The sequence below is a fragment of the Kiloniella antarctica genome (assembly GCF_042682825.1).
Taxonomy (GTDB): domain Bacteria; phylum Pseudomonadota; class Alphaproteobacteria; order Kiloniellales; family Kiloniellaceae; genus Kiloniella; species Kiloniella antarctica.
The window spans coordinates 57672-115342 of the sequence record NZ_JBHUII010000001.1 but is presented as its reverse complement, the minus strand read 5'-3'; the positions used below and the strand labels follow the sequence as shown (position 1 = coordinate 115342).

At 45.0% G+C, this 57671-nt stretch carries 52 protein-coding genes, 1 other RNA gene and 1 pseudogene (2 of these 54 cut by a window edge); 30 read left to right on the top strand and 24 right to left on the bottom strand.

The genetic code is table 11. The features are described from left to right. Positions 1-1009 carry the 3' portion of a sigma-54-dependent transcriptional regulator gene (locus tag ACFSKO_RS00535; RefSeq protein ID WP_380247272.1) on the top strand. The gene continues 422 nt to the left of window position 1, outside the view, so 1009 of the gene's 1431 nt are visible here — the last part of the coding sequence; the start codon falls outside the window, past its left edge; its stop codon occupies positions 1007-1009. 4 nt (positions 1010-1013) lie between these two features. Here the strand turns inward: ACFSKO_RS00535 and ACFSKO_RS00530 are convergent, their stop codons facing one another. Further along, a complete protein-coding gene (locus ACFSKO_RS00530) occupies positions 1014-2213 on the bottom strand; it encodes an MFS transporter (protein ID WP_380247270.1) in 1200 nt (399 codons plus the stop codon). Further along, positions 2206-2538, bottom strand: coding sequence for a Rap1a/Tai family immunity protein (locus ACFSKO_RS00525; protein WP_380247268.1), 333 nt, complete (start codon positions 2536-2538; stop codon positions 2206-2208). The genes ACFSKO_RS00530 and ACFSKO_RS00525 overlap by 8 nt, the downstream gene beginning before the upstream one ends. Positions 2539-2782: 244 nt before the next feature. Between ACFSKO_RS00525 and ACFSKO_RS00520 the strand changes: the two genes are divergently transcribed. Beyond that, the gene (locus tag ACFSKO_RS00520) at positions 2783-6262 is read left to right on the top strand and encodes an AsmA family protein (RefSeq protein WP_380247266.1); all 3480 of its coding nucleotides are present in this window, start codon (positions 2783-2785) and stop codon (positions 6260-6262) included. Positions 6263-6287: 25 nt separating this feature from the next. Here ACFSKO_RS00520 and ACFSKO_RS00515 read toward each other — a convergent pair whose 3' ends face one another. From ACFSKO_RS00515 to ACFSKO_RS00500, 4 genes are all read right to left on the bottom strand, one after another. Next, the gene (locus tag ACFSKO_RS00515) at positions 6288-6542 is read right to left on the bottom strand and encodes a ribbon-helix-helix domain-containing protein (protein WP_380247264.1); all 255 of its coding nucleotides are present in this window, start codon (positions 6540-6542) and stop codon (positions 6288-6290) included. A gap of 93 nt (positions 6543-6635) precedes the next feature. Then, positions 6636-8042, bottom strand: a complete 1407-nt coding sequence (gene fumC, locus ACFSKO_RS00510) for a class II fumarate hydratase (protein WP_380247261.1) — start codon at positions 8040-8042, stop codon at positions 6636-6638. A gap of 155 nt (positions 8043-8197) precedes the next feature. Continuing rightward, complete coding sequence (locus ACFSKO_RS00505; protein ID WP_380247259.1) at positions 8198-8554, bottom strand: TfoX/Sxy family protein; 357 nt, start codon at positions 8552-8554, stop codon at positions 8198-8200. Further along, positions 8551-9177, bottom strand: coding sequence for an alpha/beta family hydrolase (locus ACFSKO_RS00500; protein WP_380247257.1), 627 nt, complete (start codon positions 9175-9177; stop codon positions 8551-8553). The genes ACFSKO_RS00505 and ACFSKO_RS00500 overlap by 4 nt, the downstream gene beginning before the upstream one ends. A 64-nt stretch (positions 9178-9241) precedes the next feature. Between ACFSKO_RS00500 and ACFSKO_RS00495 the strand changes: the two genes are divergently transcribed. Further along, on the top strand, positions 9242-9451 hold the full coding sequence (locus ACFSKO_RS00495) for a hypothetical protein (RefSeq protein WP_380247255.1): 210 nt from the start codon (positions 9242-9244) through the stop codon (positions 9449-9451). A 215-nt stretch (positions 9452-9666) separates the two neighbouring features. Here ACFSKO_RS00495 and ACFSKO_RS00490 read toward each other — a convergent pair whose 3' ends face one another. The 3 genes from ACFSKO_RS00490 to ACFSKO_RS00480 form a co-directional block, all read right to left on the bottom strand. Continuing rightward, on the bottom strand, positions 9667-10221 hold the full coding sequence (locus ACFSKO_RS00490; RefSeq protein ID WP_380247252.1) for an SspB family protein: 555 nt from the start codon (positions 10219-10221) through the stop codon (positions 9667-9669). Positions 10222-10311: 90 nt separating this feature from the next. Continuing rightward, positions 10312-10673: a transfer-messenger RNA gene (gene ssrA / locus ACFSKO_RS00485) on the bottom strand. A gap of 568 nt (positions 10674-11241) precedes the next feature. Beyond that, entirely contained in the window at positions 11242-11487 is a 246-nt protein-coding gene (locus tag ACFSKO_RS00480; RefSeq protein ID WP_380247250.1) for a hypothetical protein, read from the bottom strand. 310 nt (positions 11488-11797) lie between these two features. On the opposite strand from ACFSKO_RS00480, the gene ACFSKO_RS00475 reads away from it, so the two are divergent. The 3 genes from ACFSKO_RS00475 to ACFSKO_RS00465 all read left to right on the top strand — a co-directional run bounded on the left by ACFSKO_RS00475 (position 11798) and on the right by ACFSKO_RS00465 (position 14391). After that, positions 11798-12592, top strand: a complete 795-nt coding sequence (locus ACFSKO_RS00475; protein ID WP_380247248.1) for a thymidylate synthase — start codon at positions 11798-11800, stop codon at positions 12590-12592. 70 nt (positions 12593-12662) lie between these two features. Continuing rightward, positions 12663-13793: an alanine racemase gene (locus ACFSKO_RS00470; protein ID WP_380247246.1), complete on the top strand. Its 1131-nt coding sequence runs from the start codon at positions 12663-12665 to the stop codon at positions 13791-13793. A gap of 37 nt (positions 13794-13830) precedes the next feature. Then, positions 13831-14391 carry a rhomboid family intramembrane serine protease gene (locus ACFSKO_RS00465; protein WP_380247244.1) on the top strand — a complete coding sequence of 187 codons (561 nt, stop codon included), beginning with the start codon at positions 13831-13833 and terminating at the stop codon, positions 14389-14391. 99 nt (positions 14392-14490) lie between these two features. On the opposite strand, the gene ACFSKO_RS00460 is transcribed toward ACFSKO_RS00465, so the two are convergent. From ACFSKO_RS00460 to ACFSKO_RS00425, 8 genes are all read right to left on the bottom strand, one after another. Next, the gene (locus ACFSKO_RS00460; protein WP_380247243.1) at positions 14491-15756 is read right to left on the bottom strand and encodes a SulP family inorganic anion transporter; all 1266 of its coding nucleotides are present in this window, start codon (positions 15754-15756) and stop codon (positions 14491-14493) included. A gap of 77 nt (positions 15757-15833) precedes the next feature. Further along, entirely contained in the window at positions 15834-16106 is a 273-nt protein-coding gene (locus ACFSKO_RS00455) for a helix-turn-helix domain-containing protein (RefSeq protein WP_380247241.1), read from the bottom strand. A 179-nt stretch (positions 16107-16285) separates the two neighbouring features. Continuing rightward, positions 16286-17287 (bottom strand): 4-hydroxyproline epimerase, encoded by a 1002-nt coding sequence (locus tag ACFSKO_RS00450; RefSeq protein ID WP_380247238.1) that lies wholly within the window; start codon positions 17285-17287, stop codon positions 16286-16288. Between the two features lie 29 nt (positions 17288-17316). After that, on the bottom strand, positions 17317-18573 hold the full coding sequence (locus ACFSKO_RS00445; RefSeq protein WP_380247236.1) for an NAD(P)/FAD-dependent oxidoreductase: 1257 nt from the start codon (positions 18571-18573) through the stop codon (positions 17317-17319). Positions 18574-18630: 57 nt separating this feature from the next. Next, positions 18631-20061 (bottom strand): aldehyde dehydrogenase family protein, encoded by a 1431-nt coding sequence (locus ACFSKO_RS00440; protein ID WP_380247234.1) that lies wholly within the window; start codon positions 20059-20061, stop codon positions 18631-18633. A gap of 27 nt (positions 20062-20088) precedes the next feature. Further along, the gene (locus ACFSKO_RS00435; protein WP_380247232.1) at positions 20089-20985 is read right to left on the bottom strand and encodes a dihydrodipicolinate synthase family protein; all 897 of its coding nucleotides are present in this window, start codon (positions 20983-20985) and stop codon (positions 20089-20091) included. A 147-nt stretch (positions 20986-21132) separates the two neighbouring features. Then, a complete protein-coding gene (locus tag ACFSKO_RS00430) occupies positions 21133-22143 on the bottom strand; it encodes a proline racemase family protein (RefSeq protein WP_380247230.1) in 1011 nt (336 codons plus the stop codon). 100 nt (positions 22144-22243) lie between these two features. After that, positions 22244-22924 carry a GntR family transcriptional regulator gene (locus tag ACFSKO_RS00425; RefSeq protein WP_380247227.1) on the bottom strand — a complete coding sequence of 227 codons (681 nt, stop codon included), beginning with the start codon at positions 22922-22924 and terminating at the stop codon, positions 22244-22246. A 247-nt stretch (positions 22925-23171) separates the two neighbouring features. Here ACFSKO_RS00425 and ACFSKO_RS00420 point away from each other — a divergent pair, with 247 nt between their 5' ends. Beyond that, on the top strand, positions 23172-23678 hold the full coding sequence (locus tag ACFSKO_RS00420) for a dihydrofolate reductase (protein ID WP_380247225.1): 507 nt from the start codon (positions 23172-23174) through the stop codon (positions 23676-23678). Between the two features lie 3 nt (positions 23679-23681). On the opposite strand, the pseudogene ACFSKO_RS00415 reads toward ACFSKO_RS00420, so the two are convergent. Both ACFSKO_RS00415 and apbC read right to left on the bottom strand, forming a co-directional pair. Then, positions 23682-24494, bottom strand: a pseudogene (locus ACFSKO_RS00415) (DUF1194 domain-containing protein). A gap of 183 nt (positions 24495-24677) precedes the next feature. Further along, on the bottom strand, positions 24678-25811 hold the full coding sequence (gene apbC / locus ACFSKO_RS00410; protein ID WP_380247222.1) for an iron-sulfur cluster carrier protein ApbC: 1134 nt from the start codon (positions 25809-25811) through the stop codon (positions 24678-24680). Between the two features lie 241 nt (positions 25812-26052). On the opposite strand from apbC, the gene hflK reads away from it, so the two are divergent. The 4 genes from hflK (at position 26053) to ACFSKO_RS00390 (ending at position 30025) form a co-directional block, all read left to right on the top strand. After that, the gene (gene hflK / locus ACFSKO_RS00405; RefSeq protein ID WP_380247220.1) at positions 26053-27138 is read left to right on the top strand and encodes an FtsH protease activity modulator HflK; all 1086 of its coding nucleotides are present in this window, start codon (positions 26053-26055) and stop codon (positions 27136-27138) included. Positions 27139-27153: 15 nt separating this feature from the next. Further along, positions 27154-28038 carry a protease modulator HflC gene (hflC, locus tag ACFSKO_RS00400; protein ID WP_380247218.1) on the top strand — a complete coding sequence of 295 codons (885 nt, stop codon included), beginning with the start codon at positions 27154-27156 and terminating at the stop codon, positions 28036-28038. A gap of 101 nt (positions 28039-28139) precedes the next feature. After that, a complete protein-coding gene (locus tag ACFSKO_RS00395; RefSeq protein ID WP_380247215.1) occupies positions 28140-28328 on the top strand; it encodes a DUF2065 domain-containing protein in 189 nt (62 codons plus the stop codon). 161 nt (positions 28329-28489) lie between these two features. Beyond that, positions 28490-30025 (top strand): Do family serine endopeptidase, encoded by a 1536-nt coding sequence (locus ACFSKO_RS00390; RefSeq protein WP_380247213.1) that lies wholly within the window; start codon positions 28490-28492, stop codon positions 30023-30025. Between the two features lie 158 nt (positions 30026-30183). Here the strand turns inward: ACFSKO_RS00390 and serB are convergent, their stop codons facing one another. Next, on the bottom strand, positions 30184-31077 hold the full coding sequence (gene serB, locus ACFSKO_RS00385) for a phosphoserine phosphatase SerB (protein ID WP_380247210.1): 894 nt from the start codon (positions 31075-31077) through the stop codon (positions 30184-30186). Between the two features lie 97 nt (positions 31078-31174). Here serB and miaA point away from each other — a divergent pair, with 97 nt between their 5' ends. The 9 genes from miaA to rodA all read left to right on the top strand — a co-directional run bounded on the left by miaA (position 31175) and on the right by rodA (position 41816). Next, entirely contained in the window at positions 31175-32140 is a 966-nt protein-coding gene (gene miaA / locus ACFSKO_RS00380; RefSeq protein ID WP_380247208.1) for a tRNA (adenosine(37)-N6)-dimethylallyltransferase MiaA, read from the top strand. Positions 32141-32280: 140 nt separating this feature from the next. Then, the gene (locus tag ACFSKO_RS00375) at positions 32281-34044 is read left to right on the top strand and encodes an acetolactate synthase 3 large subunit (protein ID WP_380247206.1); all 1764 of its coding nucleotides are present in this window, start codon (positions 32281-32283) and stop codon (positions 34042-34044) included. 95 nt (positions 34045-34139) lie between these two features. Beyond that, on the top strand, positions 34140-34646 hold the full coding sequence (gene ilvN / locus ACFSKO_RS00370) for an acetolactate synthase small subunit (protein ID WP_380249400.1): 507 nt from the start codon (positions 34140-34142) through the stop codon (positions 34644-34646). A gap of 67 nt (positions 34647-34713) precedes the next feature. After that, positions 34714-35733, top strand: a complete 1020-nt coding sequence (gene ilvC, locus ACFSKO_RS00365) for a ketol-acid reductoisomerase (RefSeq protein WP_380247204.1) — start codon at positions 34714-34716, stop codon at positions 35731-35733. Positions 35734-36190: 457 nt separating this feature from the next. Beyond that, positions 36191-37228 (top strand): rod shape-determining protein, encoded by a 1038-nt coding sequence (locus ACFSKO_RS00360; protein WP_380247202.1) that lies wholly within the window; start codon positions 36191-36193, stop codon positions 37226-37228. Between the two features lie 128 nt (positions 37229-37356). Beyond that, positions 37357-38238: a rod shape-determining protein MreC gene (gene mreC, locus ACFSKO_RS00355; protein ID WP_380247199.1), complete on the top strand. Its 882-nt coding sequence runs from the start codon at positions 37357-37359 to the stop codon at positions 38236-38238. Further along, positions 38235-38747 (top strand): rod shape-determining protein MreD, encoded by a 513-nt coding sequence (gene mreD, locus ACFSKO_RS00350; RefSeq protein WP_380247197.1) that lies wholly within the window; start codon positions 38235-38237, stop codon positions 38745-38747. The genes mreC and mreD overlap by 4 nt, the downstream gene beginning before the upstream one ends. Before the next feature lie 12 nt (positions 38748-38759). Beyond that, positions 38760-40658, top strand: coding sequence for a penicillin-binding protein 2 (gene mrdA, locus ACFSKO_RS00345; protein ID WP_380247194.1), 1899 nt, complete (start codon positions 38760-38762; stop codon positions 40656-40658). Next, a complete protein-coding gene (gene rodA / locus ACFSKO_RS00340) occupies positions 40659-41816 on the top strand; it encodes a rod shape-determining protein RodA (RefSeq protein WP_380247192.1) in 1158 nt (385 codons plus the stop codon). A 35-nt stretch (positions 41817-41851) separates the two neighbouring features. Here rodA and ACFSKO_RS00335 read toward each other — a convergent pair whose 3' ends face one another. Continuing rightward, positions 41852-43138 carry a nucleotide sugar dehydrogenase gene (locus ACFSKO_RS00335; RefSeq protein WP_380247190.1) on the bottom strand — a complete coding sequence of 429 codons (1287 nt, stop codon included), beginning with the start codon at positions 43136-43138 and terminating at the stop codon, positions 41852-41854. Between the two features lie 199 nt (positions 43139-43337). Here ACFSKO_RS00335 and ACFSKO_RS00330 point away from each other — a divergent pair, with 199 nt between their 5' ends. Then, positions 43338-43790, top strand: a complete 453-nt coding sequence (locus ACFSKO_RS00330) for a PAS domain-containing protein (protein ID WP_380247188.1) — start codon at positions 43338-43340, stop codon at positions 43788-43790. Between the two features lie 17 nt (positions 43791-43807). Then, positions 43808-44224 carry a hypothetical protein gene (locus ACFSKO_RS00325; protein WP_380247186.1) on the top strand — a complete coding sequence of 139 codons (417 nt, stop codon included), beginning with the start codon at positions 43808-43810 and terminating at the stop codon, positions 44222-44224. A gap of 156 nt (positions 44225-44380) precedes the next feature. Here ACFSKO_RS00325 and ACFSKO_RS00320 read toward each other — a convergent pair whose 3' ends face one another. Then, positions 44381-44938 (bottom strand): nitroreductase family protein, encoded by a 558-nt coding sequence (locus ACFSKO_RS00320; RefSeq protein ID WP_380247183.1) that lies wholly within the window; start codon positions 44936-44938, stop codon positions 44381-44383. 179 nt (positions 44939-45117) lie between these two features. On the opposite strand from ACFSKO_RS00320, the gene ACFSKO_RS00315 reads away from it, so the two are divergent. Beyond that, positions 45118-45324, top strand: a complete 207-nt coding sequence (locus ACFSKO_RS00315; RefSeq protein ID WP_380247181.1) for a (2Fe-2S)-binding protein — start codon at positions 45118-45120, stop codon at positions 45322-45324. Between the two features lie 289 nt (positions 45325-45613). After that, on the top strand, positions 45614-48259 hold the full coding sequence (pepN, locus tag ACFSKO_RS00310; RefSeq protein ID WP_380247179.1) for an aminopeptidase N: 2646 nt from the start codon (positions 45614-45616) through the stop codon (positions 48257-48259). Between the two features lie 75 nt (positions 48260-48334). Here pepN and bluB read toward each other — a convergent pair whose 3' ends face one another. Continuing rightward, on the bottom strand, positions 48335-48982 hold the full coding sequence (bluB, locus tag ACFSKO_RS00305; protein ID WP_380247176.1) for a 5,6-dimethylbenzimidazole synthase: 648 nt from the start codon (positions 48980-48982) through the stop codon (positions 48335-48337). Between the two features lie 180 nt (positions 48983-49162). On the opposite strand from bluB, the gene cobU reads away from it, so the two are divergent. From cobU to ACFSKO_RS00275, 6 genes are all read left to right on the top strand, one after another. Continuing rightward, entirely contained in the window at positions 49163-49711 is a 549-nt protein-coding gene (gene cobU, locus ACFSKO_RS00300; protein ID WP_380247174.1) for a bifunctional adenosylcobinamide kinase/adenosylcobinamide-phosphate guanylyltransferase, read from the top strand. A 42-nt stretch (positions 49712-49753) separates the two neighbouring features. Continuing rightward, positions 49754-50788 (top strand): cobalamin biosynthesis protein CobW, encoded by a 1035-nt coding sequence (gene cobW / locus ACFSKO_RS00295; RefSeq protein WP_380247172.1) that lies wholly within the window; start codon positions 49754-49756, stop codon positions 50786-50788. Between the two features lie 95 nt (positions 50789-50883). Then, positions 50884-54621, top strand: coding sequence for a cobaltochelatase subunit CobN (cobN, locus tag ACFSKO_RS00290; RefSeq protein ID WP_380247169.1), 3738 nt, complete (start codon positions 50884-50886; stop codon positions 54619-54621). Positions 54622-54668: 47 nt separating this feature from the next. Next, positions 54669-55313 (top strand): cob(I)yrinic acid a,c-diamide adenosyltransferase, encoded by a 645-nt coding sequence (gene cobO / locus ACFSKO_RS00285; RefSeq protein ID WP_380247167.1) that lies wholly within the window; start codon positions 54669-54671, stop codon positions 55311-55313. A gap of 276 nt (positions 55314-55589) precedes the next feature. After that, positions 55590-56210, top strand: coding sequence for a flavin reductase family protein (locus ACFSKO_RS00280; protein ID WP_380247165.1), 621 nt, complete (start codon positions 55590-55592; stop codon positions 56208-56210). A gap of 40 nt (positions 56211-56250) precedes the next feature. Beyond that, positions 56251-57009 (top strand): sulfite exporter TauE/SafE family protein, encoded by a 759-nt coding sequence (locus ACFSKO_RS00275; RefSeq protein WP_380247162.1) that lies wholly within the window; start codon positions 56251-56253, stop codon positions 57007-57009. Here the strand turns inward: ACFSKO_RS00275 and cbiB are convergent. After that, positions 57002-57671 carry the 3' portion of an adenosylcobinamide-phosphate synthase CbiB gene (gene cbiB / locus ACFSKO_RS00270; RefSeq protein ID WP_380247160.1) on the bottom strand. Its footprint extends 338 nt past the window's final position, so 670 of the gene's 1008 nt are visible here — the last part of the coding sequence; the start codon falls outside the window, past its right edge; it ends in the stop codon at positions 57002-57004. The two genes, ACFSKO_RS00275 and cbiB, sit on opposite strands and share 8 nt — an antisense overlap.

Here is a 57671-nt window from a genome sequence, read left to right as displayed (position 1 = left end):
CATTGGCTCTTCTCTGGCTATGCAATCGATCTATCGAACCATTGATTCGGCTTCTGCTTCGAAAGCAACGGTTTTCATCACGGGTGAGAGTGGTACGGGTAAAGAGGTTTGCGCAGAGGCAATACACAAATGTAGTCCTCGGTCAGATAAACCCTTTGTTCCCTTGAATTGTGGTGCAATCCCTAAAGACCTTATGGAATCAGAAATTTTTGGCCACGTTAAAGGAGCCTTTACTGGTGCGATAAGTAATCGTGATGGTGCGGCAAGCTTGGCAGATGGCGGGACATTGTTCCTTGATGAAATTTGTGAAATGGATCTGGATCTACAGACTAAGTTATTACGCTTTATTCAAAGTGGCACTTTTCAAAAAGTTGGCAGTACCCGGCTAGAGAAGGTGAACATCCGTATAGTCTGCGCAACCAATCGAAAACCATTACAGGAAGTTCAATCGGGCCGTTTCCGCGAAGATCTATATTATCGACTACACGTTATTCCCATTCACCTTCCTCCCTTACGGGATCGAGATGAAGATATTTTCGAAATTGCGAGAAGTTTTTTGGTGGATTATGCCGAAGAAGAGGGCAAAGAATTTGCGAGTTTCTCTTCTGATGCGGCGGAGATTATTAATAGTTATGATTGGCCAGGTAACATCCGACAACTGCAAAATGTGATTAGAAACTCGATTGTACTAAATGATGGTCAGGTTTTAACCGCGGATATGCTTCCAGAGCTTCTTGGTAAGAATAGTCGTATGGCCTTTCAACAAGGAAGTGTTGATAATTTTTCTTCAGAGGATTCTCGTGAATTTTTGAATACTCATAATTCTACAAAATTCACAACTCCAAAAAAGCCGAGAGCTCATAATGTAGAACCACTATGGCTTGTCGAAAAGAGAGCGATAGAGTTGGCTATTGAGGCTTGTGGTGGATCAATTCCCAAAGCGGCAGCTATGCTGGATATTAATCCATCGACAATTTACCGAAAAAAAGTCCAATGGGATGAAAGGTAGATATCTAACTTGGATAACGTGTTTTTCTGGATGATGGTCGACGTATTGATAAAGCCATCAAAAATATAAACAATAATGTTAAGAACATAGCTGTATAGAGTAACCCGTTACCACCAAAGTAAACTGTTGCTTGTCCGCCAATGAGGGGCATGAAGCCACCCAATCCCCATAAGAGTCCAAAGGAAGTGTTTGCGGCAATCAGTTCTGAGCCATCGTATTCCTGTCCAACCGCGGTAAGGGCCGTCGTGTAAATGGACGTTACAATTCCTCCCCAACAAAAAAGTGTGATTTTTAACAATAAGGCGTTGTGGGGTGTTTGGGTGATGATACAGATACAAAGGAAGCAAATAAGACCGAGAGCTAAAAGGAGCTTCCTAATATTGATATGGTCAGCTAGCCAACCAATTGGGTATTGGAAGACAATTCCACCAATGAAAAAGAGGCTTAACATTTTATGCATGTCGGCTTCGAGGTAGCCGATTCGTGCACTATAATAATGAAAAAGGCTTCCCATAAGAGTTTCTGTCCCTGCTGTTAGAACGACAGCAAGGCAAAGGGCAGGGGCAATGAAGATGAACGCGAAGGGGCTAAATTTACTTGGTTCCTCCAAATTCATTTTAGGGCTCTTGATAAAGAAAAGTGGTATTAGTGCGACTGTGGTAATCGCAGCCCCTGTAAGGAATGGAGGCCATCCAACTGTTCCTGTAAAAATTAAAATCATTGGGCCAGCTGCAAAACCAACACCTAAAGAGATATTGAAAATAGCTAACACCCGGCCCCTGGTCTCGGGTCTTGCTAAGTGGTTTATCCAGCTTTCAGTCGCGATAAAAATTCCGGCAACTGCCATCCCCATAACAAACCTGATGACAATCCAGTGGAGTGGGAGAGGAAATAACTTTAAACAAATAAACATAAGGGCTTCGGCTATCATGCAAGCTAGGACGTATTTTCTCATACCTAACATCGAAATACATTTTGGTACGATCGGTGAATATACAACGATCGCTATACCCAATATAGAGCCGATTAAACCAATCAGAAGTCCACTGCTGCCATCACGATCCAAGGTCAAAGTCATAAGGGGAAGTGTAAAACCCATGCTGATACCAGCAATTGAAACACAGGAAACGACAGCAACCAATGATTTGAGGCGTTCCACCTCTGCATTATGATTGCCAGTTCGTTCCTGAGTTTTATTATTCACAAGGATATTTATCCCTTAAAATTAAGACGATACTTTCAAAAGCAGAAGTAGGGATGGCATTCTTTGGTAGTTGAGTCCGGACCGTTTCAATATATTTTCCGCGGTCAGTGTCGGGTGGAAAGCAAAAGGCTTCAGCAATCAAGCCTTGTTCTCTCATTTCAAGCAGGCTTTCTACTGTTCCGGTGATATAGCCGTTGCATAGGCCTCCGTACCAGCGGTCTTCAGAAGAGCAAAGTTCATCGAGTTGTTTTTTTTGAAGTTGGGTTTCTGCCTGAGCGTTTGTCATAAAAAAGAAAAGTGAAATAATTAAGAAGTACTTGGGCAAAATGAATTACCTTATTTGAGAAGGAACGAGTTAAACGGGGGTATACTAGCATTTATTTCCCGTTATGGTTTATAATTTTTGTGTTTTTTACACCAACTATACCAACCTCTTGAAGGAGAAGGCTTCATTCTATTCCTATGTGATTGAATAAAATGGACAGTTTGTTTAGTTTGGTATCTAACAATTAATAGGTGTGTTTCTGGTTCGCAACCAAATATAAATTTTGATGATTGAAGGTGAGTTCGTGCGTAAATTAACGGTTTCTGGAATTCTTTTAGTCGTACTGCTTATTTCCGCCGTTCTGTTTGGTCCAGGATTTGTAGATTGGAATAAGTATAAAACCGAGATCACTGATAGGGTTTTTTCTTCAACAGGCAGAGAGCTGGTTATCAACGGTGATGTAAATTTACGCATTTTGCCGATACCAAGCTTTTCTGCCAATGACGTTACTTTTGCCAATACACCGAATTCCAACCAACCTTTTATGCTGAGCCTTGAAGAGCTCGGCGTTAAAATAGCAATACTACCACTTTTGAGTGGGGTGGTTCGGGTTCAAGAGGTAACACTTCGTAAACCAGTGATATTTGCTGAGAAGTTTTTGGATGGTAAAGGGAATTGGGAATTTACATCTGTAGAAGCGCAAAAGAACAACGAGGTTCCCACTAGCACATCTATCCCCAGTGTGGCTAAGGAAGAGATCACAAAAGAGGATGATTTTTTCCAAAGTGTTTCTTTAGATCAGTTTCATGTCATTGATGGCACACTAACCTATATTGATCATACTAAAAAAATCGAAGAAAAATTCAAAAATATTAATGCAGAAGTAATTGCGGGATCATTAAATGGGCCCTTTACCCTGGCTGGCGATCTGGTTCTTAAGGGGCAGCATACTGAAATTGAACTTGATATTGGACAGATTGTTGATCAAGGGGCAACGGCAATTAATGTTGGTGTTCGATTGCCGGATTCACAGGCTAAACTTAAGTTTACAGGGTTCCTTTCTCAGCATGTAAACAGTACTTCTTACCGTGGAACATTTGAGGGTGATGGGAAAGATCTTGGGTCTTTGATATCTGAATTATCCGGGAAGAACATTAAAACAAAAGCGGATAGTGATTTTGAACTCTCTGCTGCTCTAGAGGGAGATCAAACAAGTCTTTCTCTTGGGGGAATTAATTTTCGGGTCGGTTTTCAAAACCTTTCTGGTGATGTGAAGGTGGACCTGAAAGATAATCCGAAAATCGAGTTGGTACTTGCTAGTCCGCGTGTGAACCTTGATGAAATTCTTGCTGATGCTCAGCAGGGAGACAGTACTACTGTTCCGACCAAAATTGATACAATACCTAGTGTGAAAACACAGGCATTAAACTCAACACCTATTCCTCCAGAAGAATCCAGCAATAAGGCGACGTGGCCTGATTTACCAAAAAATCTAAGTGTAAATGCACAGTTTCAGATTTCTGATATCATCTATAATAGTCAAATTATCAGGGATTTCTCTATTGTAACAAACTTGAATAACGGCACGTTGTCTCTCGAAAAGCTCAGTGCTTTTCTCCCAAGTGGTGGACAGTTATCCATGCTTGGTAACTATACGGACAAAACAATTACAGGTCAGGTAACTGCACGAACGGAAGATCTCAGAGGCCTTCTTAACTGGCTTAAAGTGGATGTACCGTCTGTACCAAATGATCGTCTTCGACGCCTGGAGAGTAAAACCAAATTTTCAATCACTCCAGAGCAAGTTGTTTTAAATCCGATTTCTCTTACGCTTGATGTGAGCCATCTGGATGGGGCCGTAACCGTTGCTTTAAGAGATCGCCTAGGTATTGGTGCTCGTCTTGTTGTCGATCGACTTGATCTTGATGCTTATAAACTTGTGGAGACTAAGGCTAACAAGACGCCTTCTCCTGTAGGAGATCAATCCAACAGCGCTTCAGTTAGTGGAGAAAAGGGGACAAATAATCAACCCCTTACGAGCGCTAAGGACGTGAAGTCTGAAAATCCATTGGCAATTTTGAATGATTTTGATGCCAATGTGGATCTTACTGTCGGAGAAATTTTGTATCGAAAGGTTCCTTTTAAAGGGGGGCGGTTCGATGGAACCCTGCAACAGGGTGGACTAAGCGTTCGAAATGCTTCGATTGATGATGTGATTGGAAGCTCTGCAGCCCTGTCTGGAAGCTTTGCAGAAATTGTGAAGAACCCAAAAATGGATGCGACGATTATAGCGCGTATTGCTGATTTATCTAAGTTACTAATCGCGACGGGAGATATCGAAAAAGATACCATTCCTGATTTTGGAGTTATTGATGTCAATGGTAAGCTTAAAGGGACGAGTGAAGATCTTGCTGTTGATTTAACTGGAACGATCCTTGGGGGATCGTATCAGGCACGCGGTCAGGTTCGTCCCACTGGCACAAAAATATATGAAGGGTTGGTCAGTATTGATCACCCAAATGCTGCCCAGTTGGTGCGTAGCCTAAACAAGGATGCTGGAGTTAATGGTAAGTGGGGTCGTTTAACCGCTAAGGCAATGGTCAAGGCTGATCTCGGGCAAGTGGAGCTTGCAGAATTAGATGGCAGTATTGCGGGCACAAGCGTACAGGGAAGTGTTCTTACAAAACTGACAGGTCATAAGCCGCAAGTAACGGTTAATCTCATTACGGGTGCGCTTAATCTTAATAATTTACTCCCGGCGGATCCGAAAGGTGGCGCGTCTGGTGGGGCGAGCGGTGGTGGAAGCTTTACATCGGCTGGCTTGAACAGGCGCTGGTCTCATGAACCGATTGATTTGTCTGCACTGGGCTTGGTGGACGCGGATATATCTCTTATTTCAGACGCGATTATACAAGATGTGGCCACTATCGAAAATGTCCAAGCTAAAGCTGTACTTGTTGATAGGGTGGTAACTGTTTCACAGTTTCAAGGAACAGCTTATGGGGGGCCGATATCAGTTGTTGGGGTCGTTAAGGCTACAGATCAACTTGACCTCAATATCGACTTTAATGCCGAAAATATTGAGATAAATAACGTGCTGCATTCAGCTGCCGATTTTAAAAGAATTTCCGGCCCTCTCTCTGTTTCTGGAAAATTAAAATCATCTGGAAGATCTGAAGCTGATCTCGTGCAAACTCTTGCGGGTAAGGGGGCCGTAAAAGGTGTTCTCAAAGCCAAAGTAAAACAAGAAGAGATTGTGGGTGGAGCCTTGTTAGGTGTACTCGGTTCAAAATTAAAAGCCATTCAAGGTGTTGGGGGAGCAACGACCACTTTACTTCAGGCCTTTGCTGGTCAACCTGCTAACTTGGGTGGTACTTATGTTGTTGAGAATGGGGTTTTGGTAAGTAATGATCTGAGGCTAGATGGGCGGAACGCATCTGTGTATACGGCGGCCACCATAGATCTTCCTGCTTGGCTTATAAATAGCCAAAGTGATATGTTTCGTGCGGGAGAAGACCCGACAAAACCTTATATCACAGTTCACCTGACTGGACCGTTGGATAAACCAAACCCTAGAGTGAAGGGCCTGTTCCTTCAGTCAAAATCGAAAACTATACAACAATTGCTGGGGGGTGGTACTGTAGAAGACAATGCGCCAGTTGTCGCGCCTGTTGATGGAGCTTCTGGACAGACCGAGACAACGGAACCTGTTGTAGAAGAAAAATCAAAGAAGAAAAAGGCCAAAGAGCTTATTAAAGGGATTTTAAAAGGACTGGGTGGGTAACACTCAATCTCTTTTCGGTATTTTATTATGGTGTAAGACTAGGCTTAGATCTAAGTTGATTCTGTAGGTCTCTCAATACCATAATACGAAGTGTACTGGAGAGATTCCCGGTCCTAGCTTCGTCGACTTTCTCGATAAATTGATTGAGAGATAACCCCTGTTCTTTTGCGAGCCTTTTTACTTCCAGCCAGAAGGCTTCTTCAAGACTAAAGCTTGTCCGGTGACCTGCAATCGTTACAGAGCGTTTTATTACTTGTTCTGAACGGATGGTTTCTGACATGAACTCGGACTTAGTTGTTTGGGAAGGGGAAGAATTCACAAATATTTTTGAGTATTTTGTAAACTCTTCCCCTTTACCTCGATAATCTTGCAATTAGGCTTTACGTGGCCCTACCATATTTTCTGGGCGCACTTTTTGATCAAATTCTTCAGCGGTTAGAAGACCAAGCTCAACAGCTGCTTCTTTAAGCGTACTATTTTCTACATAAGCTTTCTTCGCAACTTTCGCAGCATTATCATAGCCAATATGCGGGTTTAAAGCGGTAACCAGCATGAGAGATTGTTGCATCAGGCTGGTGATACGTTCTTCGTTTGCTTCGATACCATCAACACAGTTTTCCCTGAAGGAATCACAGGCATCACCGATCAGTTTTGCGGACTGAAGGAGATTGTAAATCATAACCGGTTTGAAAACATTGAGTTCAAAGTGGCCATTTGATCCTGAAATAGTGATGGTGGTGTGGTTCCCCATGACTTGTGCACAAACCATTGTCATTGCTTCTGCTTGGGTAGGGTTCACTTTTCCAGGCATGATGGATGAGCCGGGCTCATTTGCAGGGAGTAACAATTCTCCAAATCCACAGCGTGGTCCAGAACCAAGCATACGAATGTCGTTGGCGATTTTCATTAAAGAGGCGGCTAGAACATTGAGAGCACCAGAAGCTTCAATGATGGCATCGTGGGCTGCAAGTGCTTCGAACTTATTTGGTGCTGTCGTGAAGGGAAGTTTGGTGATGTCTGTTACATGGGCCGCAAATTTCTCTGCGAAGCCTTCAACCGAATTCAAACCTGTGCCAACAGCTGTCCCCCCTTGTGCGAGTTCTGCTAGGCGAGGAAGAGTATTTTTGATTCGGGCAATGCCATACTCGATTTGTTTGGCATATCCGGAAAATTCTTGCCCAAGCGTCAGCGGGGTCGCATCCATCAGGTGGGTTCTGCCAATTTTAATGATCTTGTCAAAGGCTTTTGCTTTGGCATCCAGAGAATCATGTAAGCGTTCAAGGGCCGGGATTGTTTCTTCGCTGAGCTGTCTCACCCCTGCAATTGACATTGCCGAGGGGAAAGTATCGTTGGAAGACTGGCCCATGTTGCAATGGTCATTTGGATGGACCGGGGATTTACCACCACGTTCACCACTCAATAACTCATTCGCGCGGCCCGCAATGACTTCATTGGTGTTCATGTTGCTCTGGGTACCAGAACCAGTTTGCCATACAACGAGTGGAAAATGGTCGGTTAATTTTCCATCGATGACTTCCTGGGCTGCTTGGCAAATTGTTTCGCCAAGCTTTGCATCAAGGACACCTAGCTCGATATTCGTTTTCGCTGCGGCCAGCTTTTGAGTTCCCAAAGCTTTAATGAGCGCTGGGGGCATTTTTTCCCCACCAATTTTAAAGTTCTGCAATGAGCGTTGGGTCTGTGCGCCCCAATAGCGATCTGCAGCGACGTCAATTTCGCCCATGGAATCTGATTCTACGCGGATTTTACCTTGGTCGGACATGCTCGTTTCCCTTAAATTATAGTCTGGCAGCAAAATACCTTGTTGGCACCAAAGAGGATTTCATCCTGATTGAGGTCAAGTTGTATATGTTGCGGCGCAGTATACACAGTTTGAGGTCAGCGATAACAGGGCAACAATAGAAAAATGTCTTTTCTCTACTTATTTTTCAGTTTTTTCGTGGCTTTTGCACGTCTCGACGCGCCGATTGCTAAGTTGACCCAACGGATGAAATCATCTTGATCGTCCCATGCTGTACTGGGGATAAGAGAATAAGACATTGTTATAGGTTTATTTTTGCCTTCGTAGGTAAAGGCCTGACTGCCCGCTTCCTCAAAGAGGTTGAGAGTTTCTTTGTCCGTCTTGAGGTAGATATCTCCATTGGCCTCCAGGGCGAACATGATGTCTTCAAAGTAAAGGCCATGTCCGCCAAACATGGATTTCACTCGCACAGGTCCCAGTGGTAAGCAGTAATTGATGGTTTCCTCTACAGAGCTTGGTCGTTTTTTCTTCATGAGCACACCTTTTGAATAAATTGATCAATTGAATGTGCTGTTACGTTCCAATTGTTTAATGATGACAGGCCCGAGCGTTTTCTGGGAACCAGACTATGATCTCCGTCTTCAGACCATTCTATTTTGATGCTTGAGGAAAGGTCATACTCTTTTATTTCTTCGGGCTTCCCAAATGGGTCTCTTGTTCCTTGAATGATTAGGGTCGGGGTTTTTAAATCCTTTAAATGCTCAGTACGTGTTTTCTCTGGTTTTCCGGGAGGATGGAACGGATATCCAAGACATATTACCCCGGAAACATCGGCTTCATTGACAACCATTGTTGCCATACGTCCTCCAAGGGACTTACCCATAATAAACAGTGGGCGATCCGTAAAATGATCAATGGTTTTTTGCCAGAACTCGCGTAAAAGAGGGGCCCTATCTGGAGGTCTCTTTTTGCCGGTCAATCGTCGTTCGGTCATGTAGGGGAATTCAAAGCGATGAATAGAATAACCCAAATTACCAAGTTCTTCTGCAATCACTTTCATGAACTCGGTGTCCATTGGAGCCCCAGCTCCGTGAGTGAAGAGGATTGTGGCTTTCCCTTTTTCAGGGCCATTATGAAGAAAGTGGATGATTGTCATAAGCCTTTAGTGTATATTTTTAACAAGTTACGACTAATTTTTGCACAGAACCACGGTACAGAGCATGAGCGATATCCGCCAGAAAGATTTATCGAATAAGTCTGTTCAAGAGATGGATGGGGACGAACGTAAGGAAATGCGTCGGCGATTTGAAGAGTTTGCCAATCAAGTTGGCAAGAATAATGACTCTATCCTTGCTCCTCCGGAAAAACCAAAAAAAGTTGTTAAATGGGACCCGAAAACCATGGGGAAAAAATCAGCAAAGAAGGGCTGATTCTGAAATTCACACTTATAATCTAATCCGAAAATTTAAATGGAATACTCTTATTCCAAAATTTAGGTCTATCGTTTAATTTTAGAATTAGAGTATAGCTTTTAGGTTCGTAGTCTGGATCAAGCAACTGTCCTGTTCTTACGCAGTTTTCCTAAAAGCGGACAAAATTAAAGGCCCTGAATGGACCTTTAACTAAAGCAAAAATTGATTAGAATCTATTTCTTCCGAAAAGTATCGAGGGTGACGATATTGTCCCCACTCTCGGTCTGTTTTTTCTTTGCAGCTCTTTCCGAAGGACTGGCATCTGCATTGGCAACACTATCGCCGCCTTCCTCGTAATCTTCAATCAGGTCTTCGAGATCTTCTAGTTCTTCATCGAAGTCTTCACTATCACCATTCGTGGTATCGAATTGAAGGCCAAAGCGCACGGATGGATCGGCAAAGGCAACAATCGCAGCGTAAGGAATGCTCATACGTTCCGGTACATCCGAGAAACTGAGAGTAATGCTGAAACCTTCTTTACCAACTTCTAAATCCCAGAATTGATACTGGAGAATAATTGTCATCTCACCAGGGTAACGAGCTTTAAGGTGATCTGGAATAGTCACACCTTCTTGAGCCGTTCTAAAGGTGATGTAAAAATGGTGATCTCCAGGGAGCCCGTTTTCCGATGCGTATTCAAGGGATTCTCGAACAACGTTCAAGAGGGCTTTTTCGACCATGTGGTCGTAGCGAAGTTCGCTTTCTGAAATCTCGTTATTTCCCGACATACCGCTGACATTCCGGACGTTTGGTCGTCCTGAGGTTTGTTTATTCTTTATCTAACTAACTGAGTATAATTCCAGCTAGCAGACATTAAAAGTGGGAGCTTCTGTTGCCAGGTGCTCCCGAACCCCGCCTAGGCTTGTGAAAGTCTAGGACTTAAAAGCGGTGCTCAGACTGCAATTAAGCAGCGAGAGCAACCTCACGAGAATTGTCATTTGCAATTACTCAAAACGGCCCGATAACGGCGGAACCATGCCGGGCACCGAACAAATCTTTACTACGCGTGTCGATCCTATTTCGCCCCCATAATCCCATACATAAAATGTCTGGGGAATGGTGGAGGCGCCGGGTACCGCCCCCGGGTCCACAACGCTTATTTCATAAGCCCGTTTAGCACCATAGACGGCCGAAGCCGACACGTTGAATATAGTGACTATTCATAGGACTTCACAAGGGTTGATCTGCAAAACAAAGATTTTTATTTCCTATTCTTACTCATACGAGAACAAAACGCCGTACATAAAACGGCTTGAGAAGAACTTTTTATGTTTATTCTGATAATTCAGGGAGGAATGATAGGTCAACTAAGTGTTTGTTGGGGTTGTTCTTATCGATAAAAACCGAAACATCGTTCCCTTGAACATATGGGGTCGGATTGAACCAGATATTATTGCTCTTAAATATGTGGAGCTTACCTGTGTTGGGATTCTGCCATTGGGTAATGATTTGATAAGGATGTCGGTTATTGTAAGTAATTCGAGTATTTTCCACAATTGTAGCAAGGGACGAGGTTATGAGAGAGCCGTATGTTCTCAGATATTGCTCTTGTTTTTTCTTTAAATGGGAAGAAAAATTATTCCTCCGCCTATAAATGTGAAAGCGCCGCCAAGGAAACTTAACAGTAAGGGACCGAACCAGAGAGGAAAGAAATTGTTGATTTGAGCGTTATAGGGATTGGTTTTCTGATAAAGTATTTCAACAATTTCACCTTGATAAAATGAGGTAGGGTTTGAGCCAACGGAAGACTAAAATACAATTACGTCACCTAAATCCGAAGGGAAGCGAACGACGGGTCTGTAAACATAACTCCCGGAAGACGTCGAGGACGAGCCACGGGTTGATTTTTCTCGCACGAGTTCAATAACTTCTCCGGTTGAGAGTTGCGCAGACTTGATAAAATCAGAAGTAAGATCCACCCAAATAAAGGCGATGACAAGCATTGCGACACCTATAGCTGTAAAGGTGTACTTGATTATCTTCAGGACCGGCATAGATCTCTCATCTTTGACTATATGGTGAACAATAATACCCTGTAATATTCATGTGCCGTAACACATAAGCTGTCGTCGGGAATTTGTCTTCGCAATGGTTATCTTGGGAAGGCATCATAAATGAATTTTTAAAGGAGATGATAAAACCTCTATATAAAAACTTCTCAATTCAAGATCTCGCAGGTTGATTAATACCTCTGTACCCGTGATATGATCCCCACTGATCCCGTGTGTGATCCAATTTGGATTCTACTCTCACATATTTCGCCCATCGTACTTGTTAGTCTCCGGATACAGTGAAGGAAAATTAATGCATCAATATCTCGATCTCATGAAGGACGTTCTCGAAAACGGTACTGAAAAGGGAGATCGGACGGGGACAGGAACGATCAGTGTTTTTGGGCGGCAGATGAGATTTAATCTGGATGATGGCTTTCCGCTGATGACGACAAAGAAGCTTCATATCAAGTCTATGATCCATGAACTTCTTTGGTTTTTGTCCGGGGATACGAATATTCGGTACCTGAAAGAAAATGGCGTTCGTATATGGGATGAATGGGCTGATGAGAATGGCGATTTAGGTCCTGTTTATGGGCACCAATGGCGGTCCTGGCCAGCACCTGACGGGAGCACAATTGACCAGATCACGCAATTGATGGATCAGATTAAGAGTAATCCGAATTCTCGTCGGCACATCGTATCAGCTTGGAATGTGGCTGAGGTTGATAATATGGCCTTACCGCCATGTCATAGCCTTTTTCAGTTTTATGTCGCCGATGGCAAGCTATCCTGTCAGCTTTATCAAAGAAGCGCGGATATTTTCTTAGGTGTGCCTTTTAACATCGCTTCTTACGCACTTTTAACATGTATGGTTGCTCACCAGTGCGATTTGGTGCCCGGAGATTTTGTCCATACTTTTGGGGATACGCATCTCTATACCAATCATCTAGAGCAAGCCGAAATTCAGCTTAAACGCAAACCGTTCCCTTTACCGACCTTACGTATAAATCGAAAGCCGGACAGTATTTTTGATTATCGTTTTGAGGATTTTGAAATTGTTGAGTATGAGGCTCATCCTCATATTGCAGGCAAAGTCTCCGTATAATTTCCGTATAATTATAGGGTATAGATATTAAGCGCTCGATTTGGGGATAAAGCCATGAGGGGAACAAGAGATGGTATTTGAAAATTTAGGCACGCCGACCCTGTTATTGAATAAAGATATTCTCGAGAATAACTGCAATCTTATGCAGGAGAGGGCGCAAGAGGCTGGTGTTAAACTTCGCCCTCATATGAAAACTGCCAAGTCTATCGAGGCTTATCATTTGGCGACCAAAGGCGGGTTCGAGGGGATAACGGTGTCAACACTTTCAGAGGCTGATTTTTTTGCTAACGGGGGTGTGACCGATATTCTCTATGCTGTGGGAATTGTGCCTTCGAAGCTTGCACAAGGACAACGCATTCAAGACAAGGGTGTGAAGCTTAGTCTTATCACTGATAACTTTTCTGTTGTGGCGGCGTTGGATGAAGAGGCTCTTCGATTGGAAACAACGTTCCCGGTTTTGATCGAGATCGATAGCGGTGGGCAGCGCGGTGGCGTCTTGCCAAACTCGGATGATCTTATTGCGATCGGGAAGGCAATCAAAAGCTCAAAACGGTTGAGTTTGGAGGGAGTGCTTACCCACGCTGGCCATTCTTATCACTGTAGCACGCCAGAAGAAATTGTGGCTATTGCAGAGCAAGAACGTCTGGCCGTCGTGAGTGCTGCCGATAGACTTCGTGCCGCAGGATTGCCTTGTCCGGTCGTGAGTGCTGGGTCTACTCCGACGGCTGTCTTTGCCAAAAGCTACGAAGGCCTAACCGATATTCGTCCGGGGGTGTATATGTTTGGCGACGTGGATCAAATGTTTATTGGGGTTTGCCGTTCTAATGAAATTGCCGCTTCTGTTCTTGCTTCTGTTATCGGTCATAATAAAGCGGCCAAACGTATCCTCATCGATGCGGGAGGTTTGGCGTTGTCCAAAGATATCAGTGCCAGTGAATTCTCCTCTCATACAGGATATGGTTTGGTTTGCGACCTCACGGGTAAGGTGCTTGAGGAACTGTATGTTGAATCCGTTCACCAAGAACATGGATTGATCGCATCGGTGAGTGGTGATTTGCCTTTCGAAGAGCTTCCTGTTGGAAGTCGGGTGCGGATCTTGCCCATTCACGCCTGTATGACAGTGGCTGGATATGAACAGTATGAAGTTCATAGTTCCGAGGGTGAGCTCCTTGCCAAGTGGGATCGCGTAAATCGCTGGTAATCTCTTTTTATCAAAGCGCAAAATAAGGATTTAGGTAATGGCAGCTCTGATACGAGTGCGCGATGTACTCATTTTTGTCGGGTTGATGTGGGGCATCTTTTTCCTTAATTGGGCCTTCTCCGGTTATCTGAACACTTATGGTCTGATACCTCGTCGGATTGACGGGCTACCAGGAATTGTGCTCTCACCATTTTTACATGCAAATTATGTCCACCTTATTTCCAATACAGTTCCTTTGCTGGTCATGGGGAGCTTTGTCGCGCTTGAGGGGAAGTGGCGGTTCTGGATTGTTGCCATTTCGATCGCAATAATTGGCGGTGTGTTGGTCTGGCTGACGGGAAGAGGATACAACCACATCGGCGCGAGCGGGGTAGTGTATGGCTTGTTTGCCTATGTACTCGGACGTGCATGGTGGCAGAGAAACTTTGTTTCGATACTGTTAGCTATTGTCGTTTTGGCATTATACAGCGGGATTATCTCTACCTTGTTTGTCTTTCAGTCCGGAATCTCATTTGAAGGACATCTTTTTGGATTTTTATCTGGAGGGCTTGTGGCTTATTGGTCTTGGGGAAATAAAAAATCAGTTAAAGCGGGTTAGATATCGTGAAGTTGGGTGATGGGCACGGTCTTATTCCTGATGCGTTTATTAATTTCTCATTGAAAATTTGTAAGAATCAAGTGCTGCTGAAGTGATCGGTTACCTGTCCGGCGGGGACCAATCACTTTCTTCGACCTTGCGATGTAGCAAGCTTAGAGCAAGGCCAACGGATACACCAACACCAATGGCAACAGTTAAATCTACAACAACAGTTAAGACCAATGTAAGCAACAGAAGCCCGACATCACTTTTTTTGCCGCGAGCGTATTCGCACCATTTATGTGGCTCAGTCATATTCCAAGCGGTAATTATTAAAAGCGCAGCAAGTGCTGGCATTGCCAGATAGCTTGCGAGTGGGGCTGCGAGCGACATCACTAATAAAATGACAATAGCATGAATAATTCCGGCTAGAGGGGTTTTACCACCTGCCTTGATGTTTGTGGCTGTTCTGGCAATCGCCCCTGTTACGGGCAAACCTGCGAACATAGCCGAGGCGATATTCGCAATACCTTGGGCAGACAATTCTGCATTGGGCCTATGCTTACCTTCGATCATCTTGTCCGCAACCATAGCAGATAGAAGTGATTCAACAGCAGCTAGGAAAGCAATAATGAAAGCTGAGGGAAGGAGTTCAATAATTCGAGAAGTTGAAAGGTCTGGTAATTCAGGGCACGGTAATTGGCTAGGAAGCTCACCAAAGCGAGAGCCAAGGGTATCGACAGGTAGCGACATGGAGGCCACGAGAGCTGAGCTAATTCCTATGGCCACGATGAGGCCGGGGAAACGTGGTTTCACGCGTCGTAAAAATACGATCAAAGTGAGAGTTACAAGTGCAATGATCAAACTTGCTATGCTGAAAGTTTCTCGTGCTTCCCAAAATAAGGGAATTTTTTCCAAAAAATCTGCGGGAACATTATCAATGGACAGGCCAATAAAATCCTTGAGCTGACTGGTAGCTATAATAATACCAATACCAATGGTGAATCCATTTACAACGGCCTCAGGAATAAAAATAATAAGATTTCCTGCTCGAAAATATCCCCCTAAAAGCAAAATTATTCCAGCCATTAAAGTCGCTAAGACAAGACCATCATAACCATGCTGGCCGATCACGCCGAACACGACGACGATAAACGCCCCTGTTGGTCCACCGATTTGAACGCGGCTGCCGCCAAAGAGTGAAATTAAGAAGCCCCCAACGATAGCGGTTACAATCCCTTTTGCTGGATCTGCACCAGAAGCAATGGCTATCGCGAGACTAAGAGGGAGTGCGACCATTGCGACAGTTGCTCCTGCCAACAGATCATTTACAAAAATCTGCCAACTGTAAGTCTTAATGGTTGTAAGAATTTTAGGCTGACGCATTTTGATAACTCAATGTTAAAGTTATGATATCTCACGTTTTTTTTGTTGAATTCTCAATATTGGGAATTGATGAATATTTAATATGGTGTGTTGGATGAGCGGGGTGAGGTTTTAAGTCTAACTCCACGTCCACCATTGTCGCTTCGGGCGCCATCTCCAATAAGTTCTATACCTGCGTTGTCGAGGGCCTCCACCACTTTAGTAAGGGTGGAGATAATACCACGGACATTACCCTCACTTGCTTCCATACGTTGTATCGTTGGCAGTGAAAGGCCTGCCAGCTTTGCAAGAGTCTTTTGATCGACCCCAAGGAGCGCCCGGGCGGCACGTAGTTGTGAGGCCGTGATCATGTTTTTTCTTTCTATGAAAAAACTTAATACTAATGTTTTAAAAATTTATATTGATGTTTAATATATTAATATAGATGTAATTGAGTCAAGTAGAGTAAGTAGAAAAACAGAGTGTAATCTGTATTCAAAATCGTTAACTGAGTAGCTATTCAAGATTATGCACTGATTTGAAGATACTATTAGGTTAACAAGAAACCTTTTGCGTATGGGTCTCTGTCATTGATGAATATATTGTTGAGACCGTGAATTCGGGCCCACCCCTCAATGGATGGGATAATAGCTTTGTAATCACCTACTTTTGCGTGACCTTCGACGCGGCCTTTGAACAGACTGCCAATAATACTTTCATGTACGAAGTTTGCACCAACTTTAAGCTCGCCGCGTGCAGCGAGTTGCGCCATGCGGGCTGATGTCCCTGTGCCACAAGGTGAACGATCGATGCCTTTATCGCCATAAAAAACGGCGTTTCTTGCGTGGGCTTCTGGGTGAATTGCTCTGCCGGTCCATTGGAGATGGGAGCAGCCGCGAATACGATTGTCTTCCGGGTGAACAAAATCATACTTATCGTTGATAAGGTTTCTGATCAGTGGGCTAAGGCGCTGGATGTCACCGGGACTAATATCGCTGAGATCATTGTAATTATCCTGAGGTTCAATGATGGCATAAAAGTTACCACCATAGGCAACATCAAAATGCAAATTACCAAACTCAGGAACCTCAACTTCCAAATTGGTTGAATGTAGAAAGGACGCAACGTTTCTAATGCGCACGGAATCAACGTATTCGCCATCCATTTTATATTCGGCAATGACGAGACCAGCGGGTGTATCCAGACGTAAGACACCTTCGTGTTTGGGTTTAACCAGGCCACGTTCAATCATAATGGTTACGGTGCCTATGGTGCCGTGACCGCACATGGGTAGGCAACCGCTGGTTTCGATAAAAAGGATGCCGATGTCGCAATCATCTCGGGTCGGTGGATAGAGGATACTGCCGGACATGATGTCATGGCCGCGAGGCTCAAACATCAAGCCTGTTCTTATCCAGTCGAATTCTTCGAGGAAATGCGCGCGCTTCTCAAGCATTGAGGAGCCGTTCAATAGTGGACCTCCCCCTGCGACAACGCGTACAGGGTTTCCACAGGTATGTGCATCAACACAGAAAAAAGTATGATTTGCCACGGCCTTGATTCCTTAGGACAAAAATAAAACTAATCGAAACGGTTAATATGAAAAGGTGCGAGATCCAATTCAGTTGGACGTTTCGCAATCATATCTGAAATCGCGCGCCCTGTAACAGCGCCTCCTGTTATGCCGAGGTGCCCATGGCCAAAGGCATAATGGACATTGTCGTGGTGACGCGATGGGCTTATGACGGGTACGCTGTCCGGTGTGGATGGTCTGCGACCCATCCACTTGGTTCCGTCTTTTCCATTGAGATTGGGAAGGTATTCTTTTGCCAAGGTGAGCAAGGTTTCGCACCGGTCGTAATTAGGCTTTGCTTCGACGCCTGCAAATTCGACAGCACCACCAATGCGTAATCCCATATTCATTGGGGTGGCAACAAACTTGTCTTCGGCGAATAAGACCATGTTGTTGAGCTCTACATCTGGTGTCGGAAGCGTAGTGTTGTATCCGCGCTCTGTATCGAGAATGAAGTTATCTCCGAGCTTTTTAGATAAACGTGTAGACCAGGCGCCAGCTGCTATTACGAGGTGGTCAAATTCGAGGGCTTGCCCTCCTTTTGTCCGGGCTATTCGTGGCTTATTATCTTTGAATTCGATAGATTCAACTTCATCGAAAATCTGGTTGCCACCTTGTTTTTGGAATTCATTGGACAGACCCATAACAAGATCGCAGGGGCTCGCGAAGTGACCCCAGTTCGGTTGGTATACGCCACAGTGTGCTTGTTCCCCGAGGGCAGGCTCACGTTCAAGAATTTCCCGTCGATTTAAATGGTGAAATTCAATGCCGTTTCTTTGACTTAGATCCCAAAAATATCTGTCTTTGGTACGACCTTTTTCGCTCTTGTAAATCATAATAGAGCCTTCTTTTTTTAGAAGGCTTTCAAGCCCGGTGTTTCCGAGCAAGGGTCTATAATCATCAAAAGCGTTCTTTAAAAAGACAGCCATTGCTTTGGTTGATTTTTCGACTTTTTTCTGGTTGCTCGATTTTAAAAACAGATAAAGCCAGGGAAGAAATTGCGGTAAATAGGAAAGCCGAAGACTTAAAGGGCCGAGAGGATCTAAAAGCCATCCGGGGACATCCTTCCAAAGACCCGGAAGGGCAAAGGGAACAATTTCTGTAGCGGCTATTGCACCTGCGTTACCACAGGAGGCTCCATCGCCAAGCGGTTCGCGCTCAACAATTGTGACATCATACCCATCTTTGAGTAAATAACTTCCGCTGCAAAGGCCAATAATGCCTGACCCTATGATCAGAATTTTCTTTTTTGTTCCATCGCCCATCCGGGATCTCCAGAAAAACAAAGTGTGGTATTAGCCTTATGGCTAAATCTCAGTAGCTTACGGTAAAATGTAAGCTGTTTTTACGGTTGTGAAGAACTCTGCGGCATAACTTCCTTGCTCACGGCTGCCATAGCTAGAGCCTTTTGAACCGCCAAAGGGAACATGGTAATCCACTCCAGCCGTTGGAAGATTAACCATGGCCATGCCTGCTTTGGCATTACGTTTAAAATCTGATGCGTATTTCAACGATGTTGTACAGATGCCTGATGATAATCCGAACTCGGTATCGTTTGCTATTGAAAGTGCTTCATCATAATCGCTTACTCGAATGATGCTTGCGACCGGGCCAAAGATTTCTTCACGATTAATTCGCATGGAATTATTGGTTTCTGTAAAGAGAGCCGGTGAGAGATAAAATCCTTTGGTCGCGCGCTCAAGTCGTTCGCCACCAAAAGCAAGTTTGGCACCTTCTTCCTGACCAATACGGATATAATCCATATCTTGCGCAAGCTGACTTTCATCGACGACGGGGCCAATATGCACCCCGTCAGAGAGGGCATTATCAACTTTGAGGCTTTCTAGGCGTTTTATAACGGCTGCAACAAATTGGTCGTGTACACCCTCGGTCACAATTAGGCGAGAAGAGGCTGTGCAACGTTGCCCTGTAGAGAAAAAAGCACCTTGAACGGCGGTTTCAACTGCGATGTCCAAATTGGCGTCGTCGAGAACGATCAGAGGATTTTTACCACCCATTTCCAACTGAAACTTAGCCATCCGCCCAGCACAAGTCGCTGCGACGTGTTGGCCAGTTGCAACGGACCCTGTGAAGGTTACACCTTTGACTTTAGGGTTTGTCAGGATTTCTTCACCAACAACTGAGCCCCGGCCCATGACCAAATTAAAGACGCCTTCGGGTAGGCCTGAACGGGAGATGATGTCGGCAAGAGCCCAGCCACAGCCTGGGACGAGGTCAGCTGGTTTGAATACTACTGCATTACCATAGCAAATAGCCGGGGCGATTTTCCAAGCTGGAATTGCAATGGGGAAATTCCATGGTGTGATAATACCAATGACACCCAATGCTTCACGGACGACTTCAATTTCGACGCCGGGGCGTACAGAGGCAAGCTTGTCGCCACTAAGACGTAGTGCTTCGCCAGCAAAGAATTTGAAAATCTGTCCAGCTCGAGCTGTTTCACCAATGCCTTCAGGGAGTGTTTTGCCTTCTTCACGGGCAAGGAGTTCGCCGAGTTCAGCTTTGCGAGCAAGCAGTTCTGTTCCAATGGTATCGAGAACATCAAATCGCTGTTGTGGCGTGGATTGTGCCCAGCCTATGGATGCTTTATCTGCGACATCAATAGCTTCACGAGTTTGCTCGGCATTTGCCTGAGTGTAAACGCCAACGACCTCCGAGGTATCTGAAGGATTGATGTTGTCACGTGCAGTGGCACCTTCGACAAAGCGTCCGTTAATATAATTCTGATTCAATGTATGTCTCCTTTGGGGCGAATGTTGTTAGGTTGCGGGGCGCGTGTCGATTGTATCCTGAATGATTTTTGAAACGCGTTCGCGCTCTTCTCCAACCAATTTTAGACGTGGGGCGCGAACGTTTTCAGAGCCGACACCTGTCATCGCTTGGGCCAATTTGATGTACTGGACCAACTTGCTATGAGTATCGAGATGAAGAACAGGTGTGAACCAGCGATAAAGCGGTAAGGCTTCCGCAAACTTGCCACCGCTTAAAAGTTTCCATAGGCGAACTGATTCTTGCGGGAAAGCATCCGTTAGTCCTGAAACCCAACCAACAACGCCAAGAGCGGCTGATTCCATAACGAGATCATCGACGCCACAGAAAACAAGAAAGCGGTTACCACAGGTATTAAAAACATCTGTAACTCGACGGGGGTCATCAGATGATTCTTTTACTGCGACGATTGTTTCGCAATCGGCCATTTCCATAAACATTTCTGGGGAGATATCAACACCGTATACGACCGGATTATTGTAACACATGATCGGTAGGTTTGAGGCTTTGGCAACGGTTTTAAAGTGATTAATTGTTTCGCGTGCGTCCGAGTTATAAACCATTGCTGGCAGTACCATAAGACCATCAATGCCGAGTGCTTCACAATCCTTGGCGTAGGAACAGGCATTAGCGGTAGTGAATTCTGAAACCCCAGATATCACAGGTACACGGCCATTTGATACTTCTTGTGCAAGCTTGAGAACCTGAAGTTTTTCGTCTCTTGTGAGGGAGTTATTTTCACCGACAGTGCCCAGCATGATCAAGCCGTTCACGCCTGCTGTGATCAAATTATCGATCTGTTCGGCTGTGGTTTTTAAGTCGAGGCTGTCATCGTCGTGAAACTGTGTCGTAACCGCTGGATATACACCATTCCAAGTAACTTTCATGATTTTTCCTTTTGCAAATGAGGCGTCCTTAATGTGACGCTATTCGTATTTGCTGCCATTATATTTGTTAATTGGATATTGTATACAATATTTTAAATTTAAATGATGCAATTTTGCTAATTTAAATGCAACCATTTGATTTTATGATTATTTTAAAAGAAAACCTTTTCCTATTTTATCGTCATTTTCATGCGAAAAGGTCGATTCTCCCAAATAATGTGCCTTACCACTCACCATCACTTGAACGGCTTGATGTGGACCGCAGATAAGTGTGTTTCTTACTTGGGCGGTAAATAAGCTCCCGGTTATACTTTCAAAAGTTCTGACCTGGCCCATATTTATTTGTTGTTTGTAATGCTGGACTGCAATGCGTGCCGTCACGCCCGAACCAGTAGGGCTTCGATCAACCTGTCGATCAGCAAAGACACAAATATTGGCCGTTGGCTCTGATGAAAAATGATCTCTGCCATCTGTTAGAATGGTGCCATAGAGAAAAGCAAGATCATGGGAGTCTGGATGAGACAGTTTTAGATTATCGCGTATGGTTTTTGTAATTGCGTCTGCTGCATCTACAAGATCACGGGTCAAAGAACGGCGAATATTAAGGTTAAGTTGCTCTGATGATGCAAGGGCATAAAAAGCTCCGCCATAGCCAATATCAAACTGTATGTCTCCATAGCCTTCGACATGGATTTTTTGATCAGTTGCGAAGGCGAAAGCCGGTACAGATAAAAAAGAGACACTTCCGCTTTTACCATCGGTGACCTCAACACTTGCAACGACGAGACCACATGGACATTCGATCTTAACAGTGGTTAGAGGCTCACAAACTTCAACCAGTTCTTGATCTACGGCATAACGACCGAGAGCAATTATGGCGTGGCCACACATTGTGCTGTAACCCTCGTTGTGCAGAAAAAGCACTGCTAGGTCAGCTTCTGGAATACTTGGGGAAACCAAAAGAGCGCCATACATATCAAAATGGCCACGCGGTTCAAACATTAACAGATGTCTGAGGTGATCAAGATTATCACGGACATAGCGACGTTTTTCCAAAATGCTTTTGCCCGGAATTTGGGGATATCCCTTTGTAATAATGCGCAGAGGCTCTCCACCTGTATGCATTTCTACGGTTTTAATAGGTGTTGTTATCTTCATGAATATTCCAGATTGGCTACAACATATTTTATACAATTTGAATTGGCAGATAAAAAAGCGACCAAGTCGCTTTTTATTATCGTTTTAAGCTTTTTGAACTTTAACTTCCGGCTTGGGCATCCAAAAACTCTATCAGATTATCACAACCAGCTCGGATATGGCTGTCGAGCAACTTTATTGCTGCCTCAACGTCACCTGCTTTGCAAAAGTTCAACAGACTCCAGTGATCATCGCGGGCATTCTTACGTGCTCCTGCGCTGTGAAGCTGAATCCTTAAGTAGCGATCAATGTTGTTGTGTAGGTTTTGAACGATTGCCAGTGTTTTAGGGCGATCCGCTGCAATATAGAGTATGTGGTGGAATTCTGCGTTAAGCTCTCCCCAAAGAGAGACTTCACCATTTTCAAGCGCAGTATCATAACGGTTCAGAATGTCTTCTGCGTCTTGAATAAGCTCTTTTTGCATCTTTGGAATAGCTCGTGCAAAAAGATCTCCTTCTAGCAGGCGTCTTATATCAAATAGCTCTCGAATTTCTTCACGAGAGAGAGAAGACACAACAGCGCCTTTGTGGGCATAAAAAGTAACAAGACCTTCTGCCTCTAACTGCCGCAAAGCTTCTCTTACAGGAATTCTACTAACATTGAACCGAGAAGCGATGGCATCTTGCCGAAGTTGCGCACCTTCTTTTTGTTGTCCAGATAGGATCTCTTCTCTAAGTGCTTCTGCAACTGCTTCGGTAATGGTTTGGCGTTTGAACACACCAGTTTTATTCTTCTCGGCCATTCGGTTTAGGGCTTCCGTTTTTATGTTTGCCTTACTATGATGCCGTCATTGCCAATCGGGCCTGCTGGGTATATTAGGATATTTTATCCACCTTTGGCCAGAAGCTTTGCTGCAATAATCGCAACATCTATGTAATATATTGTTATTTTCTGGATAACGACTGGGCAGATAGGGAGAAAACTCCTATTAAGTTTCCTGACGTATTTAAGAAATGCCCCTTATGGAAAAGTATTGAGTAGATGGTATTATGACGACGATTTCATTGATTGTTGCGCACGGAAAAAATCGTGCGATTGGTAAAGATAACGTCATGCCTTGGCATATTCCGGGCGACTTAAAGTTCTTCAAGGCTCAAACTTTGGGGAAACCCGTGATCATGGGGCGAAAAACCTTTCAGTCCATTGGTCGCCCTCTCCCCGGGCGTTTAAATATTGTGATTACACGAGATCAAAGCTATTTCGCGGAAGGTGTTACAACTTGCAACAGCTTGGACGCGGCGTTGGATCTTGCTCGCGCAGAAGTTAAGCGTTTGGATGGTGACGAGCTGATGATTATTGGCGGCGCTCAGATTTATACGCAATCAATAGAATTCGCTGACCGCTTGTATATAACCGAGGTCGATCTTGAACCAGAAGCTGATGCTTTCTTTCCAAAATCAAACGCTGAACAGTGGACAGAAACATATCGTGAAAGCCATGAGCCGGAAAACAATATGCCGGGTTACGCCTTTGTTATTTTGAATAAAAATCTCTGAACCCTAATCGAGTGGTCGCTTAAAAGGTGGAGTTTGATTGAAATTCAGAGAGATTTCTGTTGCGCCTGTTATCTCGCGTTTGAGTTTTTCTTTCAGGATTGAGCTAAAGGTATCAAATTCGAACACTTCTATTAAAAAAGCGTTCTTACCCCCGATGACATTTTTTAAGTAATACGAACCTAGCCAGGCAGAGGGTGCGCCTAATCCGTTCGGGTTTGGGCGTGAGGATAATATTGGCAGGCCGTTAATTGTGATTCCGAGAGCAATGGCGTCATTTCTTGATTGGGTGACGTGTCTACCATCGCTGTTGGGGCCGTCGCCTGAAATATCGATCACGGCTCTTTTGCTGACAAAATTATTACTATAAATTTGGTTGATCGAATAGTAGATCGCTTGGCTGATGGATGTTGAAGGCGCAGTGCTTATCGGGCGTGTTAATAGTTTTTCCGCAAAAGCATATGCGCTATCGGCGCCTTCCAACACAGTTCAGTCTATGACGATGTGTTGATGCTGCTGCCCTGCCCATTCGATGTAGATCACGGCTATACGCCCCATCGGACCGGAATTTATTGCTTGAATGACATCAGGATCGCGTAGTGCTTCTATGTACCCCTGTCGTTGTAAGCTGGCTTCGTAGTCATCGACGCTGTGGGAAACATCAACGGCCAGTACAAGTTCCAGATCAACAAGGATAGGTTCTGCTTTGGCTGGTGTGGGGGCTAACAAGAGGGCTGTATGTAAGGAAACGAGAAATAGCGAAGTAATTACGAGTGTTTTGCAAGAGAATATAAGGTTAAAAAGGCAAGCGTTATTCATACTGAGAATCCTAACGTGGCATTAGATCTATAAAGTTTACATCGTTTCTTGCATTTTCTCAGAACTGAATAGAAACAGCCCCGGAAAAAAAATCCAAGGCTGTTTTTGTATTATGAAATTTCAGCTAAAAACTGAACTGCATCCCAATGTGTCCTTCGCGTTTGGCGATGTGACAGGCGGAATTTATTTCATGGAAATAGAAGGGGCCTGTCTGGCTGAAGTACTTAGGCTTGACCAAACGCCATCGGCAATATCAGCATAACGTTTTGCATGTTCACTGTCTGGAGATGAGACGACAATAGGTTCTCCTTCGTCAGAGGTCAGTCTAATGTCAATATGCAAAGGCATCTCACCCAGGAATGGACAACCCAATTTCTCAGCTTCGTTCCTTGCGCCGTGTTCACCAAAGATATGTGCTTCGTGGCCACACTCTGGGCAGATGTAAACACTCATGTTTTCTATGATTCCAAGGACAGGAACATCAACCTTACGGAACATGTTCAGGCCTTTACGTGCGTCCAAAAGGGCGATGTCTTGAGGGGTCGACACGATAACGGCACCGTCGAGTGGAACCTGTTGTGCCATTGTCAATTGGGCATCACCTGTTCCAGGTGGCATGTCAACGATCAAGAGATCCAGTTCGCCCCATACAACATCACGGAGCATCTGTGTCAGCGCACTTTGTACCATGGGGCCCCGCCAAATCATCGGCGTATCTTCAGCGACAAGGAAGCCGACAGACATGCATTTGATCCCGTGGCGTTCCATTGGCATAAGTGTCTTTCCATCCGGCGAAGACGGTCGGCCAGTAATGCCCATCATCCTTGGTTGGGAAGGACCGTAGATATCTGCGTCCATTAGGCCGATCTTCAAGCCCTTTTTCGCGAGTGAAAGAGCAAGGTTTATGGCGGTTGTTGATTTTCCAACGCCGCCTTTCCCACTGGCTATGGCGATTATGTGCTTTATGCCATCTAGTTGAATTTTTCCTCCTGTCCCGGGTGCTGGAGCCGTTTTGGAGCCGCCAGTTTGTTCTTGTGATGGAGGGGTAGGCTTGGTTTCACCAGGTTGGTTTTCCGCTGTGAGAATTGCGCTGACAGACAAAACACCGGGAAGTGCATGAACGATTTTTTCTGCAGATTTACGTACACTCTCAAAAGCATCTGCCTTCGCGGGATCAATTTCAATGGAAAAGCCAACATTCCCGTCTTTTATGATAAGGCCAGAGATCATACCAAGATTAATAAGGTCTTTTTTACTCTCTGGTTCTATTACAGTGGCTAACGCATCGAGAATTTGTTGTTCTGTAACGCGACTCATCCTTGAAATCCCCATGTTTTGTACAATATGTGCAGGTACTATATGGTATGTTCCTGCTCGGTTAGTAAGTGGTTATGCCTGCTTTATATGGTAGGGTCTACGGCAAAGATAAGGGTTTTATGACGCACCTAAGCTTAGAATATGCAAAATCTGTGAAACGGGGCTTGTAAAATAGGTGCGTTTAGTGACAGATTCATACAAAATTTTTTGTACTTTTAAACGTTTAACACAGGGAAAATAGATGCCTTGGGATAATAAAGGTTCTGGCGGCGGTGGAGGCCCATGGGGCGGCGGCGGCAGTGGCGGCGGCAATGGCGGCGGACAACGCCCGCCTGACATCGAAGAAATGATTCGCAAAAGCCAAGACCGTGTAAAAGAAATGATTCCTGGCGGTGGAAGCTTCAGCAGTAAAGGATTTGTTTTTATCCTCGGTGTTGTTCTGCTTCTTTGGCTTGCTTCAGGGTTTTATCGTGTTCAGCCAAACCAACAGGGCGTAGTGCTTCAGTTCGGTAAATGGATAACGACGACAGAACCTGGTTTGAATTGGCACTATCCATATCCTATTCAAACGGTTATCACGCCTGAAGTAACAACTATTCACCAAATCAACATTGGCTTCCGTGGCACGAATGCGAGTGGTCGAGTTCAAAATCGTTCTGTGGTCGAAGAAAGCCTGATGCTTACTGGTGATCAGAATATTATTGATATCAACCTGACTTTGCAGTGGAAAATTTCTGAACCAGGACAATTCTTGTTCAATATCAGAGATCCTGAAGCGACGGTTAAAATCGCAGCAGAATCAGCACTTCGCGAAATCATTGGCCAGATTGATATTCAGCCAGCGCTGACAGAAGCACGTGATGATATTCAGAGTCGCACAAGAATTCTTCTTCAGTCGATTCTTGATGGTTATGAAGCAGGTATTCTTATTACAGAGGTTCAACTTCAAAACGTTCAGCCGCCTGCAGCCGTAATTGATGCTTTTGATGATGTGCAACGCTCACTACAAGACAAAGACAGAGCACGTAATGAAGCTGAAAAATATCGTAATGATATTATTCCGCGTGCACGTGGTGAAGCACAAAGACAAATTCAGGATGCTGAAGCTTATAAAGAGCGTCTTCTAAACGAAGCAACAGGTGAAGCAGATCGTTTCTTGTCAGTGTACAAAGAATATAAACAAAACCCAGAGGTTACTATGCGCCGGATGTATCTCGAAACGATGCAGAAGGTTTTCATGAAGACCGACAAAGTTATTCTCGGAGCTGATCAGAGTGGTGTTGTGCCTTATCTTCCGCTTGATCAACTTCGTAAAAATAGCCAATAAGGAGGGAAAAATATTATGAATAATAAAATTACTCTCATCATTGGCGTTATTATCGTCGCTGGTGCTTTCCTCGCAAGCAGTATGTTTTTCACTGTTGATCAACGTAAACAAGCCATAGTTCTACAGTTTGGTGAAGCTCAGAGGACCATTAAAGATCCTGGGCTAAAGTTTAAGCTTCCATGGCAGGATGTTCAAACATACGAAAAACGTGTGCTTAATCTGGATCCTCCAGTAGAGCGTATCATTCTTTCTGACCAAAAACCTTTGTTGGTCGACAGTTTTGCGCGCTACACAATCGATGATCCACTTCAGTTCTTCAAGACCGTTCGTTCTGAAGAAGGGGCTCGTGCTCGTTTAGGAACAATCGTGAATTCAGGTCTTCGTGTCGAACTTGGTAAAGCGACATTAAGTACGGTTCTTTCTCCTGAGCGCGATATCTTTATGAAACGTGTTTTGGAGCATGTAAACGGCCAAGCGGGACGGTTTGGTATTGCCATTCTCGATATTCGTATTCGTCGTGCTGATTTACCAAAAGAAACCAGCGAAGCAGTGTTTGCGCGTATGAAGACGGAACGTGAAAGAGAAGCTGCTGAATTCCGTGCCCAGGGTTTTGAATTGGCGCAACGTATTCAATCGACAGCGGACAGAGAAGTTACGGTTCTGACTGCCGAGGCTAAAAAAGAATCAGAGATTCTTCGCGGTCAAGGTGATGCGGCTTTGACTAAGATTCTTAATGAAGCTTATGGTCAGGACCCTGAATTCTTTAAATTCTATCGTTCCATGCAAGCTTATGAAGCATCACTAACAAAAGGAACCTATATGGTTCTGACTCCTGATAGTGATTTCTTTGAATTCTTTAGTGGACCTAACGAATTCCTAGAAGGCAAAGCTGCTAAATAATAAATAGTGTTTGTTAGGGAGACGGTGATACCTGTATTGGTGTCACCGTCATTTTTTTGTGCTATTTTTACACAATACATTATGTGTGGTTGGAGTAGGGTGTGATCGAATTATTTACTGGGCTGGCAATGGTGTTGGTCATAGAGGGTATTGTACTCTCTCTGTTTCCTCATCGCTTGAAGCAGTTGCTTGAAATGATGGCAGAAATGCCGCATGCGACGTTACGTGGCGGAGGGCTTGCTTGTGCAAGTCTTGGTGTGTTTTTGATTTGGGTGCTGCGGGTGGTTTAATCCCCTGAGGCAAATTAAAATAGATGAAATGTCACTTATAAGTCACAATTACGCCCATTTCGTCCCTCACCTTCATATATAAGTTCACTTGAACATGACTGAATAGAACGTAAGTTAAAGATGACCGCCTTTGTGCGAGAAGATTACCGGAGAATACGCGAATGAAGAATAGAGCGGATCAAAAATTTCGTCACACTGGGGCTTCGGCTCAAGTCTTGGTATCAAGACCGATATTGACGAAACAAGGGCTTCAGCAATGGATGATTGGAATAGCGGTTGTCATCGGCATTATGTCTATGGCTTTTACTGCAAAGGCCCGTTCGGCACCTGATAGTTTTGCTGATTTAGCTGAAGAGTTACTTCCGACTGTTGTGAATGTCATTACGTCACAAAAAATTGAAGAAACGACTGAAACTGACGGGCAACCTCAGGTGCCTCAGGGGGAAAATTTCGAAGAATTTTTCCGGGACTTTTTTGAACGTCGCGGAGGTGGTCGGCAACCGGAACAACCTCGTCGCGGTGGCGCACAGGGGTCGGGTTTTGTTATCGATTCTGCAGGTTTGATCGTGACAAACAATCACGTCATTGAAGGCGCAGATGAAGTCGCTGTTCGATTGCAAGATGGTACCGTTCTTGAAGCCAAGGTTATTGGTGCCGATGAAAAAACTGATCTGGCTCTGCTTAAGGTAGAAACTGATATCAAGTTGCCTGCGACAAGTTGGGGGAGTTCTGATGAATCCCGAATTGGTGACTGGGTACTTGCTATTGGTAATCCTTTCGGACTTGGTGGCTCGGTATCTGCTGGCATTATCTCAGCCCATTCTCGTGATATTGGATCAGGCCCTTACGACAGCTTTATTCAAACAGATGCGGCGATCAACCGTGGAAACTCTGGTGGACCTTTGTTCAATATGGACGGAAAAGTCATTGGCGTGAATTCTGCAATCTATTCCCCGTCAGGTGGATCCGTCGGTATCGGTTTTTCTATTCCATCTGTTATGGCGCAACATATCATCGAGCAACTGCGCGAAAGTGGTGAAGTCAAACGTGGTTGGTTGGGTGTGCAAATCCAAACCGTGACTGAAGAGCTTGCGGAAGGTTTACGCCTTGATGAGCCAAGTGGTGCTTTGGTTTCTTCTGTTACAAAAGGCGGCCCTGCGGAAAAAGCTGGTGTCAAAGTTGGCGATGTTATTCTTGAGTTTAATAATCGTAAAGTGCCGGAAATGCGCAAGTTGCCCCGGATGGTCGCTGAAACTTCCATTGGACGTGAAGTTGATGTTGTCGTCTGGCGCAAGGGTGAAAAGAAAACAGTATCTGTTGATCTTGGGCAACTCCCGGATGATGTCGTCGCTTCTGCAGCTCCGTCTAAAACCAAAAAAGAAGAGAAGAAAGCCAGCAAGGTTGCTGATCTTGGACTTTATCTTGGTGAGCTTGACAGTGAAACGCGTCAGCGGTTCTCTATCAGCGATAGTGTGAACGGTGTTGTTATTACAGATGTGGTTCCCAATAGTAGCGCAGCAGAAAAAAGCCTCCGCCCAGGGGATATTATTGTTGAGGTTGATCAGGAGGAAGTTACTAATCCTGGTCAGGTAGCTTCTCTTGTCGGTAAGGCAAAAGAAGCAGGTTTCCGGGTTGTAACTCTGTTGGTCTTTAAACAAGGCGAATATTCTTGGGTGGCAATTAAACTGGATTCATAAAACGTGTAATGTCTTCCATGACGATAGAGAATGAAAAAAAGGGGCACTCACCGGGAGTGCCCCTTTTTTGCTTGAGTGTCCCGTCCGATGGTTAGTTCTGTTGTATAGTCTAACCATGAGTAAATTTGGGTAAACTTACATCAATAAGGCTGTGGGCTTTAGTAAAAGCCTTTTCGTCGATAGCCCTGGTAAAATAACAAGGCTAAATGATTTGTATGTTCAACTTGAAAGGCAGCTGTTTCTTTCACGATAGGCTTGGCGTGGTAACCCACGCCCATTCCCACGGCTGATAGCATAGCAAGGTCGTTTGCCCCATCACCCACGGCGCAGACATCAGAAAGCGTGATGCTTAATTGTTGTACCAACGCCTCTGTAACTTCGAGTTTGGCTTCGCGCCCCAGTATTGGCTCTCCAACCATGCCCGTTAGTTTATTATTTTCAATCTTTAGATCGTTGGCGCGATCTTCATCGAAGCCACAAAGGTCTTTTATTTGTGAAGTGAAATATGTGAAGCCTCCTGAAACCAATGCAGTATAGGCACCATGCCCACGCATGGTTTTAACCAATGTGTCGGCACCGGGGTTGAGCGTCATTATGCTGGAGAGAGATTCAAGTTCCTTTTCTTCGATACCCTTCAGTAGAGCAACACGTTCACGAAGTGATTCTTCAAAATTTAGCTCTCCACGCATAGATTTTCCGGTAATCAAAGCGATTTCATCGCCAATGCCGTGTCGTACAGCCAGTTCATCGATCATCTCTTGAGGAATAATCGTCGATTCCATATCGGCAACCAGTAATTTTTTTCGCCGATTGGAGGTTTCCTGGACAGATAAATCTATTTTAGCTCCTGCAATTTCGTTGTGAATGAGATCTTTGGCAACGGACAGTTCTAATTCGGAAAAAAAGATGTCACAGGCCTCATTATCGGAGAGCCAATCTTCCGCGCCGAGAGTAGCGCCGTGGGCTTTAAGGCAAGTCGATATGGTTTGTACTGTTGCGTAATCGAGAAGGGAGCTTGCGGTGGGGGCAACCAAGGTGGCGACGAAACGCATTGGATTGTTGTCCTCATGAAACGTGATTGTTTTGTGGCTCTTCAGGTTGGGGTATAGTAGGAACCAAGTTAGCATTGTTAAAGCAGAGATATCTCAAGTGATCAACGATAAGCCGGAAGTCATGTCAAAAGCCCCAAAAATTATTGTAATTACTGGACCAACTGCGAGCGGAAAGTCCGCGCTAGGAATTGACGCGGCTCTTGCCTTGGGTGGCGAGATTATAAATGCTGATTCCATGCAGATATACCAAGAGCTTGACGTTCTGACGGCGCGTCCACCTAAAGCTGACTTGGCGAAAGTGTCTCATCGACTTTATGGGACAATGCCGGGAGCCAAGAGATGCTCGGCAGAGCAATGGAGAACCCTTGCCCTTAAAGAAATAAGGGCCGTTCACAATCAAGGTAAAATCCCGATTCTTGTTGGCGGTACTGGTTTGTATATACGGGCGTTGGAAAAAGGAATTGCGAATATTCCAGAAATTCCTGATGAAGTCCGTGCGCAGGCTCATGTGTTATTGGAAAAACTTGGGGGCGAACAGTTTAAAGAGAATCTTGCTGTGATCGACCCGGACATGGCTCAGAAGCTAAACGCGGGTGACCGTCAGCGCTTAACCCGGGCGTGGGAAGTCGTTACACATACCGGGAAATCTATTCTCGATTGGCAGCGACAAGCCCATGGCGTCGTACCTGATTTTGATTACGTTCGATTTGCTATGATACCGCCTCGCGAAGAGCTCTATGATAATTGTAACAAGCGCTTTGAGATAATGCTCGAATTAGGAGCATTAAAAGAAGTGGAGAATCTGTTGCAATTAGGCCTTGATCCATCACTGCCGGTCATGAAGGCGCTCGGGGTTCCAGAATTGGCGGAGTATTTGTCAGGAAAACTCTCTCTCGATGAGGCTATTTCGCGGGCGCAACAAAATACAAGACGGTATGCGAAGAGACAGATGACATGGATCAGAACACAATATAATGACGCAAAAGTCGTAAATGAGAAATATTCGGAAAGGTTAAGGGGTGATTTTTTTACTTTTATTCGCCAAAGTGGCTTGACCCTCTGATCCTAAAAGGCTAGTTTTCGCGCTCGCAACCTAAATGTAAAGACCGATAGGTGTTGGTCTTTTGCCTCTTTCTTGTTAAACGCATTGGGGATAGGAATGCTCACCATGATAAAAGCCAGTAGTTGAGAGGAATAAATACAATGGCGACCGAACAGTATACCGGCGCGGAAATAGTGATCAAAGCCCTGAAAGATCAGGGTGTCGACACCGTGTTTGGCTATCCTGGCGGCGCAGTGCTACCAATCTATGATGCTATTTTCAAACAGAACGATATTAGGCACATTCTCGTTCGACAAGAAGGTGGTGCGGTGCACGCGGCCGAGGGATATGCTAGATCTACCGGTAAGGTCGGCGTCGTACTCGTGACATCTGGCCCAGGCGCAACTAATGCCGTTACTGGACTAACAGATGCTTTGCTTGATTCTATACCAATAATTTGTCTAACGGGACAGGTTCCAACACATCTGATTGGTAATGACGCTTTTCAAGAAGCTGATACCACAGGTATTACCCGCCCCTGTACAAAGCACAATTATCTTGTTCGCGATATCGAAGGTTTGTCCCGGACGATGCACGAAGCGTTTTTCGTTGCTCAAAATGGACGCCCAGGCCCGGTTGTTATCGACCTGCCAAAAGATGTTCAACAAGGAACAAGTGAAACTTATTTGGCACCTGAAGAAGTCAAGCATCGTAGTTATCGCCCAAAAGTTAATGGCGAACAGGAGCATATAAAAGAAGCTGTTGAGCTAATTGCTAACGCAAAGCGTCCTTTGTTTTATGTTGGTGGTGGTGTTATTAACTCTGGTGACCATGCTTCTAAGGTCCTGACAGAGCTTGTTCGTTTGACTGGGATTCCTTGTACAACAACTCTTATGGGCCTTGGTGCTTATCCTGGAACCGACAAGCAGTTCATTGGTATGTTGGGGATGCACGGTACTTACGAAGCAAATCTTGCGATGTACCATTGTGATGTGATGATTAATATCGGCGCTCGCTTTGACGATCGTATTACTGGAGTTATCAGTAAGTTCTCTCCTGGCTCTAAGAAAATTCATATTGATATTGATGCGAGCTCTATAAATAAAAACGTGATGGTTGATCTCCCTATTGTTGGAGATGCTGGACGGGTTGTCGAAGAAATGCTCCGTCTTTGGAAAGAAGAAAAGCGTTCTATTGAGAGCCGAGCGTTAAAAGTTTGGTGGAATGAAATCAACGAATGGCGTTCGAAGGACTGTTTAGGGTACTCTCAAGAAGGTTCCATCATCAAGCCGCAGCATGCGATCAAGCGCCTGTATGAGTTGACGAAGGATCGTAAACCTTACGTGACGACAGAAGTTGGTCAGCATCAGATGTGGGCTGCTCAGTATTTCCATTTTGACGAACCGAAGAAATGGATGACATCTGGCGGCCTTGGAACAATGGGTTATGGTTTGCCAGCAGCTGTTGGTGCTCAAATTGCCCATCATGATGATTTGGTCATTGATGTTTCAGGTGAAGCCTCTTTCATGATGAATATGCAAGAGTTGGGAACTATTTCTCAATATAATTTACCGGTAAAAATCTTCATTGTTAATAATCAATGGATGGGGATGGTTCGGCAGTGGCAGCAACTTCTTCACGGTAACCGTCATTCAGAAAGTTATTCTGATGCACTTCCTGATTTTGTGAAGCTTGCCGAGTCATTTGGTATCGTTGGTATGCGTTGTGAGAAGGCCGAAGATCTTGATCGTATGATTCAAGAAATGATCGACTGCCCGCATCCAGTTATTTTTGATTGTCAGGTGGCCAAGGAAGAAAATTGCTATCCGATGATCCCTTCTGGAGCCGGGCACAATGAAATGTTGTTGAGCCCAGAAGACGTGGCTGCGAAACCAATTTCCGAAGAGGGAATGGTTCTCGTTTGATCTTGTCGGAACCAAGAAATCGATACATAGTGAGTAAAACGTATTCGATTAAAATTTGATTGAAACTAAGTCAGGAATTGCGTCCCATGGCGCCAATGGAAACCAACATCGAAAGCCGCACAATAGCGGTACTCGTAGATAATGAACCGGGTGTTCTTGCCCGGGTTATCGGCCTCTTTTCTGGGCGAGGTTATAATATTGAAAGTCTGACGGTGACAGAGGTAGATATTGCACATAACCTCTCTCGTATTACTGTTGTGACTTCAGGTACGGCACAAATTTTGGAACAAATTAAGGCCCAGTTGGACCGTCTTGTTCCGGTTCACCGCGTGCGTGATTTGAGTAAGGAAGGTTCTTCTGTTGAAAAAGAACTTGCTCTTATAAAGGTTGCGGGCGCAGGTGATAAACGAGTTGAAGCTTTGCGGATCGCGGATATTTTTCGTGCCCGTGTGGTGGATTCCAGTCACGATCATTTTGTTTTTGAGATGACAGGCCAAAGTGACAAGTTGGATGTTTTTGTTGATTTAATGCAGCCCCTTGGACTGATTGATGTCAGTCGTACTGGTGTTGTTGCCATCTCCCGCGGGCCAAAGGCGCTCTAGGCGATAGCAGTTCACGTGTTTTCTATTTGATATGGCTGAAACAGCCGCCCTAAGGAAGGAATAAGCTATGCGCGTCTATTATGACCGTGATGCAGATGTAAATCTGATTAAAGGTAAGAAGGTTGTAATTGTGGGTTATGGTAGCCAGGGTCACGCCCATGCTAATAACCTTAAAGACAGTGGCGTAAGTGACGTACGTGTTGCTCTGCGTTCTACTTCTAGCTCTGTCGCTAAAGCTGAAGCTGCTGGCTTCCAGGTAATGGCCCCTGCTGAAGCGGCTGCTTGGGCAGACGTTGTTATGATTTTGACTCCTGATGAAAATCAGGCTGCGCTTTATAGCGCAGACCTTGTCGACAACCTTAAAGAAGGTGCTGCAATCGTATTTGCTCACGGCCTGAACGTTCATTTCAAATTGATTGAGCCACGTGCTGATCTTGATGTGTTCATGATTGCTCCTAAAGGTCCTGGTCATACAGTGCGTAGCGAATACGTCAAAGGTGGTGGTGTTCCATGTCTGATCGCTGTTCATCAGAATGCTTCTGGTAACGCACAGGAAATTGCTCTTTCTTATGCATCCGCTATTGGTGGTGGTCGTTCAGGCGTTATCGAAACCACTTTCCGCGAAGAGTGTGAAACTGATCTCTTTGGCGAACAAGTCGTTCTTTGTGGTGGCCTTTGTGAGTTGATCAAAGCAGGTTTTGAAACATTGACCGAAGCTGGTTATGCACCGGAAATGGCCTACTTTGAATGTTTACATGAAGTGAAGTTGATCGTTGATCTTATGTATGAAGGCGGTATGGCCAACATGCGTTATTCAATCTCCAACACTGCTGAATTTGGCGATTATGTAACTGGTCCACGGATTATCACTTCTGAAACTAAAGCAGAAATGAAACGTGTTCTTGCTGATATTCAAACAGGTCGTTTCGTTCAAAAATTCGTACTAGATTACCACGCTGGTCAGCCAGAATTGAAAGCGACCCGTGGCCTGAATGCTGAGCACGAAATTGAAGAAGTCGGAGCGCGTCTGCGTGCAATGATGCCTTGGATCGGCGCAAACAAACTGGTTGATAAAGAAAAGAACTAAGTTTTTCAAAATTTAAGTATCTTCTGGACGCTTATATGAAGCAAAGCCCGTCATTTTGGCGGGCTTTGCTGTGTTTGGCGAGGCGTATACGTTCGTAAAAATCGGTGTCTGTGTGTTTTGAGTTATAAATATCCTTTTTAATTATAGCCTTATTCAAAAATAAAGAATTTTGTTAACCAACTTTAAATCTGTTTTTCGGCACCATGTATCCTTCTGAGGGGGAAGAAAATCGGGTGAAATATCAATTAAAAAGCAAAAGAGTAGTAAAACGGCTATTTTCGAGCTTTCACAACGGCTGAAAAGTGATATTGTACCCGACCATCGGGACCGTCTGTTCCGAGGGGATTTTTGTGACTTTCTCCAGACATAACAGGGCACTGCCTTGCAATAATAGTTTTGTAGGGGTATCCCTTGCATAATATGTGTATGACGTTTGAAAATTAGGGATAGCTAATTCATGGTCTCTTTGTTTGGCATGTTTTCTACCGATATGGCCATCGATCTCGGTACAGCCAACACTTTGGTGTATGTGAAGGGACGGGGCATTGTGCTCAATGAACCTTCAGTGGTTGCAATTGGAGAAAAGAAAGGCAAACGGCAAGTTCTAGCCGTTGGCGACGAAGCCAAGCTCATGCTTGGTCGTACTCCAGGCAACATCCAGGCAATTAGACCTTTGCGTGACGGGGTGATCGCTGACTTTGATGTCGCGGAAGAAATGATAAAGCACTTCATTCACAAAGTTCACGGACGCCGTTCTTTTGCCCGCCCGCGTATCGTTGTTTGTGTGCCTTTTGGTTCTACGGCCGTGGAACGCAGAGCCATTCAGGAATCTGCTGAATCTGCTGGTGCGCGCGAAGTTCACCTTGTGGAAGAGCCTATGGCAGCCGCAATCGGTGCTGGTCTTCCTGTTACAGAACCTACAGGGTCCATGGTTGTTGATATCGGTGGTGGCACGACCGAGGTTGCTGTCCTCTCTTTAGGTGGCATTGTTTATTCACGTTCCGTACGTATCGGCGGCGACAAAATGGATGAAGCAATTATTGCTTATATCCGTCGTAACCATAACCTGTTGGTTGGTGAAGCATCTGCGGAGAGAATTAAAAAAGAAATCGGTTCTGCCTGTCCACCAGAAGATGGTGAAGGCATGACGATGGAAATTAAAGGCCGTGATTTGATGAACGGCATTCCAAAAGAACTCGTTATATCTGAACGTCAGATTGCAGAATCTTTAGCTGAACCTGTTGGTGGTATTGTTGAGGCTGTGAAAGTAGCCCTTGAGCACACAGCACCTGAATTGGCGGCTGATATCGTTGATAAAGGGATTGTGTTGACCGGTGGTGGAGGTTTGCTTCGTAATTTAGATTACGTCCTTCGGGCATCTACAGGTTTACCTGTATCAATTGCTGATGATCCTTTGAGTTGTGTAGCTATGGGGACAGGACGCTGCCTGGAAGATTGGAAGACGCTTCAGCACGTTCTTATTCAGATGTATTAACCTAAACATCGTCGACTTGATTTCGATCAAATCGTGTGTTTAGAAAGGTTTTGTTTAAACTTTTGTGTCATATTATGTATATTAGATTCAAAGGTTTGTACGTAAGTTAGCGATTATTGGAGTAGATCGTGAATAAGAGGGTTGGAGCAATCAGTCATATGACCACGCCTGTTCAGGCGTGGCTACAAGGTTCGGCTTACGCACTCCTTCTAGTTTTAGCTATCACTTTGATAATATTGGCAAAAACCGATAATGTCGCGGTGGAGCGTGTCCGTACTGCTGTCGTGGATAGCGTTGCTCCTTTGATGGAAGTGGCCAATAGACCTGTCGTCGTTATCAGCGATACTATCGAAACGGCGCAAAATTACGTGGCGCTTAAATCTGAAAATGAAGAACTCAGACGACAAAATGAGAATTTACGCCGCTGGCAGATTACTGCAGCTAAGCTTGAGGGGGAAAACGCATCCCTTCGCGGAATGCTGAACTTGTCTTCTGAAATAAATCCTAATATTACGACGGCCAGAGTAGTTTCAGATCAAGGAGGAGCTTTTGTTCGTTCTGTTATTGTGAATGCAGGAAGCCTCGACGGAATTACAAAAGGGCAAGCTGCAATGACAGGCCTTGGGTTGGCTGGCCGTGTTGCCGAGGTTGGCCGCCATTCTGCACGGGTGGTTCTTCTTACTGACATCAGTAGCAGAGTCCCTGTATTTGTGGGTAGTGAACGTTCTCGGGCGATAATGGTTGGCGATAATTCACCGTCTCCCTCCCTGCTTTATTTAGATCAAGACGCTACAGTAAACCTTGGTGATACTGTTTATACATCTGGTCAAGGCGGTGGGTTTGCATCAGGACTTCCGGTTGGAATTGTCCATTCCCAAAGTGATAAGTCCATAAAAATTCGCCCTTATACAGACTGGGGTGATCTTGAGTTTCTAAGACTTGAAGATTATTCATTGAAGCAAAACTTAGATGTATTACATTCGGTTAGTGGGGCCGAGGGCTTGCAGTGAATCCTACTTTTTGGCAACGAATTGATGGATTAGCGCGTTCGGCTTGTCCTTTTACGATCACGCTTTTGTTAACAATTTTCTTTTTGATACCTCTGCATATTCCCAATTTATCAGAGGTTGTACCTTCCGTACTTTTGATTTCAGTGTTTTATTGGACGCTATATCGTCCCGATTTAATGCCGATTTGGGCAGTGTTTGGGCTTGCTTTTATTCATGATCTTCTCGCCGGAACTCTGTTAGGCGTAGGGCCTTTTATCCTGCTACTGTTTTGTTTAGCACTAAATGGACAACGTAAGTTTCTGGCACAAGCACCTTTTGCGGTGCTCTGGATTAGTTTCTTTATCCTTTCCAGTCTTGCTTTTACCGTGCAATGGATAATGATATATTTGTTGGAAACGGGGACACCGGATTTTAGACCAGTGTTGTTTCAAAATTTAACCACAGTTGCTGTTTATCCTGCTTTTTCTTGGGTTTTTGCCCTGATACAGCGGTCTCTTCTTAAAGGTTAGGAACTCTTAAGCATGCCGATGGTTCACGACGAACAGGACCGTCATAAGGGGTTTACCCGCAGAGTATTGATGCTGACTTGTGGTAAGGCAGCGTTACTCTCTGCTTTGGTTGCCCGGATGTATTATCTTCAGGTCGTAGAAGCAGAAAAGTACAAGACACTTGCAGAAGATAATCGTATCAATTTAAGGCTGTTGCCTCCTCGGCGCGGTAAAATTCTTGATCGTTTTGGACAGGAGCTTGCGAACAACCAGCAAAATTTCAGGGTTGTTGTCGTGCGCGAGCAGACGCCTGATCTTGTTGCAACTCTGGATGCCTTGTCAAAGTTAATTCATCTTTCCGAACATGATTACAAACGTATTTTGAGGGATGTGAAGCGTAAAAGAGCTTTTGTCCCTGTTACAGTCAAAGACAATTTAAGCTGGAATCAGGTCAGTAGTATTGAGGTGAACGCCGCAGATCTTCCTGGAGCTAGTATTGAAGTTGGTGAAACTCGATTTTATCCCTATGGAGCTGATTTTTCACATATTCTTGGTTATGTTTCTTCTGTTTCAGAGAAAGAGCTGACCGGAGATCCGCTCTTAGAATTACCGGGCTTTAGAATTGGTAAAAGTGGTATAGAAAAGTACCATGATAACGATATGCGCGGGCAAGCTGGGACAAGCGAGTTTGAGGTAAATGCCTATGGTCGTGTGATCAGAGAGCTAGCACGAAATGAAGGTGGCAGTGGTAGGGAAATGATCCTAACTGTCGATGCGGGACTTCAAACTTTTGTCCAACAGCGCTTAATGAGCGAACAGTCCGCGGCGAGTGTCGTAATTGATATTAAAAATGGGGATGTGCTCGCAATGGGGTCTGTTCCATCATATGACCCTAGCGCTTTTAATTTGGGCTTAAGCAACAAGCAATGGAATAGTTTAATCAACAATCCATTGACGCCCTTAACAAATAAAGCCATTGCAGGAACTTATGCTCCGGGATCTACCTTTAAAATGATTGTCGCACTTGCTGCGATGAAAGAGGGAATTGGTGCGACCAGCCATACTGCATTTTGCCCAGGATTTATGAAACTAGGGAATGCGCGGTTTCACTGTTGGAAACGTGGTGGGCATGGACGGGTTAATATGATTGAAGGTTTGCAGCACTCCTGTGATGTATATTTTTATGATGTTGCTCGTAGAATTGGTGTCGATAAAATTGCCGAGATGGCGAATAAATTTGGATTGGGTGCACGGGTCGATATTGATTTACCTGGAGAGCGATCTGGGGTCATGCCGACTAAAGCATGGAAACTTGCAAATATTGGTGAACCTTGGCAAGGGGGTGAAACATTAATCACATCTATTGGGCAAGGTTTTGTACTCACAACCCCGCTGCAATTAGCCGTTATGGTTGCCCGTATAGCGTCAGGTGGTAAGAAAGTAATACCGAGAATAACGCGAGGATATCGTGAGGATGGTAAGGCTGTTGCTTATGGGCAGAGTGAGTTCGAAGATCTTGGCATCCCACAAGAACATATGCGTATGGTCCATCAAGGTATGGATGCCGTTTCTAATAACCCCAGGGGGACAGCCTACAAATATCGAATTAGAAAAGAAGGCTGGGAACTCGCAGGGAAGACGGGTACTGCGCAAGTACGTAGGATTACAATGGCTGAGCGGCAGGCAGGTATTTTTAAAAATGAAGACTTGCCGTGGCGGCGTCGGGATCACGGCTTGTTTGTTGCTTATGCGCCTGTGGATAATCCGCGTTATGCCTGTGCTGTTGTTGTCGAGCATGGTGGAGGTTCCAAAAGTGCGGCACCGGTTGCCAGAGATATTTTGAGAGAGACACAGCGCCGTGATCCTGCTCGTACGGCTGCGATCTCTTTTGATACAGTTGATGGCGTGAAGAACACGTCGGGAGATTCCTAGGTGAGCCAGCGTATACAGTATTTAGGGCGCCAAAATCCAGAAATTACATTAGGTCAAAAAATTTGGCAGCTTAACTGGGGGATGATCGTACTCATTTGTTTGATTGCGAGTATTGGGTTTGCAATGCTGTATTCAGCAGCAAACGGTAGCTTTGATCCATGGGCTTCCAGGCAAGCTATACGTTTCGGCGTGGGCTTTGTTGTTATGCTCATTGTTGCTCTGATTGATATTCGGATCTGGTTTCGCTTTAGCTATATTTTTTATTTTGGTGCGCTGCTTTTATTGGTGGGCGTAGAGGTGATGGGCAGTATCGGTATGGGAGCCCAGCGCTGGATAGACTTAAAGTTTATTCAGCTACAACCTTCTGAGTTAATGAAGATTTCAATTGTATTTGCCTTAGCGCGATACTTCCACGGTGTTTCTCAAGAAGATATTGGGCGCATTACCTTTTTGTTTGTACCATTAGTCATGGTTCTGGCACCTTCCGTGCTTGTATTGCGTCAACCAGACCTTGGGACAACGGGAATGCTGGTTATGGCCTCGGGGGCCGTCTTCTTTTGTGCCGGAGTGCGGCTCTGGAAATTTGCAGTTGTACTTGCTGCTGGGTTGGCTGCAATTCCGATCGGTTGGCAATTTTTACATAGTTATCAGAAAAACCGTGTCCTTATCTTTTTGAATCCCGAACAAGATCCTTTGGGAACGGGATATCATATTCATCAATCAAAAATTGCTTTTGGGTCGGGCGGCGTTTTTGGAAAAGGTTTTTTACAAGGCTCGCAAAGCCATTTGAACTTTTTGCCTGAAAAACAAACGGACTTTATTTTTACTATGCTTGCCGAAGAATTAGGCATGGTGGGTGGCTTAGTCTTACTTGGACTATATATATTATTAATGATCTATGGATTGGCGATATCCCTGAGATCTCGAAATCAATTTGGGAGACTTTTGGCAATTGGGTTAACTTTTAACCTGTTTCTCTATGTCTTCATCAATATTGCAATGATAATGGGATTGGTGCCGGTTGTCGGGGTTCCCTTGCCACTGATCTCTTATGGGGGAACTGTGATGCTGACGGTTATGATGGGTCTTGGGATTGTAATGTCGGTTTGGCTTCACAGGGATATCAAGATTTCTCGCCATGGTGTTTATGAAGAGTAGGCCAGATATCCCTTACCTGAAGGCATGAGTGTCGTTTATAAGCACCAATAGCTGTAACGCGCGCCAAAATCTCTTTTACGCCACATGCCTTTCATGTCGGCTATGAGGCCACCGGGTTTGACCAATTGTTCGATGCTTATGTTGGTGAGGTTAAGGTAACCTTCGTGTGAGACTGCGCCAATGATGCAGTCATAAGGCTCTTCTGTGTCGAGGGAGTGTTTCAGGTTGATTTTGAAAAAAGCTTCAGCTTCTTTTGGGTCAGCCATGGGGTCGTGCACATCGATCATGTGACCAAGGTTTTCCAGTTCTGCAATAATATCGGTAATCTTGGTGTTGCGCAGGTCTGGAACATCTTCCTTAAAGGTGAGGCCTAAAATAAGGGTTCTGGGTCTGGATGTTTCAGGACTTTTTGCTTTTAGGGTTTGGTGGATCGCTGTACTTACAGCGTTACTCATCGATTCGTTCGTAGAGCGACCGGATAAAATAACTTTTGGCTCGTGCCCGAAAGTTGTGGCGCAATGTGCGAGATAATAGGGATCAACACCAATACAGTGTCCACCAACAAGACCTGGTTGGAAGTTTAAAAAGTTCCATTTGGTTCCAGCAGCTTCAAGAACATCATAAACCGAAATGCCAAGGTTTTGGAAAATGATGGCAATTTCGTTGACGAAAGCGATATTGATGTCACGTTGTGCATTCTCAATAACTTTGGCTGCTTCGGCAGTTTTAATATTTTTGGCGACAAATATCTTTCCACCATTCATAGTGCCGTAAACGTTGGTTAATTGTTCTGAAACGCTTTGATTTTGTCCTGCCACAATCTTTGTAATAACATCAACGGTGTGTTCTCTATCCCCTGGGTTTATACGTTCTGGAGAGTAACCGAGATAAAAATCTTTCCCGCATTTCAATCCAGATTTTTCTTCAAGTATGGGACCGCAAATATCTTCTGTTACACCCGGATACACGGTACTTTCGTAAACAATGATATTTCCTGGTTGAATGATTTTACCAACCATTTCAGATGCTTTTCGGATCGGATCTAGATTGGGGGCATTATTCTTATCGACCGGGGTTGGCACGGTGATAATGTGGATATCATGCCCGGTTAAATCTTCAACACTTGTGGTGAGGTGAAGTGTTGCGTTTCTTAATTCTGGTGAAGAGATTTCACTGGTTCTGTCGTGGCCGTTATGAAGCTCTGTAATCCGTTCTTCATTGATATCAAAACCAGTTACCTTAAAGTGTTTCGCCAAATGTACAGCAAGAGGCAGGCCTACATAACCTAATCCTATAATTGTAATGCTTGGTTTCTCGGACATGAATTCATCTGCTTCGTTAAATTAAGTTACATTCTTGTAAAGTATGTTTATTTTCTAGGCAATCTGATTTCCAAAAGAGATGTTTAGGGAAGATCTATAATCTCCTTATTTCCCTTGTATTTAGGGCTGCCTTGACAATTTGTTTACCATTTTGGTGCACTTTGTTTTACACGTATTTGTATTTTTAAAAGGTTGGTTCATGGCTGAGTACTCGGGTATAGAACGCCGTCTTGTCTTCCGGCTTCTCGATTATTGGGAACGGAAGAAAGAAGGGAGGAAAATGCCAAGTTTGGATGATATTCAATCATCAGAACTCGCTGACGATTGGGATTGGTGCTTTTTAATATCACTTGGTGATGAGGGGGAAAATGCGACTTTCACTCATGTCGGGTCTTTAATTTCGCCCCCCCAGAGGGGTAATTTAATAGGTACAGAGGTTTCTCGCTGCCCAGAAGGAATGCTGTTGAAACAGGCCACTGCCTTTATGCCGCGCGTTCTTGAACTGGGAGTTCCGGTGAGTATTGGAGGAGAGTGCGAAGATGGCGGTGACAAGCTTTTATATCGCAGCACACTGATGCCACTTTCGTCTGATGATGTTTTCGTCGACGGTCTGTTTGGTGGCGCAAATTGTCGTAAAGTTACAAACGGATAACAGGGCAAAGAAACTAGATGTCGCAGGCTGTTTCATTTGAAGTAGATACATATCAGAACAATAGGTGGGTGTTAGAGTGCGTCTTAGATGATAAGGATATGGCGCTCTCTACTGCAAAGAGATTGTATGATAGTAAACGGTTTTCTGCTGTGCGCGTCGTGCAGGAAACATATGACGATGCGAGTAATTCAAGTCGTGAACGTGTAATTTTTGAAACAACAGTTGCTGATCGAGATAATCGCGCTGCACAGCAAAAGAAATCTGATGTTGCCAAAAAAGAGGTGGTTGACCGTTCAGAACGTCATTCGCTACGTAAAAGGCCTAAAAAAGAAGAACCAGCTAAGAAAAAACCAAGTATTTGGACAATGGTTTTTTTGTTAGTCGGAATACTTGCCGTTGGCGTTTTTGCACTGTTGTATCTTAAGAGCTTATAGATGACAGCAGCTTTTATGGTTTGCGTATAATACTTGTAAAAGTATAGGCGATAATCTTACAGGGAAGATCTGTGCAAACCTTTGATTGGTTTTATGATCTTCCCTGCTGATAACATCGTTTTTGTTAGACTTTATTTTAAGTTTCAGCTTTTAACTTCAATCCCAGTGTATGGTGTATTCGGCCGGGTCTGGGCGTTTGCGCTCTTTAACTTCTCGCTCGACGCTTCCAATGTATAAAAATCCAACAACATTCATATTTTCTGCGAGGCCAAGGCCTGCTTTTACTGTTGGATCATAAGCCGCATTCCCGGTTAACCAGATCGCACCGTAATCCCGTTCATGTGCTGCAAGGAGAATATTCTGAGCTGCAGCTCCGGCAGAAAGGACCCGTTCGTTTTGGGGAACGCCGGGTTTCTCATCTGTCATAACAGAGCAAACAACGATGACAAGAGGCGCCAATAAAGGGCGGCTACCTTCTTTTTCTAGTTGTTCTGTTGTTGCATCAGGATTTCGTACCTTAAGGGCTTCGACAAAAAGGTTTGAAAGTTTTTTGCGGGCTTCTCCTTCAATAACGATGAAGCGCCAAGGTCTTAACCATCCGTGATCAGGTGCAGTGACCGCAGCTTGAAGCATAAAGTCAATATCATTTTTACTCGGGGCGGGTTCGACCATCCATTGTGTGACGATGGATTTACGGGACAAAAGGAACGACAAGTGATTCTCCTAAATAGATTTCATACCGTCATAGTTCAAATAGGGCTTAACTTCACCTTATTTCTATTCGCTCTAATGGGAAGGCATAGATTTTAGTACATTAATCTATTTGCAATCAATTATCATTTACACTATGTATTGTTTAGCGGATGAAAATCATTCTCAACGGCGAGAGATAAATGTACGTTTGTATTTGTAATGGCTTTACTGAAAAAGATGTTAAGAACGCTGTTGGTCTCGGCGCATCTTCGGTTGCTGGCGTTTATAAGTCTATGGATTGCTCTCCCCAGTGTGGAAAATGTGGGTGTGACATTAAGAATATGCTTGATGAAGAAAAAAGCATGTCTGCGCATTTTGGCAAGATGAAGCATCTGGCCGCCGAATAATTTTTCGACTTCATTTGTATTTTCACAATCGTATCTTCGGATATTCGAGAGTAAAACACAGCATCTTTCTTGCCCATTTTAACCTTTGAATTCTTCCCTGAATTTGTGGTTTTTCTCCTTATACTCCTTCCTGTGTTATTCGTTTATTTTATGTTCGCGCTTAATTGATTTCTAACAGGGTCATAGTGGTTGCTGTTATGGATTGTTCCTAATATGGTTAGGAAAATTAGGTTTTGGCTTTGTTTTGTGCATGGTGCAGGCCGTGAATAAATGTTCTCAGTGAGGGGTTATGAAAAACGTACAGGTAAACGCGATACATCTGAAAGACTATATCGCGCCATCTTTTTTGGTAAATCATGTTGATTTGGAGTTTATTCTTGAACCAAAGAAGACAATCGTAACCTCTTGGTTGAAACTTACGCGTAATCCAGATGTCGGTGGGCCTTTAGTTCTCGACGGTGATGAACTAAGATTGCTGTCTATCAAGGTAGATGGCAAACTTTTGGAAACTTCAAAGTACGCGCAAGATAATTCTTCACTCACTGTTGATGGATTACCAGATACTTGCGTTCTTGAAATTAAAACTGAAATTGATCCCGCACTAAATACCCAACTGGAAGGGTTGTATTTGTCTGGGGGTAATTTTTGCACGCAGTGTGAAGCGGAAGGTTTTCGGCGGATAACCTTTTATCCAGATCGCCCCGATGTTATGGCGACATACACCGTTACCATGCATGCTGATCTGAAAAGCCATCCTGTATTGCTCTCTAATGGCAACCTCATCGATCAGGGCGTTGGCAAGAATGGTAAGCACTGGGCCCGCTGGCATGATCCTTTTCCAAAGCCTTGTTATCTTTTTGCTCTGGTTGCTGGCGACCTTGCTTGTTATGAGGACAGCTATCACTCGGGCTCTGGCCAGGATGTGGCTCTTAAAATCTTTGTCGAGCATGGCAATGAAGATAAATGTGCCTATGCCATGGATGCGCTTAAAAGGTCAATGCGCTGGGATGAAGAACGTTTTGGTTTGGAATATGACCTGAGTATTTTCAATATCGTGGCGGTAAGTGATTTCAATATGGGGGCAATGGAAAACAAAAGCCTCAATATTTTTAACTCTAAGTGTGTCCTCGCCAGCTCTGATACGGCGACGGATCTGGAGTTTGAGCGTATCGAAGCCATCGTTGCTCACGAATATTTCCACAACTGGACGGGTAATCGGGTTACGTGTCGCGACTGGTTTCAATTGAGCCTGAAAGAGGGCCTGACAGTTTACAGGGATCAGGAATTTACCTCTGACATGCGCTCTGCACCTGTAAAGCGTATTCAGGATGTTCGCACCCTTCGTGCGCGGCAGTTCCCGGAAGACGCAGGGCCTTTGTCACACCCCATTCGCCCGGAAACGTACATTGAAATTAATAACTTTTATACAGCGACCATTTACGAAAAAGGTGCCGAAGTCATCCGTATGATGCAGGAAATTCTGGGTCGTGACGGTTTTAGAAAAGGTGTCGATCTCTATTTCGAACGCCACGACAATCAAGCTGTTACTTGCGAAGATTTTGTTGTCGCAATGGAAGATGCCAATGATGTCGATCTCAAACATTTTCGACTTTGGTACAGTCAGGCGGGCACTCCCGAGGTGGACACGACCTGGTCGTATGATGAGGTGAATAAAAGTTTTACCCTGAACCTTACTCAATACACACCCGTTGCTCATGGTCAGGAAGGCAAACGTCCCCTGCATATCCCAATGACAGTCGGGTTGGTTGGTCGTGATGGCAAGGATCTTCCTTTGATCCTCGAGGGTGAGGAGGGGAAGCAAGGCGAAACAAGCAAAACCTTGCGCTTTGACCAAGAACAGCAATCCTTTACCTTTATTTCTGTTGATCAATGTCCTGTACCATCAATCAATAGAAATTTCTCAAGCCCGATAAAACTTTCAACAACCTATAGCGATGATGACCTGCGTTTTCTGATGGAAAATGACAGCGATGCTTTCAGCCGTTGGGATGCTTCTCAAAATTACGCGACACGTTTGGTGCTGAGGATGGTGAAAACAATTCAAGAGGGGACTGAGCTTGAGTATGATTCCAACTATGCGCAGGCATTAGCACGTAATATCGCGGATGAAACACTGGATCCGGCTTTCCTTGCTCAAATGCTTAGTTTGCCTTCGATTGATTATGTTGCGGAGCAAATGCAAGTTGCGGACTTTGCCGCTGTAGATCAAGCCCGGACTTTTTTAAAGGCTGGAATTGCGCGAGAACTCTACGAACAATTCCTGGAACTTTACATGTGCGGTAAGGAAAATACCGCTTATAGCCCAGACGCGGTTTCTGCCGGCAAGCGGGCTATTCGAAATGTTGCTCTAGGGTTTTTAGGTACTCTTAAGAATGATCCTAAGGGCTTAGATCTGATTGTGGGACAGTACGAAGTATCGGATAATATGACCGACCGTATGGCTGCGCTAACACTTTTGGCAAGTATGGAGGGAGAGGTCGGTGAGAAGGCGCTCAAATCTTTTGAACAACGCTACTCTCATGATACTCTGGTCATGGATAAATGGTTTGCTGTTCAGGCGATATCCAAAATCCCCGATACGCTTGGTCAGGTAAAAAATCTTCTGACACATCCGGCTTTTTCTTATAAAAACCCAAATAAAGTACGGGCGTTAATTGGCTCATTTACGGGAGCAAATCCGGCAAAATTCCACGCGGATAACGGGGAGGGTTATCGGTTTCTGGCTGATAGCATAATTCATCTTAACGGTATTAACCCACAAGTTGCCTCAAGGCTTCTCTCGCCTCTTGGTGGGTGGCGACGTATGGATGGTAATCATCAAAAAATGATGAAAGCAGAGCTACAGAGAATTCTGGATACAGAAAATCTATCTAAGGATGTCTTTGAAGTTGCTTCAAAATCACTGGCTCGATAAGGTTCGATAAATACATTACTGAGTAAAACTTCTCAGCAAAATTTTGTAACAAAGCCCGCGAATGTACGGGCTTTGTTATTTTATTAGGGTTTCACGGCAATCACCAAGGCGGTCCTGCCAACCCAAGGTGACAAGCTCTGGGGTATTTTTTTCTTCTTCTGGATAACCGATACAGCAATAGGCAACTAGGGCCCATTCTTCTGGTACTTCCAAGGTTGTTTTTACGGCTTCGGCATCAATAATGGACACCCAACCAAGGCCAATGCCTTTTGCCCGGGCAGCGAGCCAGAGGGTGTGAACAGATAGAACGGCGGAATAGCGGAGCATTTCCGGCATGGATTGATGACCAAGACCGTGGCCCTGATCGGTTTCTTCATGGGCAAAGACTGCGAGCTGAACGGGAGCTTTGTCCATCCCGGATAGTTTTAGATTGGCGTAGAGTTGCGCGCGTTCTCCGTTATATCCTTTGAGAGCTTCGGTATTTGTTTTTTCAAAATTATCCCGAATGGCTTTTCTGTTTTTGGCACTTTCGACCAAAACATAACGCCAAGGTTGGCTGTTACCTACCGAGGGAGCCAAACAAGCAAGGTCGAGGAGTTCATCTAAGATACCGTCTGGCAAGGGATCTGTTTTGAAACTGCGAACATCTCGACGCCACTCCAAAAGTTCGGTGAGCTTATTGCAAAAGTTATCATTGAAATCTGGAGACTCTGATTTACTCATTATGCTTGATGCCATTAGTCATTTATTGTTTTTTTTGAACTTGCATGGTGAATTTGCATGGAAAGCTCAGTGCTGTCGATTGTTTTATTGATAATTGACTTGCATGAAATTGCGTTCAAAGGGAAAACATCAATGAATAGTTGGTGTACTGCCCTTGCCTGAAGAGTGAAAGATCTAGCCATGTCGCAAATCCCTAGTCCTCTTACTAATAGCTTTGTTCTTGGCGGAGCGCGTTCAGGGAAAAGTGGCTATGCCGAACAACTGGTGGAAAGCCAGCCCGGGGACTATCTTTACATAGCCACTGCGCGGGTATGGGATAGTGAGATGGAAGATCGAATTGTAGAACACAAGCGCCGCCGCGACGGGCGCTGGAGTACCTACGAAGAACCTCTTGAATTGGTGCAGTGTTTAAGGACTGCTGCCCGACCTGGGGCAACAATTCTGGTGGATTGTCTCACACTTTGGGTGACTAATTTGATGATGGAGGGAAGAGATCCTGACGTGGAAGGTGCACAATTGGTCGCGTCTTTGTCGGAACTGGAATGTCCCGTTGTGTTAGTTTCCAATGAGGTTGGATTGGGAATCGTGCCCATGGATAAAATGTCCAGAGATTTTCGGGATTATGCTGGGCGCTTACACCAGCGAATTGCGGCCGCTGTTCCATCTGTCATATTTATGGTTTCAGGGTTGCCGATGCAGGTCAAACCTGCGACCGCACAGTCTATTTAATAGAGTCTAATTTAATTAAGATAACGCAGGATTTAAATCGTAATGTCTCAAGTTAAAAAAATTCCAGCAACAGTGATTACAGGTTTTCTTGGTGCGGGTAAGACAAGTACCATTCAGCATCTTTTAAAAACAGCTGGTGGCAAGCGGCTTGCTCTCATCATTAATGAATTTGGTGATCTCGGTGTCGATAGCGATATTGTAAAGGGCTGTGGTATCGAAGGCTGTGAGGACGATGATATCCTGGAACTCGCAAATGGTTGTATTTGCTGTACTGTCGCGGATGATTTCGTACCGACGATGGAGAAACTGCTAAACCGTGAGACACCACCAGATCATATTATCATTGAGACTTCCGGTTTGGCATTGCCAAAGCCTTTGGTGAAAGCCTTCAATTGGCCAGAAATCCGTACCCGTGTAACTGTAGATGGTGTGATTACTTTGGTCGATGGTCGCGCTGTTGCTGACGGTTTATTTGCAACCAATCCAGAAATCATCGAGCAGCATCGTTTGGCCGATGAAAATCTGGATCATGAAAGTCCTCTCGAAGAGCTTTTTGAAGAACAACTTGCCTGTGCTGATATGGTTGTAATCAACAAAACCGATCTTCTTGAAGAAGGCGACATGGATAAGGTATTGGCTGCCGTTCGCAAGCAAATCCGGCCACAGGTGAAAATAGTCAAGATTGCTCACGGTGAAATCAGTGCTTCTGTTTTGTTGGGGCTGGAATCCGCTGCGGAAGATGATTTGGACTCTCGCCATTCTCACCACGATGATGGTCATGAACATGATCACGATGATTTTGAGAGCTTTGCTGTTGAGTTCGGTGAAATTGCAGATCCAGATGCCTTAGTGGCGAAGCTGCTCCCTATTGTCGCCGCACATGATATCTTGCGTGTGAAAGGATTTGCAGCTGTGACCGACAAGGATATGCGCCTTGTTATTCAAGGGGTAGGTAGCCGTTTCCAACATTACTATGATCAGGAATGGTCTGAAAATACTGAGCGTAAAACTCGCCTTGTAGTGATCGGTGATCATGATATGGATGAGGCTGCTATTCGAGCTGCGATTACAGCTTAATTTACTGAAGGATAAGGGCCGGTGTGTGCGTACACCGGCCTTTGAGTTATCAAAGGGCTAGAACGCTAATAGCCAGAAATTAAGAGATAGACCTCATGCATCTGTTACAAGCACAACCGGGTGCAATCGCCGATGGTTCAGAAGCAATTGATCTTGGGCAGACACCAGGCGATATTGTCATTGTTTCTGCGGCGGACACAGAACTTGCCAGCTTAGTTCAAGCACGTCAGGTGATCGGGGGTGATTACCCAAGCCTGCGCTTGGCAAATTTGATGCAGTTATCTCACAATATGTCCGTTGATCTCTATATTGATGATATTATTTCAGAGGCCAAGATCGTTGTCGCCAGAATACTTGGCGGTGCAGGGTATTGGCCTTATGGTGTTGAACAACTTCGGGCGACTTGTCAGCAAAAGAAAATACCATTGGTTCTGTTGCCTGGAGATGACAAGCCTGACGCAGAACTCGCAGCACATTCGTCGGTTTCGGACGAGGCCTATCTGCGAATTTGGCAGTATTTTATTCATGGTGGACCGGATAATTCTCGTAATTTACTTTGTTATATTTCTACGCTGATTGAGCATAGTCTTGAGTGGGTTGAGCCAAAACCACTTTTGAAATCAGGTATATATTGGCCCGGACAGGATAATCCTGATCTCGGATGCTTAAAAAAAGAATGGATCGATGGCGCGCCAGTTGCAGCCATTGTTTTTTATAGTGCTCTTTTGCAATCAGCGAATCTTGCGCCCGTAGATGCACTTATAAAATCCTTAAGTGCAAAGGGCATTAATCCTCTTCCGCTATTTTGTTCCTCTTTGAAAGAGCCTGTTGCGGCAGGAATGGTGAGCACGCTTCTCTCAAGGGCGAATGCGGGTGTTATTCTTAACGCGACGGGGTTTGCAATTTCCACTCCAGGAGCGGCGCGAAAAGAAACACCCTTTGATGTCGTCGATGCGCCGATCCTCCAGGTTATCTTTTCCGGGGGGAACGAAGCGGGGTGGCGTGAAGGCCTAAACGGTCTATCTGCACGAGATATCGCCATGAACGTTGCCCTTCCCGAAGTGGACGGGCGTGTTCTCTCCCGGGCGGTGTCGTTTAAATCTGAAGCACGGTACGACGACGTTACTCAAAGCTCTGTTGTCAGCTATCAGGAAGTGCCGGATCGGATCGACTTTGTTGCGGAGCTTGCGGCGGGGTGGTTGAAGTTACGTAATACAAAGGCGTCTGAGCGAAAAGTTGCCTTGATCATGGCCAACTATCCTAACCGGGATGGTCGGATGGGCAATGGCGTGGGGCTGGATACGCCAGCTGGTACTATTCAGGTGCTTAAGGCGATGGCACGTGAGGGCTATGACGTTGCCGATATACCTGAAGATGGTAATGCATTGGTCGAACGAATGGCAGAGGGGCCAACCAACGCAGCAGTAGATGGACGTATCATACGGTCAACGATACCCCGCGACGCTTATCAGCGGTTCTGGGAAGGATTGCCCGAAGCCGTTAAGAGCTCCATTGAAGATCGCTGGGGTGCACCGGAAACCGATCCTTTTTTCATGCCAGAACAATCGGCTTTTGCTGTATCAGCCTTTCATTGTGGAAAGGTTATTGTCGGCTTGCAGCCTGCACGGGGATATAACATTAACCCCGTCGATACCTACCATTCACCTGATTTGGTGCCGCCACACGGTTATTTGGCTTTTTATGCCTGGTTACGTCAGGAAGAAAAAGTCGATGCGATCGTTCATATGGGCAAGCATGGAAACATGGAGTGGTTGCCGGGTAAATCTCTGGCTTTGTCCGAAGAGTGTATTCCCGAAGCGGTTTTCGGCCCGATGCCACACCTTTATCCCTTCATTGTAAATGATCCAGGAGAAGGTACACAGGCGAAAAGACGTTCCCAAGCCGTCATCATAGATCATCTGACCCCGCCGCTTACGCGCGCTGAATCCTACGGTCCGTTGGCCGATCTGGAACAGCTTTGTGATGAATATTATGAAGCCGCTGGTGTCGACCCCAGACGCTTAAAAGTATTGCGCGATGAAATCCTCAAATTAACTCAGCGCATTGGCCTGGATAAAGATTGCGGCATTATCGAAGATGATGATGAAGACGCAGCGCTTTCCAAACTTGATAATTATCTCTGTGAATTAAAAGAGATGCAGATCAGGGATGGTTTGCATATCTTTGGCCTCGCGCCAGAGGGACGATTGCTGGACGATTTACTTGTTGCACTAACAAGATTACCCCGTGGCGAGGGGAAGGGCGGTGATGCTTCGTTGATTCGCTCGCTAGCCAAAGATTTAAATTTTCCAATCGACTTTGATCCTCTGGATTGCCGTTTCGGTGATAAGTGGGATGGGCCGAAGCCAGAAGTTTTAACTGCCGAAGGTAGTTGGCGAACGATGGGGGATACCGTCGAACGTCTCGAAATCCTGGCGCAAAAACTGGTATCAGGTGAGCGGGAAGTTGGTAGCGCGTGGCCTGAAACCGCTGCTGTGATTAATGAGATCCACGAGAAAGTGGGGCCTGTTGTTCAATCTTGCGGGGATGAGGAAATCAAAGGCACCCTTCGAGGCCTCAATGGACAGTTTGTTGAGCCGGGACCATCAGGAGCGCCAACGCGTGGTCGACCAGATGTTTTGCCCACCGGACGTAATTTTTACTCGGTTGATTCCAGAGTGGTGCCAACACCCGCAGCCTGGACGTTGGGTTGGAAATCCGCAAACTTGATGATTGAACGGTATCGTCAGGAAAATGGAGCATGGCCCAAACGTATGGCACTCTCAGCTTGGGGAACATCCAATATGCGTACAGGCGGTGATGATATTGCTCAAGGTTTGGCCCTTATGGGAGTACAACCTAAATGGGAGCCAACATCACGACGGGTGGTTGGTTTTGAGGTCTTGCCGCTCTCTGTTCTGGATCGCCCCCGTGTGGATGTGACCCTTCGGGTTTCTGGTTTCTTTAGGGATGCTTTTCCGGCTCAAATTGATCTGTTTGATTCAGCTGCACGGGCCGTTGCCGCGCTCGATGATGAAATAGAAAAAATGAACCCCTTGGCTGCGCGCGTAAGGGCTGACAAGCAAGAATTAATAGCAAAAGGTTTGGATGAGAAGTTGGCCTCTCAACGTGCGGGGTACCGTGTTTTTGGCTCAAAACCCGGTGCTTATGGTGCTGGCCTTCAGGCATTGATCGATGAACGTGGTTGGGAAAATGAAGCGGACCTCGCTAAGGCTTATATTGCCTGGGGTGGATACGCCTATGGCAGCGGTAGTGGTGGGGAAGCAGAACACGGCTTGTTTGAAAGCAGATTACGAGATGTCGAGGCCGTGGTTCATAATCAGGATAACCGCGAGCATGATCTTCTTGATTCGGATGATTACTATCAATTCGAAGGTGGTATTACAGCGGCTGTACGACATCTATCTGGTGATCAACCTGTTGTGTATCATAACGATCACTCTCGTCCTGAAAGTCCACAAATCCGTACATTGAAAGAAGAGATCGCTCGTGTTGTTCGGGCACGGGTCGTCAATCCTAAATGGATAGATGGGGTACGCCGACACGGCTACAAAGGTGCATTTGAGATGGCGGCGACCGTTGATTATCTTTTTGCCTTTGCAGCGACGGCAAAAGTGGTTGAAGATCATCACTTTGATGCCGTCTTTGATGCCTACCTTAACGATGCTGAGGTTCGAGAGTTTTTAGAACAAAATAACCCTGCGGCGTTACGTGAAATGGCGGAACGTTTAATTGAGGCGCAGGATAGAGATTTATGGAAAGCACGGTCAAATTCTGCCCGTGCGTTACTGGAAGAGTTAGCCACAGGTTAAGTTAAGCAAACAGGTAAGTAATTTAAATACGACTTGGGAGAGTATTGATGAGCGAAGCAGAAAAAGACCAAGCCGCCGCAGACTTTGATCGGGCGAATGAGAAATCACGAAAACGCAAAGCTGCCCGTGATAAAATGTTGTCGAGCAAGGTGAATGAAAAAGGCTTGCTTATTGTTCATACCGGTAAAGGTAAAGGAAAGTCGACAGCGGCTTTTGGTTTGGCGACGCGCGCTGTGGGTAACGGCATGAAAATTGGCGTTGTCCAGTTTGTGAAAGGTAAATGGGAAACTGGTGAAAAATATGTTCTCGAAAAATTCCCTGAACAAGTAGATATGTATGCTCTCGGGGAAGGTTTTACTTGGGATACTCAAGATCGCGGCCGAGATATAGCGGCTGCAGAAAAGGCCTGGGCAAAATCAAAAGAAATGATTGATGCTTGCCGTGGTGATGACCCCAAATATAATATGATTGTTTTGGATGAACTCAATATTACTTTACGGTACGACCATCTTAATCTTGAGGAGGTTATTGATTTCCTCGAGGATAAACCGGAAGATCTCCACATCGTTGTTACTGGGCGTAATGCCAAAGAAGAAATGATCGAAATTGCAGACCTTGTCACAGAAATGACTTTGGTGAAGCACCCCTTCCGCGATCAAAATATTAAAGCACAGCGCGGTATTGAATTTTAAGTTCTTCGCATAAGAGATCTGAATTTTGGTGAAGAATTGTAAAGGGCGGTTATTCCGCCCTTTACCTGTTTAAAGGACAGGTTCGGGGTTACCTTTTTCATGACGATAGGCCCAATGTAGGGCTAATTCTTTAACTTTTTCATATTTCTTAAACGACGCGCCCCAAATGAAGTATTCTTCAAAACAAAGCTTTAGATTTGTGCCTGAAAGTCTTATTCTATCAGTGTCATAATTACCTTCAAAATCGAGTGTTTTGAAGAGATTCGGAGTTGTTTTATGTTTATTATTCCCGGTAAGCACCAGGAGCAGGGCTTGTCATATAATCCTTTCAAAGCGTGTGTTCTGCCACGACCGATCGCCTGGATTTCCACTCAATCGGCTGAAGGAATATGTAATCTCGCTCCCTATAGCTTTTTCAATGCTTTTTCAGATGATCCTGCGATTATCGGGGTGGGTATTGCCCCTGATAGTCGGGAAGAAGGTGTAAAGGATACGTTACAGAATATTTTGGAAACTAAAGAGTTTGTTTTTAATCTGGTGTCCTGGGAACAGCGCACGGCCATGAATGAAAGCTCGAAACCTGCGCCGGCTGACGTGGATGAATTTGAGGCTGCTGGCTTGGAAAAGTTATCGTGTAACTTCATTAAACCATATCGGGTCAAGGGGGCACCTGTCCACTTTGAGTGCAAGCTCTTTAAAACCGTTGATCTTCCTGAGAATGATGCGGGGGAACACTACACTTTGGTGTTGGGCGAGGTTCTCGGAATACACATTGAAGAAGCGTATTTAACCGATGGTATGGTCGATGCCACCAAGATGCAGCCATTAGCGCGGTTGGGGTATCAAGATTATGCAGTGGTCAAGGAAGTGGTTCAGCTGGTCCGACCAACGGCTTGAAAAGCGCCGTCGTTAATTTGAGGATCTGGGGGAAATATTTTTGGAATTACTAATTGAACAGGTCCAGCTTGATCGCATCGACCTATTTTATGTGTTGGTTTGTGGTCTTATAGCGGGGCTGTGCCGTGGCTTTGCTGGATTTGGACTATCTGCTCTGATTGTGACATCCATGACCCTTGTGCTCTTGCCAAAAGAGGTTGTGCCAATAGCTCTCTTGCTTGAGATGTTGTCGAGCCTTGTTATGGCTAGAATGACTTGGTCGGCGATCCACTGGTCTTTATTGCGATGGTTGCTTGTCGGTGCTGCGATTGGTGTGCCGCTGGGCGTTTTACTACTGAAATTTGTGCCCGCAGATCCTCTCCGGATTATTATTTCTATTGCAGTATTAACAGCAAGTTTGGTGCTGTTTTTTGGGCGCCATTTTCGATTAAAAGAAAGTACTCCAAAAAATCTTTCTGTTGGACTGATATCTGGTGTCGCTAATGGTGCGGCGTCTCTTGGTGGCTTACCTGTTGCGATATACATGATGGCTGCAGCTCTCCCCGCTGAAGCGGTTAGGGCAACATTGAATCTTTATTTTCTGTTTCTTGATGCTTATGGCACAGGCGCATTGTTTTTTGCCGGGCTCGTGGATCAGGTAACACTTGCACGTTCGGTTCTTTTGATTGTCCCTGTTATATTTGGCATATACGTCGGCAATAAAATCTTTCAACGTAGTTCTGCTACCCACTATCGTTACGTGGTTTTAACACTTTTGATGGCGTTGTCGATCAGTGGTTTGGTGAAGTCGTTTATATAAAACGCTGAACTGCATCTGGAATGAAAAATAAGATTCCCAAAGCTCCGAGCATCCAAATACCTGCACAGATGTAAAGCTTCAAGGCTTGATAAACGTCTCTTGAGGTCAGATCGCTTCGTCCGCCTTCACCCATCCAAGGATCATCCACTGTATATCCTGGATAGGTCCTTGGTCCTGCGAGGGCAAAGCCGAGGGCGCCTGCTACGGCGGCTTCTTGCCAGCCAGCATTCGGAGAGCGATGTTGTCCTGCATCTCGCAGCATGACTTTTAAACCTCGTATACAAGACGCTCCTGGTACAAATAGAGCCGCAAGAACATAAAACAATCCAGCCAGCCTAGCGGGGATCAGGTTGACGAGATCATCTAGTCGGGCTGCAAATTTTCCAAAGGCTTCATAGCGGTCGTTTCTATGACCGATCATGCTATCCAATGTATTGATGGCCTTATAGGCACAAAGTCCGGGGAGGCCGAAAAGGGTGAACCAAAAAACGGGGGCCACCACACCATCTGAAAAGTTCTCTGCCATGCTTTCTATAGCAGCACGGCAAATTCCGGCTTCGTTCAAACTTTCGGGATCGCGGCCAACGAGGTGGCTAATGGCTGCACGCCCTTCAGTTAAGCCATGGGCTAACTCTTTGGCAACATTAGCGACTGCTGTGCCC

Excerpts from the sequence above, each read along its gene's own strand:
- ACFSKO_RS00515 (WP_380247264.1), bottom strand. The coding sequence starts at position 6,542 with ATGTCAGAAACCATCCGTTCAGAACAAGTAATAAAACGCTCTGTAACG.
- fumC (WP_380247261.1), bottom strand. The coding sequence starts at position 8,042 with ATGTCCGACCAAGGTAAAATCCGCGTAGAATCAGATTCCATGGGCGAA.
- ACFSKO_RS00505 (WP_380247259.1), bottom strand. The coding sequence starts at position 8,554 with ATGAAGAAAAAACGACCAAGCTCTGTAGAGGAAACCATCAATTACTGC.
- ACFSKO_RS00500 (WP_380247257.1), bottom strand. The coding sequence starts at position 9,177 with ATGACAATCATCCACTTTCTTCATAATGGCCCTGAAAAAGGGAAAGCC.
- ACFSKO_RS00495 (WP_380247255.1), top strand. The coding sequence starts at position 9,242 with ATGAGCGATATCCGCCAGAAAGATTTATCGAATAAGTCTGTTCAAGAG.
- ACFSKO_RS00490 (WP_380247252.1), bottom strand. The coding sequence starts at position 10,221 with ATGTCGGGAAATAACGAGATTTCAGAAAGCGAACTTCGCTACGACCAC.
- ACFSKO_RS00480 (WP_380247250.1), bottom strand. The coding sequence starts at position 11,487 with ATGCCGGTCCTGAAGATAATCAAGTACACCTTTACAGCTATAGGTGTC.
- ACFSKO_RS00475 (WP_380247248.1), top strand. The coding sequence starts at position 11,798 with ATGCATCAATATCTCGATCTCATGAAGGACGTTCTCGAAAACGGTACT.
- ACFSKO_RS00470 (WP_380247246.1), top strand. The coding sequence starts at position 12,663 with ATGGTATTTGAAAATTTAGGCACGCCGACCCTGTTATTGAATAAAGAT.
- ACFSKO_RS00465 (WP_380247244.1), top strand. The coding sequence starts at position 13,831 with ATGGCAGCTCTGATACGAGTGCGCGATGTACTCATTTTTGTCGGGTTG.
- ACFSKO_RS00460 (WP_380247243.1), bottom strand. The coding sequence starts at position 15,756 with ATGCGTCAGCCTAAAATTCTTACAACCATTAAGACTTACAGTTGGCAG.
- ACFSKO_RS00455 (WP_380247241.1), bottom strand. The coding sequence starts at position 16,106 with ATGATCACGGCCTCACAACTACGTGCCGCCCGGGCGCTCCTTGGGGTC.
- ACFSKO_RS00445 (WP_380247236.1), bottom strand. The coding sequence starts at position 18,573 with ATGGGCGATGGAACAAAAAAGAAAATTCTGATCATAGGGTCAGGCATT.
- ACFSKO_RS00435 (WP_380247232.1), bottom strand. The coding sequence starts at position 20,985 with ATGAAAGTTACTTGGAATGGTGTATATCCAGCGGTTACGACACAGTTT.
- ACFSKO_RS00430 (WP_380247230.1), bottom strand. The coding sequence starts at position 22,143 with ATGAAGATAACAACACCTATTAAAACCGTAGAAATGCATACAGGTGGA.
- ACFSKO_RS00425 (WP_380247227.1), bottom strand. The coding sequence starts at position 22,924 with ATGGCCGAGAAGAATAAAACTGGTGTGTTCAAACGCCAAACCATTACC.
- ACFSKO_RS00420 (WP_380247225.1), top strand. The coding sequence starts at position 23,172 with ATGACGACGATTTCATTGATTGTTGCGCACGGAAAAAATCGTGCGATT.
- apbC (WP_380247222.1), bottom strand. The coding sequence starts at position 25,811 with ATGAGTCGCGTTACAGAACAACAAATTCTCGATGCGTTAGCCACTGTA.
- hflK (WP_380247220.1), top strand. The coding sequence starts at position 26,053 with ATGCCTTGGGATAATAAAGGTTCTGGCGGCGGTGGAGGCCCATGGGGC.
- hflC (WP_380247218.1), top strand. The coding sequence starts at position 27,154 with ATGAATAATAAAATTACTCTCATCATTGGCGTTATTATCGTCGCTGGT.
- ACFSKO_RS00390 (WP_380247213.1), top strand. The coding sequence starts at position 28,490 with ATGAAGAATAGAGCGGATCAAAAATTTCGTCACACTGGGGCTTCGGCT.
- serB (WP_380247210.1), bottom strand. The coding sequence starts at position 31,077 with ATGCGTTTCGTCGCCACCTTGGTTGCCCCCACCGCAAGCTCCCTTCTC.
- ACFSKO_RS00375 (WP_380247206.1), top strand. The coding sequence starts at position 32,281 with ATGGCGACCGAACAGTATACCGGCGCGGAAATAGTGATCAAAGCCCTG.
- ilvN (WP_380249400.1), top strand. The coding sequence starts at position 34,140 with ATGGAAACCAACATCGAAAGCCGCACAATAGCGGTACTCGTAGATAAT.
- ilvC (WP_380247204.1), top strand. The coding sequence starts at position 34,714 with ATGCGCGTCTATTATGACCGTGATGCAGATGTAAATCTGATTAAAGGT.
- ACFSKO_RS00360 (WP_380247202.1), top strand. The coding sequence starts at position 36,191 with ATGGTCTCTTTGTTTGGCATGTTTTCTACCGATATGGCCATCGATCTC.
- mrdA (WP_380247194.1), top strand. The coding sequence starts at position 38,760 with ATGCCGATGGTTCACGACGAACAGGACCGTCATAAGGGGTTTACCCGC.
- ACFSKO_RS00335 (WP_380247190.1), bottom strand. The coding sequence starts at position 43,138 with ATGTCCGAGAAACCAAGCATTACAATTATAGGATTAGGTTATGTAGGC.
- ACFSKO_RS00330 (WP_380247188.1), top strand. The coding sequence starts at position 43,338 with ATGGCTGAGTACTCGGGTATAGAACGCCGTCTTGTCTTCCGGCTTCTC.
- ACFSKO_RS00325 (WP_380247186.1), top strand. The coding sequence starts at position 43,808 with ATGTCGCAGGCTGTTTCATTTGAAGTAGATACATATCAGAACAATAGG.
- ACFSKO_RS00315 (WP_380247181.1), top strand. The coding sequence starts at position 45,118 with ATGTACGTTTGTATTTGTAATGGCTTTACTGAAAAAGATGTTAAGAAC.
- pepN (WP_380247179.1), top strand. The coding sequence starts at position 45,614 with ATGAAAAACGTACAGGTAAACGCGATACATCTGAAAGACTATATCGCG.
- bluB (WP_380247176.1), bottom strand. The coding sequence starts at position 48,982 with ATGAGTAAATCAGAGTCTCCAGATTTCAATGATAACTTTTGCAATAAG.
- cobU (WP_380247174.1), top strand. The coding sequence starts at position 49,163 with ATGTCGCAAATCCCTAGTCCTCTTACTAATAGCTTTGTTCTTGGCGGA.
- cobW (WP_380247172.1), top strand. The coding sequence starts at position 49,754 with ATGTCTCAAGTTAAAAAAATTCCAGCAACAGTGATTACAGGTTTTCTT.
- cobN (WP_380247169.1), top strand. The coding sequence starts at position 50,884 with ATGCATCTGTTACAAGCACAACCGGGTGCAATCGCCGATGGTTCAGAA.
- cobO (WP_380247167.1), top strand. The coding sequence starts at position 54,669 with ATGAGCGAAGCAGAAAAAGACCAAGCCGCCGCAGACTTTGATCGGGCG.
- ACFSKO_RS00280 (WP_380247165.1), top strand. The coding sequence starts at position 55,590 with ATGTTTATTATTCCCGGTAAGCACCAGGAGCAGGGCTTGTCATATAAT.